The 55,553-nt window shown below is 67.0% G+C and carries 45 protein-coding genes and 1 pseudogene; 21 read left to right on the forward strand and 25 right to left on the reverse strand.

Features of this window, described 5'->3' with window-relative positions:
* Positions 1 to 205 precede the first annotated feature (205 nt).
* Entirely contained in the window at positions 206 to 2,017 is a 1,812-nt protein-coding gene (locus tag OMP44_RS21130) for an ABC transporter ATP-binding protein (protein ID WP_187978553.1), read from the forward strand.
* Positions 2,018 to 2,082: 65 nt separating this feature from the next.
* Positions 2,083 to 2,235, forward strand: a complete 153-nt coding sequence (locus OMP44_RS21135) for a hypothetical protein (RefSeq protein ID WP_007162537.1) — start codon at positions 2,083 to 2,085, stop codon at positions 2,233 to 2,235.
* Positions 2,236 to 2,513: 278 nt separating this feature from the next.
* Here the strand turns inward: OMP44_RS21135 and treA are convergent, their stop codons facing one another.
* The 3 genes from treA to OMP44_RS21150 all read right to left on the reverse strand — a co-directional run bounded on the left by treA (position 2,514) and on the right by OMP44_RS21150 (position 9,722).
* Positions 2,514 to 4,157 (reverse strand): alpha,alpha-trehalase TreA, encoded by a 1,644-nt coding sequence (gene treA / locus OMP44_RS21140; RefSeq protein WP_263259705.1) that lies wholly within the window; start codon positions 4,155 to 4,157, stop codon positions 2,514 to 2,516.
* 99 nt (positions 4,158 to 4,256) lie between these two features.
* Positions 4,257 to 6,170 carry a hybrid sensor histidine kinase/response regulator gene (locus tag OMP44_RS21145; protein WP_187978550.1) on the reverse strand — a complete coding sequence of 638 codons (1,914 nt, stop codon included), beginning with the start codon at positions 6,168 to 6,170 and terminating at the stop codon, positions 4,257 to 4,259.
* A 126-nt stretch (positions 6,171 to 6,296) separates the two neighbouring features.
* Positions 6,297 to 9,722: an AAA family ATPase gene (locus OMP44_RS21150; RefSeq protein WP_280311028.1), complete on the reverse strand. Its 3,426-nt coding sequence runs from the start codon at positions 9,720 to 9,722 to the stop codon at positions 6,297 to 6,299.
* Positions 9,723 to 9,893: 171 nt separating this feature from the next.
* Between OMP44_RS21150 and OMP44_RS21155 the strand changes: the two genes are divergently transcribed.
* Positions 9,894 to 10,031, forward strand: a complete 138-nt coding sequence (locus OMP44_RS21155) for a hypothetical protein (protein ID WP_280311030.1) — start codon at positions 9,894 to 9,896, stop codon at positions 10,029 to 10,031.
* Positions 10,032 to 10,073: 42 nt separating this feature from the next.
* Here OMP44_RS21155 and OMP44_RS21160 read toward each other — a convergent pair whose 3' ends face one another.
* The 9 genes from OMP44_RS21160 to OMP44_RS21200 all read right to left on the reverse strand — a co-directional run bounded on the left by OMP44_RS21160 (position 10,074) and on the right by OMP44_RS21200 (position 20,276).
* The gene (locus OMP44_RS21160) at positions 10,074 to 11,249 is read right to left on the reverse strand and encodes a zinc-dependent alcohol dehydrogenase (protein ID WP_187978548.1); all 1,176 of its coding nucleotides are present in this window, start codon (positions 11,247 to 11,249) and stop codon (positions 10,074 to 10,076) included.
* A complete protein-coding gene (locus OMP44_RS21165; RefSeq protein WP_280311032.1) occupies positions 11,249 to 12,088 on the reverse strand; it encodes an SRPBCC family protein in 840 nt (279 codons plus the stop codon). Before OMP44_RS21165 ends, OMP44_RS21160 begins: the two co-directional genes overlap by 1 nt.
* A 100-nt stretch (positions 12,089 to 12,188) precedes the next feature.
* On the reverse strand, positions 12,189 to 13,394 hold the full coding sequence (sbcD, locus tag OMP44_RS21170; RefSeq protein ID WP_280311080.1) for an exonuclease subunit SbcD: 1,206 nt from the start codon (positions 13,392 to 13,394) through the stop codon (positions 12,189 to 12,191).
* 183 nt (positions 13,395 to 13,577) lie between these two features.
* Positions 13,578 to 14,663, reverse strand: a complete 1,086-nt coding sequence (locus OMP44_RS21175; RefSeq protein ID WP_280311034.1) for a sn-glycerol-3-phosphate import ATP-binding protein UgpC — start codon at positions 14,661 to 14,663, stop codon at positions 13,578 to 13,580.
* Between the two features lie 2 nt (positions 14,664 to 14,665).
* Positions 14,666 to 15,511, reverse strand: coding sequence for a sn-glycerol-3-phosphate ABC transporter permease UgpE (gene ugpE / locus OMP44_RS21180; protein ID WP_273862985.1), 846 nt, complete (start codon positions 15,509 to 15,511; stop codon positions 14,666 to 14,668).
* On the reverse strand, positions 15,508 to 16,395 hold the full coding sequence (gene ugpA / locus OMP44_RS21185; RefSeq protein ID WP_187978544.1) for a sn-glycerol-3-phosphate ABC transporter permease UgpA: 888 nt from the start codon (positions 16,393 to 16,395) through the stop codon (positions 15,508 to 15,510). Before ugpA ends, ugpE begins: the two co-directional genes overlap by 4 nt.
* 75 nt (positions 16,396 to 16,470) lie before the next feature.
* Positions 16,471 to 17,787, reverse strand: a complete 1,317-nt coding sequence (gene ugpB, locus OMP44_RS21190) for a sn-glycerol-3-phosphate ABC transporter substrate-binding protein UgpB (RefSeq protein ID WP_133862913.1) — start codon at positions 17,785 to 17,787, stop codon at positions 16,471 to 16,473.
* Between the two features lie 206 nt (positions 17,788 to 17,993).
* Complete coding sequence (locus OMP44_RS21195) at positions 17,994 to 19,184, reverse strand: MFS transporter (protein WP_280311038.1); 1,191 nt, start codon at positions 19,182 to 19,184, stop codon at positions 17,994 to 17,996.
* Between the two features lie 231 nt (positions 19,185 to 19,415).
* On the reverse strand, positions 19,416 to 20,276 hold the full coding sequence (locus OMP44_RS21200) for a LysR family transcriptional regulator (protein ID WP_280311040.1): 861 nt from the start codon (positions 20,274 to 20,276) through the stop codon (positions 19,416 to 19,418).
* Between the two features lie 97 nt (positions 20,277 to 20,373).
* On the opposite strand from OMP44_RS21200, the gene OMP44_RS21205 reads away from it, so the two are divergent.
* Positions 20,374 to 21,279, forward strand: a complete 906-nt coding sequence (locus OMP44_RS21205) for a DMT family transporter (RefSeq protein WP_187978541.1) — start codon at positions 20,374 to 20,376, stop codon at positions 21,277 to 21,279.
* Between the two features lie 73 nt (positions 21,280 to 21,352).
* Here the strand turns inward: OMP44_RS21205 and OMP44_RS21210 are convergent, their stop codons facing one another.
* The 4 genes and pseudogenes from OMP44_RS21210 to OMP44_RS21225 form a co-directional block, all read right to left on the reverse strand.
* A complete protein-coding gene (locus OMP44_RS21210) occupies positions 21,353 to 21,508 on the reverse strand; it encodes a hypothetical protein (protein ID WP_007162553.1) in 156 nt (51 codons plus the stop codon).
* Between the two features lie 169 nt (positions 21,509 to 21,677).
* Entirely contained in the window at positions 21,678 to 22,691 is a 1,014-nt protein-coding gene (locus OMP44_RS21215) for a GlxA family transcriptional regulator (protein ID WP_280311044.1), read from the reverse strand.
* Between the two features lie 98 nt (positions 22,692 to 22,789).
* Positions 22,790 to 23,116 (reverse strand): annotated as a pseudogene (locus tag OMP44_RS24805) (aromatic ring-hydroxylating oxygenase subunit alpha); the annotation flags it as partial.
* Between the two features lie 520 nt (positions 23,117 to 23,636).
* A complete protein-coding gene (locus tag OMP44_RS21225) occupies positions 23,637 to 24,602 on the reverse strand; it encodes a LysR substrate-binding domain-containing protein (protein ID WP_280311047.1) in 966 nt (321 codons plus the stop codon).
* 342 nt (positions 24,603 to 24,944) lie between these two features.
* Here OMP44_RS21225 and OMP44_RS21230 point away from each other — a divergent pair, with 342 nt between their 5' ends.
* The 10 genes from OMP44_RS21230 (at position 24,945) to OMP44_RS21275 (ending at position 36,622) form a co-directional block, all read left to right on the forward strand.
* Positions 24,945 to 25,979 carry a quaternary amine ABC transporter ATP-binding protein gene (locus OMP44_RS21230; protein WP_280311049.1) on the forward strand — a complete coding sequence of 345 codons (1,035 nt, stop codon included), beginning with the start codon at positions 24,945 to 24,947 and terminating at the stop codon, positions 25,977 to 25,979.
* A 50-nt stretch (positions 25,980 to 26,029) separates the two neighbouring features.
* Positions 26,030 to 26,986: a glycine betaine/L-proline ABC transporter permease ProW gene (gene proW, locus OMP44_RS21235; RefSeq protein WP_187978539.1), complete on the forward strand. Its 957-nt coding sequence runs from the start codon at positions 26,030 to 26,032 to the stop codon at positions 26,984 to 26,986.
* A 46-nt stretch (positions 26,987 to 27,032) separates the two neighbouring features.
* The gene (proX, locus tag OMP44_RS21240) at positions 27,033 to 28,058 is read left to right on the forward strand and encodes a glycine betaine/L-proline ABC transporter substrate-binding protein ProX (protein ID WP_059313808.1); all 1,026 of its coding nucleotides are present in this window, start codon (positions 27,033 to 27,035) and stop codon (positions 28,056 to 28,058) included.
* Positions 28,059 to 28,263: 205 nt separating this feature from the next.
* Entirely contained in the window at positions 28,264 to 29,580 is a 1,317-nt protein-coding gene (locus OMP44_RS21245) for an NAD(P)/FAD-dependent oxidoreductase (protein ID WP_280311052.1), read from the forward strand.
* Between the two features lie 50 nt (positions 29,581 to 29,630).
* Positions 29,631 to 30,533 (forward strand): dihydrodipicolinate synthase family protein, encoded by a 903-nt coding sequence (locus OMP44_RS21250; protein WP_187978536.1) that lies wholly within the window; start codon positions 29,631 to 29,633, stop codon positions 30,531 to 30,533.
* A 2-nt stretch (positions 30,534 to 30,535) separates the two neighbouring features.
* Positions 30,536 to 32,026: an aldehyde dehydrogenase gene (locus OMP44_RS21255; RefSeq protein WP_187978535.1), complete on the forward strand. Its 1,491-nt coding sequence runs from the start codon at positions 30,536 to 30,538 to the stop codon at positions 32,024 to 32,026.
* 376 nt (positions 32,027 to 32,402) lie between these two features.
* Positions 32,403 to 33,857 carry an amino acid permease gene (locus tag OMP44_RS21260; RefSeq protein ID WP_263259714.1) on the forward strand — a complete coding sequence of 485 codons (1,455 nt, stop codon included), beginning with the start codon at positions 32,403 to 32,405 and terminating at the stop codon, positions 33,855 to 33,857.
* An 86-nt stretch (positions 33,858 to 33,943) separates the two neighbouring features.
* The gene (locus OMP44_RS21265; protein ID WP_133862901.1) at positions 33,944 to 34,822 is read left to right on the forward strand and encodes a GntR family transcriptional regulator; all 879 of its coding nucleotides are present in this window, start codon (positions 33,944 to 33,946) and stop codon (positions 34,820 to 34,822) included.
* A 79-nt stretch (positions 34,823 to 34,901) separates the two neighbouring features.
* Positions 34,902 to 35,909: a nucleoid-associated protein YejK gene (yejK, locus tag OMP44_RS21270; protein ID WP_017640943.1), complete on the forward strand. Its 1,008-nt coding sequence runs from the start codon at positions 34,902 to 34,904 to the stop codon at positions 35,907 to 35,909.
* A 275-nt stretch (positions 35,910 to 36,184) separates the two neighbouring features.
* Entirely contained in the window at positions 36,185 to 36,622 is a 438-nt protein-coding gene (locus tag OMP44_RS21275) for a hypothetical protein (RefSeq protein ID WP_017640942.1), read from the forward strand.
* A 321-nt stretch (positions 36,623 to 36,943) separates the two neighbouring features.
* Here the strand turns inward: OMP44_RS21275 and OMP44_RS21280 are convergent, their stop codons facing one another.
* Both OMP44_RS21280 and OMP44_RS21285 read right to left on the reverse strand, forming a co-directional pair.
* Positions 36,944 to 37,849 (reverse strand): hypothetical protein, encoded by a 906-nt coding sequence (locus OMP44_RS21280; RefSeq protein WP_280311056.1) that lies wholly within the window; start codon positions 37,847 to 37,849, stop codon positions 36,944 to 36,946.
* Between the two features lie 122 nt (positions 37,850 to 37,971).
* Positions 37,972 to 38,487, reverse strand: a complete 516-nt coding sequence (locus tag OMP44_RS21285) for a dihydrofolate reductase (RefSeq protein WP_187978532.1) — start codon at positions 38,485 to 38,487, stop codon at positions 37,972 to 37,974.
* A gap of 81 nt (positions 38,488 to 38,568) precedes the next feature.
* Between OMP44_RS21285 and OMP44_RS21290 the strand changes: the two genes are divergently transcribed.
* Both OMP44_RS21290 and OMP44_RS21295 read left to right on the forward strand, forming a co-directional pair.
* Complete coding sequence (locus OMP44_RS21290) at positions 38,569 to 39,957, forward strand: DUF2868 domain-containing protein (RefSeq protein ID WP_280311059.1); 1,389 nt, start codon at positions 38,569 to 38,571, stop codon at positions 39,955 to 39,957.
* Positions 39,954 to 41,330: a GTPase/DUF3482 domain-containing protein gene (locus OMP44_RS21295; protein WP_187978530.1), complete on the forward strand. Its 1,377-nt coding sequence runs from the start codon at positions 39,954 to 39,956 to the stop codon at positions 41,328 to 41,330. Before OMP44_RS21290 ends, OMP44_RS21295 begins: the two co-directional genes overlap by 4 nt.
* On the opposite strand, the gene OMP44_RS21300 is transcribed toward OMP44_RS21295, so the two are convergent.
* The 4 genes from OMP44_RS21300 to OMP44_RS21315 form a co-directional block, all read right to left on the reverse strand.
* The gene (locus tag OMP44_RS21300; protein ID WP_187978529.1) at positions 41,327 to 42,220 is read right to left on the reverse strand and encodes a proline iminopeptidase-family hydrolase; all 894 of its coding nucleotides are present in this window, start codon (positions 42,218 to 42,220) and stop codon (positions 41,327 to 41,329) included. The genes OMP44_RS21295 and OMP44_RS21300 overlap by 4 nt on opposite strands.
* Before the next feature lie 1,036 nt (positions 42,221 to 43,256).
* Entirely contained in the window at positions 43,257 to 43,418 is a 162-nt protein-coding gene (locus tag OMP44_RS21305; protein ID WP_160923579.1) for a DUF2474 domain-containing protein, read from the reverse strand.
* A complete protein-coding gene (gene cydB / locus OMP44_RS21310) occupies positions 43,418 to 44,440 on the reverse strand; it encodes a cytochrome d ubiquinol oxidase subunit II (protein ID WP_133862893.1) in 1,023 nt (340 codons plus the stop codon). Before cydB ends, OMP44_RS21305 begins: the two co-directional genes overlap by 1 nt.
* Positions 44,437 to 45,882, reverse strand: a complete 1,446-nt coding sequence (locus tag OMP44_RS21315) for a cytochrome ubiquinol oxidase subunit I (RefSeq protein ID WP_280311062.1) — start codon at positions 45,880 to 45,882, stop codon at positions 44,437 to 44,439. Before OMP44_RS21315 ends, cydB begins: the two co-directional genes overlap by 4 nt.
* A gap of 300 nt (positions 45,883 to 46,182) precedes the next feature.
* Here OMP44_RS21315 and OMP44_RS21320 point away from each other — a divergent pair, with 300 nt between their 5' ends.
* The 4 genes from OMP44_RS21320 to OMP44_RS21335 all read left to right on the forward strand — a co-directional run bounded on the left by OMP44_RS21320 (position 46,183) and on the right by OMP44_RS21335 (position 51,901).
* A complete protein-coding gene (locus OMP44_RS21320; protein WP_280311064.1) occupies positions 46,183 to 47,412 on the forward strand; it encodes an MFS transporter in 1,230 nt (409 codons plus the stop codon).
* 132 nt (positions 47,413 to 47,544) lie between these two features.
* Positions 47,545 to 49,191 (forward strand): methyl-accepting chemotaxis protein, encoded by a 1,647-nt coding sequence (locus tag OMP44_RS21325; protein ID WP_280311067.1) that lies wholly within the window; start codon positions 47,545 to 47,547, stop codon positions 49,189 to 49,191.
* Between the two features lie 84 nt (positions 49,192 to 49,275).
* Entirely contained in the window at positions 49,276 to 50,079 is an 804-nt protein-coding gene (locus OMP44_RS21330; protein ID WP_187978527.1) for an SDR family oxidoreductase, read from the forward strand.
* Positions 50,072 to 51,901 (forward strand): glycoside hydrolase family 15 protein, encoded by a 1,830-nt coding sequence (locus OMP44_RS21335; RefSeq protein ID WP_187978526.1) that lies wholly within the window; start codon positions 50,072 to 50,074, stop codon positions 51,899 to 51,901. The genes OMP44_RS21330 and OMP44_RS21335 overlap by 8 nt, the downstream gene beginning before the upstream one ends.
* 169 nt (positions 51,902 to 52,070) lie before the next feature.
* Here OMP44_RS21335 and OMP44_RS21340 read toward each other — a convergent pair whose 3' ends face one another.
* The 3 genes from OMP44_RS21340 to OMP44_RS21350 all read right to left on the reverse strand — a co-directional run bounded on the left by OMP44_RS21340 (position 52,071) and on the right by OMP44_RS21350 (position 53,208).
* Positions 52,071 to 52,412, reverse strand: a complete 342-nt coding sequence (locus OMP44_RS21340) for a HepT-like ribonuclease domain-containing protein (protein WP_280311070.1) — start codon at positions 52,410 to 52,412, stop codon at positions 52,071 to 52,073.
* On the reverse strand, positions 52,409 to 52,699 hold the full coding sequence (locus OMP44_RS21345; RefSeq protein ID WP_133862887.1) for a nucleotidyltransferase family protein: 291 nt from the start codon (positions 52,697 to 52,699) through the stop codon (positions 52,409 to 52,411). The genes OMP44_RS21340 and OMP44_RS21345 overlap by 4 nt, the downstream gene beginning before the upstream one ends.
* Before the next feature lie 65 nt (positions 52,700 to 52,764).
* Complete coding sequence (locus tag OMP44_RS21350) at positions 52,765 to 53,208, reverse strand: response regulator (protein WP_348529688.1); 444 nt, start codon at positions 53,206 to 53,208, stop codon at positions 52,765 to 52,767.
* Between the two features lie 207 nt (positions 53,209 to 53,415).
* Between OMP44_RS21350 and betT the strand changes: the two genes are divergently transcribed.
* Complete coding sequence (gene betT / locus OMP44_RS21355; RefSeq protein ID WP_187981318.1) at positions 53,416 to 55,380, forward strand: choline BCCT transporter BetT; 1,965 nt, start codon at positions 53,416 to 53,418, stop codon at positions 55,378 to 55,380.
* Positions 55,381 to 55,553 lie beyond the last annotated feature (173 nt).

A 55,553-nucleotide genomic window follows, 5' to 3' on the forward strand; every position in this document is an offset into this window, starting at 1 on the left:
ACATCCTGTCAGGCGCCATCCTGGCCTGGTCTTCATCCGTGACCTCAGAGCTGCGCATCCTGCGCCGCTGATAGGTGTAGATTACGCAGCCCGCCGAGATGGCAACATGGCCAGGTGACACCAGTGCGTGTGAGCCTTTTGCCATAGCCTCGGGAACACGGCGACCGCCGCCTCGACTAATACTGAACCTCGCCGAAGATCCGCCATGGCCCTCTCGACTTCCTTCGCTATCGTGCAACAGCAGATGCGCCGCGCTGCCGGCCTGGTCTGGAGTACCTCTCCCGCGCTGATGATCGGCCTGGTTCTGGCCACCCTGGTCGCCGGCCTGCTGCCGGCCCTGGCCGCCTGGCTCGGGCAGCGCATCGTCGATGCCGTGGTGGCGGCCATGCGGCTGCATGCCGAGCAGGGCCAGGCGCCGCTGTGGCCAGTGCTGAAGTTCGTGCTGGCCGAAGCCGGGGTGCTGGCCGCCCTGGCGGGAGCCCAGCGGCTGCTGTCGGTGCAGCAATCGCTACTGCGGGTACGCCTGGGGCAGACCGTGAATCTGCTGATCCTGGAAAAGGCCCAGACCCTGTCGCTGGCACAATTCGAAGACGCGGATTTCTACGACAAGCTGGTGCGGGCCCGGCGCGAGGCGTCCATCCGGCCCCTGGCGTTGGTGACCAAGTCCCTGACCCTGCTGCAGAACCTGATCTCGCTCGTCAGCTTCGCCGTGCTGCTGGTGCATTTCTCGCCCTGGGCGCTGTTGCTGCTGGTGGTGGGTGCCCTGCCGGTGTTTCTGGCCGAGGCGCGCTTTTCCGGCGATGCCTTTCGCCTGTTCAGTCGGCGTGCACCCGAGACGCGCCGCCAGACCTACCTGGAGACACTGCTTTCCCACGAGGCCTACATCAAGGAGGTCAAGCTGTTCGGCCTGGCGCCGCTGCTGCTGGAGCGCTATCGCACCACCTTCACCAAGCTCTATGCCGAGGACCGTCGCCTGACCCTGAGACGTGACGGCTGGGGTTTCGTCTTTGGCCTGCTGGGCACCCTCGCCTTCTATGCCGCCTATGCCTGGGTGGTGCTCGATACCGTGCGCGGGCGTCTGAGCCTGGGCCAGATGACCCTCTATCTCACCCTGTTCCGCCAGGGCCAGGCCGCGGTCAGCGCCAGCCTGACGGCCCTTGGCGGACTCTACGAAGACAGCCTCTACCTGAGCAATCTCTACGACTACCTGGGCCAGCCGACCAGCGCCGAGGGCGGCAGCCTCACGGCCGGCAGCCAGCCCGGAGATGGCCTGAGATTCGACGGGGTCGGCTTCACCTATCCGGGCGCGACCGCACCGACGCTCAAGGACATCAGCTTTCACCTGGCGCCGGGCCAGAGCCTGGCCCTGGTGGGCGCCAACGGCTCGGGCAAGACCACCCTGATCAAGCTGCTGACCCGGCTGCATGCGCCTACCCAGGGACGCATCCTGCTCGATGGCAGCGATCTGCAGGAGTGGCAGCCGGCCGCCCTGCACAGGCGCATTGGCGTCATCTTCCAGGATTTCATCCGCTACCAGCTCACCGCTGGCGAAAATCTGGGGGTCGGCGACACCACGGCCTTCAACGACGGGGCGCGCTGGCGCAAGGCGGCCGAACAGGGCCTGGCCGACGAAGTCATCGCCGGTCTGCGCGAGGGTTACGAGACCCAGCTCGGACGCTGGTTCATGGGCGGTCAGGAGTTGTCCGGCGGGCAGTGGCAGAAGATTGCCCTGTCACGCGCCTATATGCGCGAAGACGCCGACATCCTGGTGCTGGACGAACCCACCGCCGCGCTGGACGCCGCCGCCGAGGCGGTGATCTTCGAGCGCTTTCGCGCCCAGGCGCAGCAGCGCATGACCCTGCTGATCTCGCACCGTTTCTCCAGCGTGCGCAATGCCGATCAGATCCTGGTGCTGGAAGGCGGCGAGATCCGCGAGCGAGGGGATCACGAGCAGCTGCTGGCGAGCGGCGGCCGCTATGCCCAGCTGTTCGATCTGCAGGCCAGAGGCTATCGCTGATCGCCGGTGGCGAACTTCGCGTGGAGGGCTATGCCCAACGCTTAACAACCACTCGCGGAGGCCGCATGAACGATCAGATCAAGGAAAACCCCGACGACCTGGACATCGATCCGGACATCGCGCCCGATCCCGAAGAGCCCGTAGGCGAAGATCCGGATGACAAGCCGGTCGAGGAACGCCTGCCGCAGAAGAATCCGCGCAATCCGGAGTACAGTTGATGAACGCCATCCTGCCGTTGCCCGAGGACGAAGATCCGGAGGGGCTGCATCCGGCGGAGTTGCCGGCCGACGAGGACGATGCGCCGCCAGTCGATCCGCTGTGAAATCTAGAGTCAGTACTCGGATGGATCTGGCGTAGGGCTTGCCCTCACCACAGCCCTCTCCCGGAGGGAGAGGGGGAAAGAGCGGCCCGTAGGTTGGGTTGAGCGTAACGAAGCCCAAGCTGAAAATGTTCACACCATGAAAAAGGTCCGCCGTAGCGGACCTTTTCTTTGGCCTTATTTCGCGCCGGGTTGCGGTTTGTAGAGTTCGAGCAGCTTGAGCGTGACGCCGTTGGTCCAGCCGAAGCCGTCCTGCAGCTCGTACTCGCCGCCGCCGCCGCCCTGGCCGCCGGTGAGGTCGTATTTCTCCACCAGCTTCTGCTCGCGGGCGTAGAGGTTCTGCACCTGGGTCAGGAAGCGGGTTCCGATGTCGGCGGCCAGCTTGTCCTGCTGGTAGCGACGCAGGCCGTCCACGGCCACCCACTGCAGCGGTGCCCAGCCATTGGGTTCGTCCCACTGCTGGCCGGTCTTGACCGTGGTGGTGGCGATGCCGCCCGGACGCAGCAGCTGGTTGGCCACGGTCGCGGCGGTCTGGTCGGCGCTGCTCTGGCTGGCGGCGCCCACGAACAGCGGGAACAGGGTAGCGGCGGAAACCTTGTCGGTACGGCGCTTGGCCTGCCAGTCGAAGTCGGTGTAGTAACCGGCCGGATTCCACAGGTAGCGGTCGATGGCCTGCTGGCGGGTCTTGGCCTTCTGGCTGTAGGCCTGGACGCAACTGGCCTCGCCGGTCTTCTCGCAGGCCTTGGCGATGGTCTGTTCCAGGTGATAGAGCAGGCTGTTCAGATCCACCGGGGCGATGGCGGTGGTGCGGATGGTCGCCAGGGTCTTGCCATCGCCCAGCCAGCGCGAGGAGAAGTCCCAGCCACTCTCGGCTCCGGCGCGCAGATCGCGATAGACCTCGCCGGCCGGTCGGCCCTTGGCCTGGGCGGCGGTGGCCAGGTCTTCCAGGTAGGACTCCTGGCGCGGGGTATCGCGAGCATCCCAGTAGCGATTGAGCAGGGTGCCGTCAGCCAGCCTGACCACATGGGCATTGGCCTGGCCCGGTTGCAGGCCTTCGGCCCCGGCCATCCAGTAGGCGTATTCCTTCTGCAGTTGCGGCAGGTAGCGGCGATAGGCGGAGTCGCCTTCCAGGCTGGCCTGCAGATCGACCATGTAGGCGAAGAACGGCGGCTGCGAGCGACTCAGGTAGTAGCTGCGATTGCCGTTGGGGATGTGGCCGTAGACGTCGATCTCATGGGCGAAGTTGTCCACCATGTCGCGGACCAGGTCGGTGCGCCCGTCCTTGGCCAGTCCCAGCATGGTGAAGTAGGAATCCCAGTAGTAGACCTCGCGGAAGCGTCCACCCGGCACCACATAGGGCTTGGGCAGCGGCAGCAGGCTGCTGTAGGCCGGCACCTCTTCGTAGTGGCGAGTCAGCACCGGCCAGAGATCCTTGACGTGGGTCGGCAGGTCGGCCCCCGCCTTGGGCGGTGCGGCCTTGATCGGATCGGATTCTTCGAAGTTGGCGCTGACAAAGGCCTTGAGGTCGAAGCCCGGCTTGTCGCGCTGGGCCAGGTAGTCCTGGCGGATGTCGGCCGGATTGCGCTTGGGCAGGGCATCGACGAAATGCTTCTGGTCGCTGAACAGCTTGCCCTGCTGCACGGCGGCGAACAGCTCGGGATAGGCCTGGTCCGGCGGCACGGCGCGGGCGTTGCTGGCGTCGCGCCAACTCCAGGTCGGGGTTTCCGGCTTGCTGCCCTCATGGGCGCAGGCGGCGAGAAAGGCGATGGACAGGGACAGGACGAGCATCCGCGCGGGTGGCGCAGGTGGCAGGCGTTTCATGAAGCGCTCCTTTTCTTGTCGACACGACAGCAGCCGCAACGGACGTTGCGACACGAAAGGATCGACCCTGGAGCGCCGCGACAGTTCGCCGCAATCGGCTCAGCCGCCCGGACGCAGACGCCTTACGCAGCGTGCCAGCTCTTCGAGACCGAAGGGCTTGCCAATGAGTTCGACGCCCTCTTCCGCCAGTTCCGGCAGGGACGCCGGGTCCGCCTGACCGGACAGATAGAGCACCGGCAGCCCGGGGCTGGTGGCCCGCGCCTGCTCGGCCAGTTGCCGGCCGTCCAGCCCGGAGAGGCCGAGACTGGTCACCAGCAGATCGATACGCAGGCTGCCCGAGGCGATGAGGGCCACGGCGGTGGCGCTGTCGGCCACCGCCAGGGGCGTGTAACCCAGCTCCGCCAGCACCTCGCCGATGATGACGCGGACTTCACGCTCTTCTTCGACGATCAGCGCGCAGTCACCGGAGACCTCCGGCAGGACCGGACCTTCGGCTTCGCTGGGCGCGGGCTCCACCACAGGCTGAGCCAGTAGCCGCGGTAGATAGAGGCTGATGCAGGTGCCCTCGCCCACCACCGAATGGATCTCCACCTGACCACCCGATTGGCGGACGAAGCCATAGATCATCGACAGCCCGAGTCCGGTGCCACGCCCGCTGGGCTTGGTGGTGAAGAAGGGTTCGCAGGCGCGCTTGAGGGTATCGGCGTCCATGCCGGTGCCGGTATCGCAGACCTGGATACGGACGAAATCACCGGCCACCGTCTCGATCGGCAGGCCGATGCTGAGCGGTCCGCTGACATTGTCCACGCGGATGCTCAGGTTGCCGCCCTCGGGCATGGCATCGCGGGCGTTGATGGCCAGGTTCAGGATGGCGTTTTCCAGCTGATGCGGATCGCAATGCAGCAGCCAGAGGTCGGCATCGAGCTGGACGTCCTTGCGGATCTTCTTGCCCAGGCTGTGACGCAGCAATTCGTGCATGCCCTGCACCAGCTGGCCGGCATCCACCGGGCGGGGTTCGAGTACCTGACGGCGGGCAAAGGCCAGCAGGCGCTGGGTCAGGGCCGCGGCGTTCTCGGCCGAGCGGGTGGCGGTGTCCAGGTAGCGCTCCAGCTCCTGGATGCGCCCCTGCTGCACCCGGCGACGCATCAGATCGAGCGAGCCGACGATGCCGGTCAGCAGGTTGTTGAAGTCGTGGGCGATGCCGCCGGTGAGTTGGCCGATGGCCTCCATCTTCTGCGCCTGGCGCAGCTCCTCTTCCAGGGCCATCAGCTCCTGGCTGCGTATCTCGATGCGCTCCTCGAGGTTGCGATTGAGTTCGTCCAGGGCTTCGCGAGTGTGGACGGCTTCGCTGACATCGCGGGAAATGGAGAGGAATCTCAGGGGCTGGCCGTCATCGCCCAGGATCGGCGTGACCACCACGTCCCACCAGCGCCGGGTGCCCTTCGCCGTGGGTGCCAGCCCGGTGAAGCGCCCGATGCCGCCCTGCCGCGCCGCCTCGATGGCGGCGGTCACCTCATGGCGCTGCCCTTCGGGCCAGAGTTCGGCCCAGGGACGGCCCTGGAAGGGAATGAAGTCGTCGATCTCCATGACCACCAGGCCGCCCGGATTCATGTATTCCAGACGCCCTTCCAGATCGATCAGCTTGATGCAGTCGACGCTGCAGACCATGACGCTGCGCTTGAAGGCCTCGCCCTGCCAGAGCTCGGCTTCATGGCGTCGCTGCGCGGTGATGTCGAGCAGTACGCCACCGGCCTCGCGCCGCTGGAATTGCAGGCAGCGCAACTGGCCATCGGTGCCCTGGCGCCAGGCCTCCCAGACCTGGCCCGCGGCGGGCAGCAGCCCCTCGGGCGGTGCGCTGCGACTCTGCAGCCCGCTGAGCAGCTCGGCGGGCGAAAGGCCCCGGGCCAGCGCCTCCGCGTCCCGTTCCAGCATGGCCGCACACGCGGCATCCGCGCGCCACTCGGCGCGGCTGGGATCGTATTCGAACAGGCCGACGGCAAGAAATTGGGACATGGTGGGTAGGTGGCCGGTAGGAGAAGGAGATGTCATAACGCCAGCAGAAACGGCGAACCTGTCTACGTTAACAGTTTCATCGTTTCGCTTCGCGCTGGGCTTCGACCACTGCGCCGGAAAAATTACTCACTCGGTCGCGTTTTTCTCCACGGCATAGCGCCGCTCCAGACCGCTATGGCCCAGACCGACGCCCTTGCGCACCTTGAGCTGCACCGGGATGCGCTCCTTGAGCGCCTCCACGTGGCTGATGATGCCGATGGTCTTGCCGCTGGCATTGAGCTGATCGAGGGCATCCAGTGCGACCTCCAGGGTTTCGCCATCGAGGGTACCGAAGCCTTCGTCGAGAAACAGCGAGTCGATGCCGGTGCGCTGGCTGACCAGATCCGACAGGGCCAGCGCCAGGGCCAGGCTCACCAAAAAGCTCTCGCCACCGGAGAGGGTACGGATGTCGCGTAGGGCATCGGCCTGCCAGGTGTCGAGGATCTGCAATTCCAGCTCGGCGGCCTGGCGCCGGAAGAGTCGATAGCGACCGTGCAGGCGCATCAGCTGACCATTGGCGAGATGCACCAGGTGATCCAGGGTCAGGCCCTGGGCGAACTTGCGGAATTTGGCGCCGTCGGCCGAGCCGATCAGACCGTTGAGGTGCTGCCAGAGGTCGTGATCGAGCTCCTGGGCGGCGATCTCGCCGAGCAGGGCCTGCAGACCATCGCGGCGGCGCTCGTCTTCGCGCAGGGCGGCGTTGACCTCGCCCTGGCGCTGGCCCAGGGCGCGCAATTCGGCGCCGGCGGCGGCCAGTTCGGCATCCAGCTCGGCGGCGCTGCGCTCGGTCTGCGGCTCGGCGTTCAGGGTGTTCAGGCGTTCCTGCGCCGCACCGGCCAGAGCGCGCGCCTCGGTCAGACCGGTCTCGAGACGGGTGCGCTCCAGCGTCAGAGCGCTGTGCTCGTGGTCGTCCAGTTGTGCGGCGCGCCAGGCGTCGGCGTCGGCGAAGGCGCTGGCGGCCAGAGCGGTCTGCCAACGGACGCCGGCTTCGCTGGCCAGCTGCACCTCGCCCGCCAGTCGCTCGTGCAGCGCCTGGTGGCTGCCCTGCAGCGCCGCACCCTGCTCACGGCAGTCTTCCCAGGTCGCGGTCGCCTCCGCGAGCACGGCCGCAGCGGCCTCCGGCGCTACCGGGACGGCGGCGACCTCGCCGGCGCGCTGGCGCCAGGTCTCGACCAGCGGCACGAGGGTGGCCAGGCGCTGGGCAATGTCCTTCAGGTGCTGCTGCAGTTCCTGCGCTCGCTGGCGATCGGCCTGCCAGCGGCGCCACTCCTGCTCGCGCAGCGTCAGCCATTCGCCGGCACGACTGGGCACCTCATGTCCCCAGCGCGCCAGCTCCGCGCCCAACTGGCGCTCTGCCGTGGCCTGTTGCGCCTCGGCCTCCCGCTGTTCCCTGGCACCCTCCGCCAGACTTTGGCGCGCTCGCTCCCAGGCCGCCTCGGCCAGCGCCTGGCGCTGTTCGGCATCGGCCTGTTGACGCGCCAGGCGCTGGGCTTCGTTGCGGCCTTCCTCGCCTTGCTGACGCAGGCCATCCAGGGTGGCGAGCACCTGCTGGATGCGCGCCAGCTCCTGGTCCTGACGGCGGCGCAATTCGGCCACCGCGCCAGGCACCTCAGGATCGGCACCCAGGGCCGTGCAACGCTGACGCCAGAGTTCGCCCAGTTGCTCCAGCTGCTGACTGGCCTCGGTCTGCTGTTCGGTGGCCTGATCCAGTTGCGCCTTGAGCGCGGCCAGGGCTTCGCTGAGCTCCTTGCCCTCCTGGGTCAGGCGCTCCAGTTCGGTCTTGGCGTCCTGCAGGGCGGTCTGGGTGGCGGAGACGTCCAGCGCGGCATAGTCGGCCACCGCGGGGTGATCACGGGAACCGCACAGCGGACAGGGTTCGTCGGGCTGCAATTCGGCGCGCTGGGCCTCGAGACTGCGGATGACCCTTTCCTGTTCGAGCAGCTTCTCGCGCTCGCGCACCTGCTGGGCCACCTCGCGATAGCGCCCGCGCAGGGCGTCCAGGCGCACCTGGTGATCGCCATGCTGGCGCTGACGCTCATCCTGGCTGCGGGCCAGACGCTCCACCTGGGTCTGCAGCTGGCGCCGGCGCTCGACCAGCTGATCCAGCTGATCCACCTCGTTGACCCGGCCCAGCGTGGCCTGCCAGAGGGCACGCCAGGCCTTTTCGTCGCGGCCGTCCAGCGCGGCCTGCCAGCGTTCGCGCTGGGCCTGCTCCGTCGCCTGGGCCTGGGCGGCCTGCTCGCGTGCCCGCGTCACCGCCTCCTGCTGGGCTTCGCGTTCCTCGGCCAGCAGCTGCAGCTGCCGGGTCTGCTCCTGCTGGCGCCGCGTTAGGCGCGCCAGGGCCTCGGCTCGTTCATCGCGCAGGGCCAGCTGGCTGCGCCAGTCGCCCAGGCGTTCGCCAAGTTCGGCATGACCACTGCGCTCAGCCAGGCTCAGTTCCAGATGCTGCTGTTCGTCCAGCGCCTGCGCCTGCTCCGCCTCGGCCTGGCGCAGTTGTTCGCCACTGGCCCCCAGGGCCTGGGCCAGGGCGGCATCGCGGCGACTGGCCAGGGTCTGGATCCTCTGATCGAGCTGTGCCAGTTCATCCCGGCTGCGCTGTTCCCGCGCCGCGGCTTCGCGCCAGGCCTGCTCGACGGGCAGCAACCGGGCCGCCGGTTCGGCCGCCGCCAGCCGCTGACGTTGCGGCTCGGCGGCCTCCCAGGCCTGCTGCGCGGTGGCCAGGCGCGCCTGGGCCTGCTGCTCGTCCGCCGCCGTCTGCTCCACGGCGGACAGCCACTGGCGCTGGGCCTGCCAGGTCTTGAGGTCTGCGCCCAGTCGCTCTTCGCGCTGCGCCAGGCCGCTGCCCTCGGCGGCCAGCGCCTGGCGGCGTTCGGCGTCCAGCACCTCGACCCCGGCGACGCGCTGGCGCAGGCCCTCCAGGACGCCCTTGGCCTCCCGCGCGCGCTCGAACACCCGCTGGGAGATCTGCCCGTACACGGCGGTGCCGGTCAGCTCTTCCAGCAGTTCGGCACGCTGGCTGGCACTGGCTTCCAGGAAGGCGGCGAAGCCCCCCTGGGCCAGCAGCATGGAGCGGGTGAAGCGCTCGAAGTCGAGGCCGGTGAGTTCCTCGGTAAGTCTGAGCTTGTCGCCGGTCTTTTCGGCGAGAATGCTGCCGTCGAGCCTGGCCAGTTCCACCTTGGGTGGCTGCAGGGCGCCATCGGCGCGGTCGCGGGCGCGTCGCTGGCTCCAGAAGGCTCGATAGCGCTCGCCACGCACGGCGAATTCCACCTCGGCGAGGCAGTCGCCGGTGTGGCGGGTCATGAGTTCGTTGCTCTCCCCACCCACCTTGCTCATGCGCGGCGTGCGGTGATAGAGCGCCAGGCAGATGGCGTCCAGCAGGGTGGTCTTGCCCGCCCCGGTCGGTCCGGTGATGGCGAACAGGCCACTGCTGGCGAAGGGTTCGGCGGTGAAGTCGATCTTCCACTCACCCTTGAGGGAATTGAGGTTCTTCAGGCGCAGGGTGAGGATCTTCATCGGGCTTTTCCAGGACGACTCGGCGAACCGCCAATTCTGGCATTGTTGGGCCCGCTCGCCCATGCCAACCGACCACTCGACCTATGGTCGTGCCCACCGCTGAACTTGCTTCGCCCCCCGCTCTCAACTGCAAGGTATCGCTCTGCAATCACGTTTCCCGGAAGATCCGTCGTGCGCTTGCCCCTCTCTCCCTTCGATTTCCTCGGCATGCCCCTGCTGGTCGGTGTGGGCACCCTGGCGCTGGTCAGCTGCAGTGGCGGCCACAAGGTCGCCGCGCTGTGGCAGCCGCTGGCGACCTGGCTGGTCTAGCGGATAAAGAGCCCGCCGATCCTGGGATCGCCGGGCTGCCCCTCACGGCATGAACACCGCCCTCATGCAGTTCCTGTCCTTGGACTTGAACAGCTCGTAGCCGTAGGGCGACTCTTCCAGGCTCATCGGATGGGTGAGCAGGTAAGACGGATCCAGCTCGCCCTTCTGGATGTGTTCGAACAGCCGCTCCACATAGCGCTGCCCCGGCTGCTGGCCCGATCTCAGGGTCAGGGCCTTGTTGACGATGGCGCCCATGGGAAACTTGTCGATCACCCCGCCATAGACGCCGATCACCGACACCGTACCGCCCTTGCGACAGGCACGGATGGCCTGGCGCAGCGCCGATCCGCGCTCGGTATGCAGGCGCAGCAGCTGCTTGGTCTTGTCGTAGGCATAGTCGACCTGGGTACCGTGGGCCTCCATGCCGACGCAATCGATGCAGCGATCCGGGCCACGGCCACCGGTCAGCTCCAGCAGCGCCTCATGGATGTTGGTGGTCTCGTAATCGAGGACGATGGCGCCGGCCTTCTCGGCCGCCAGCTGCAGGCGATCGCTGAAGCGATCGATGGCGATCACCCGCTCGGCGCCCAGCAGGTAGGCGCTGCGAATGGCCATCTGGCCAACGCCGCCACACCCCCAGACCGCCACGGTATCGCCAGGCTGGATGTCGGCGATGTCGGCAGCGTAGTAGCCGGTGGGCACGGCATCGGACACGAACACCGCCTGGGCATCGCTGACGCCGTCAGGCACCTTGAACAGATTGACGTCGGCATAGGGCACCCGCACGTAGGTGGCGTGGCTGCCGGCATAGCCGCCGAAGGCATGGCTGTAGCCGAAGATGCCGGAACAGGGCTGCCCATAGGCCAGCTCGGTCATCTCGGGCTTGGGGTTGCTGTTGTCGCAGCAGTTGTAATCCTCGCGCTGGCAGTGCTCGCAGTCACCGCAACCGATGATGGAGACGGTCACCACCCGGTCGCCAACGGCCAGGCCCTGGTTACGCAGGCTGCTGCCCAGTTCGACGATCTCGCCGAGGAATTCATGGCCGATGATGTCGCCAGGCTTCATCGCCGGGACGTAGCCGCCCAGCAGGTGCAGGTCCGAACCGCACACCGAGGACATGATGATGCGCACGATGGCGTCGCGCGGATTGAGGATCTCCGGATCCGGGACGGTTTCCACCTGCAGACGATTGGGGGCTTGCCAGGTCAGGGCACGCATTATTCGGACCTCGCCTGAGTGCCCAGGCCGGCATTGATGTCGGCCTGGGGTTCGTCGGCCGGGTGAGTCACCGGCGGATGAGGCGGCGCCAACGGGCGACCGCTGCGGGAGACCTCGGGGGTGGCGATCTCGCCGGTTTCCAGTTGCTGCTTGAGCCGGCGCAGGCCGAGATTGACCGCCTTGCCGGTGAAGCGGCTGATCCCTTCGGTGACGGCATGACCGAGCAGGCCGACCGGGGCTTCGCAGGCCAGTACGGCCTGGACCAGGGTACCGCGGCCCTGGGGTGCGTCGCTGAAGGTCAGACTGGCCTTGTGCGCCATGAAGGTGCCGGGCACGGTGCTCCACAGCAGGAATTCGTTCTCGCGGCGCTCGCTCTGCTCCAGGGTCCAGCTCAGGGTGCGCCCCAGGGGACCGGAGGCATGCCAGTGGCTGTCGCCATCGGCGCCCAGCTCGATGCGGTCGACGAAGGGCAGCAGCGCGCGCAGGTGCTGCAGGTCGGTGCAGTAGGCGAACACCTCCTCACGCGGCTTGGCGATGGTGACGCTGCGCTGGATGGCGGTGGGATTGCGCCAGCCCCAGCGCTCGGCCAGGGCCTGTTCGAAAGGTGATGGCTGCAGCGCGGCCTTGAGCTCGCAACGCTGGCGGACGCCGCGACTGAGGGCCATGGCGCCCAGCGCCAGCTTCACGCAGCCGGTGAGGCCACCGCGGCGCAGGCCGCCAAGGATCAGCAGACCACCGCCAAGCAGGGACACCAGGCGTTCGGTGCCCTGGACATTGGGAACTTGGTTGTCGGAACGTGCGTGACGCGTGGCGGCGAGGGGTTGCGACAGGTCGTGCATGGGGTCTCCTCCGATATGGGCTACATAGAGAGGGTGACCCCGGGGCAGCGGGCCTTGTTCCGGAGGAGAAATACCGTCCGATGGACGCGTTTCGCTGCGATCAGGCGGGCAACTCGCCGAGAACCTCGCGATAAAGGCTTTCCAGCCGGGTACGCAGGTCGTCGTCCAGGGTCTCTTCGGCCAGGCGCTGGCTGAAGACATCCAGCGGGCTGAGCTCTTCCAGCGTTTCGCGCTGGGTACCCTGCAGAGTGGGCGCGATGGCGCTGCGCGCGCGCCTGACCCGCAGCACCTCCAGCGGCAACTCGGCCACCAGCGCGGAGATGCGCGGCTGCAGATCGGCCAGGTAGTCGTCACCGGCCACCACCACCTCGGCCCACACCGGGCACTCGGGGCGGCCGTCGGCCGCTGCCTCGACCAAGGCGGCGCCCAGGGTGTCGAGGGTGCCCTGCACCACGGCCAGCGGCTGGAAACAGGGCACCGCCACGGGCGTCACCCGCTCCAGGGTCGCGCCGAACTCCACCAGCAGGACCTCCTTGGCGCGTTCCTCATCGAAGCTGAGGCACAGCGGCGAGCCGCTGTAGCGCACCTGCTCCAGGCCGCCGACCCGCTGGGGGCGATGGATATGGCCGAGGGCGATGTAGTCTGCCGGCGGAAAGGCGCTGGTGGGAAAGGCGTCGAGGCTGCCGACATAGATCTCCCGCACCGACTCGCTGGTGCTGGCGCCCACGGTGGTCAGGTGGCCGGTGGCGATGATCGGCAAGGCAACGCCCAGTTCGGCGCGGCGCGCCTCGGCCAGAGCGTACAACTCGGCATAGTGCCCCTGGATGGCCTGTTGCAGCGCCTGGCGCTTTTCCTCGGCGCTTTGTCCGGCCTGGCTCTGCACCACGTCACGCGGCCGCACGAAGGGAATGCCGCAGAGCAGTGCGCTGATCTCGCCATCGCGGCGGCGCAATTCCAGCAGCTGGTCGGCTGGCGTCTCGCTGACGCAGGGGATCACCCGGGTGTCCAGGCAGGCCAGCAACTCGCGGGATTCCGCCAGCACCGCGGCGGAATCATGGTTGCCGCCGAGCACCACCAGGCTGGCGCCGGTACCGCGCAGGGCGACGATGAAGCCGTTGTACAGCTCGCGGGCATAGCTCGGTGGCGTGGCGGTGTCGAAGATGTCCCCCGCCACCAGGACCACGTCCACCGCCTGCTCCGCCACCTGGTCGACCAGCCAGGCGAGAAAGGCGCGATGCTCGGCCTCGCGGGTGCGCCCGAGGAAATGCTGCCCCAGGTGCCAGTCGGAGGTGTGCAGCAGGCGCAGGCCGCTCGCGGAAGCAGACTTTCGAACACGTCTGGGCTTGGGTTTTTCCTCGGGGGCAGCGGCGGGCAGATCGAACAGCGGGAGGTTTTCCATGGGTATCGGCGGTCAGAGCGGCAAAGGGCGCAGTATCCTCTCCGGGGCGCCTGAGGGAAACCGCCCCGCGCCCTGACCGGACCGGCGTGCCTAGCGCCGGGGATCGAGGCGCTGACCGGAGGCGGCATCGAACAGGTGCAGGTGCTCCTCCGGCGCGCGCAGCTGCAGGACGTGGCCCGGCGCCGGCCGCTGCTGATGGAGCAGGCGCACCACCAGCGCCTGCTCGCCCCAGCGCCCATGCGCCAGGTTGTCGGCGCCGAGGATCTCCAGGGTGCGGACCACCAGGGGCAGGCCCTGCTCCGAAACGCCGCAGGGCTGCAGGTGCTCGGGCCGGATGCCCAGGCAGACCGGACGTCCGGCCAGATGGTGATAGCCCGGCCCCAGCGGCAGGCGCAGACCGCCCGGCACTTCGCAGTGGCTGCCAGCGGCGTCGACCTGGCCGTCCAGCAGATTCATCGCCGGACTGCCGATGAAGCTGGCGACGAAGCGCGTGGCCGGACGTTCGTAGACCTCCACCGGGGTGCCGAGCTGCTCGACCACCCCCGCCTGCATCACCACCACCCGCTGGGCCAGGGTCATGGCCTCCACCTGGTCATGGGTGACATAGAGGCTGGTGGTATTGAGCCGCTGGTGCAGCTGCTGCAATTCCAGGCGCATCTGCACCCGCAGCTTGGCGTCCAGGTTGGACAGCGGCTCGTCGAACAGGAACACCGCCGGATCACGCACCAGGGCGCGGCCCATGGCCACCCGCTGGCGCTGGCCGCCGGACAGCTCTCGCGGCCGCCGTTCGAGCAGGCCATCGAGTTCCAGAATGCGCGCCGCCTCCTTGACCCGGGTGGCGATCTCGGCACGGCCGAGACCGGCGATCTTGAGACCCCAGGCCAGATTCTCGGCCACGCTCATGTGCGGATAGAGGGCGTAGTTCTGGAACACCATGGCGATGCCGCGCGCCTTGGGTTCCAGCGCGGTGACGTCCCGGCCACCGATATGGATGCTGCCGGCGCTGACCCGCTCCAGCCCGGCCACCAGCCGCAGCAGGGTGGACTTGCCGCAGCCCGAAGGCCCCACCAGCACGATGAATTCGCCATCCGCCACCTGCAGATCGAGGGGCTGGATGACCTGGGTCTTGCCGCCGTTCCAGCTCTTGGAAACGGTCCTGAGTTCGAGGTTTGCCATGGTTACTTTTCGCTATCCACCAGACCGCGCACGAAGGCGCGTTGCATGACCATTACCACCGCCACCGGCGGGATCAGGGTGAGCAGCATGGCTGCCATCACCTGGTTCCATTGCGGCACCCGTTCGCCGAGCGAGAGCATGCCGCGAATGCCCGCCACGGCCGTGCCGAGGTCGGGGTTGCTGACGATCAGCAGCGGCCAGAGGTACTGGTTCCAGCCGTAGATGAAGGTGATGACGAACAGCGCCGCCAGGTTGGTCCGCGACAGCGGCAGGACGATGTCGCGGAAGAAGCGCAGCGGCGAGGCGCCATCGATGCGCGCCGCTTCGAGCAATTCCTCGGGCAGCGTCAGAAAGAACTGGCGGAACAGGAAGGTGGCGGTGGCCGAGGCCATCAGCGGCAGGGTCAGACCGGCGTAGCTGTCCAGCATTCCGAGATGGCCGATGGTGTCCACGGTGGGAAAGATGCGCACCTCCACCGGCAGCATCAGGGTGATGAAGATCAGCCAGAAAGCCAGGGGGCGCAGCGGAAAGCGGAACCAGACGATGGCGAAGGCCGAGAGGATGGAGACCGACAGCTTGCCCAGGGTGATGCCCAGCGCCATCAGGAAGCTGTTGAGCAGCAGCAGCCAGAAGGGTGCGGTGCTGTTGCTCACGCCCTGGGTCCAGATCAGGCTGAGGTTGTCCCAGAGATGGCGCCCCGGAATCAGGCTCATGGGCGTGGCGAACACCGCCCGGTCGTCGAGGGTGGCGGCCACAAAGGCCACATAGAGCGGAAAGAGGATGACGCCGATGCCCAGTACCAGCATCAGGTGGCACAGCAGCGTCAGCCCGCGACGATTCTCGATCATTGATAGCGCACCCGGCGTTCGACGTAGCGGAATTGCACCACCGTGAGCACGATGACCAGCAGCATCAGCACCACCGACTGGGCGGCGGAGGCGGCGAGATCGAGTCCGGTGAAGCCCTCGCGATAGATCTTGTAGATCAGGGTGGTGGTGGCCTGCACCGGTCCGCCGCCGGTGGCCGCGTCGATCACCGGAAAGGTGTCGAAGAAGGCGTAGACCAGGTTGACCACCAGCAGGAAGAAGCTGACCGGCGCGATCAGCGGCAGCGACAGCTGCAGGAAGCGGCGCAGCGGCCCGGCGCCGTCGATGGCGGCAGCTTCCAGCAGCGAGCGCGGGATGGATTGCAGCGCGGCGAAGAAGAACAGGAAGTTGTAGCTGATCTGCTTCCACACCGAAGCGAGCACCACCAGGAACAGCGCCTGACCGGCGTTCTGGGCGTGGTTCCAGTGATAGCCGTAGCGCTCCAGCAACAGGGTGAGCAGACCGAGACCGGGGTTGAACAGAAAGATCCACAACACCGCGGCAATGGCCGGGGCCACCGCATAGGGCAGCAGCAGCAGGGTCTGGTAGATCCGGCTGCCACGCACCACCAGATCGACCAGGGCGGCGAGGACCAGGGACACCAGCAGGCCGCAGCCGGTCACCAGGGCGCTGAAGGTCAGGGTGGTCCAGAAGGAGGCCAGATACAGCGGGTCCTGGAACAGCTGACGGAAGTTGTCGAGGCCGACGAACTGGCTGGACAGGCCGAAGGGATCGACGCTCTGCAACGAGTACCAGAGCGTCTTGCCGGCGGGCCAGAGAAAGAACACGGCGGTGATCGCCAGCTGCGGCGCGAGCAGCGCATAGGGCAGCCAGCCGGAAGGAAAGACCTGACGGGATGTGGACATGGGCGCACGCATCGTCGCGAAAAGAGGAGCGGCGCCGGCACTCGTCGGCAGGCGCCGCCAGGGCGGACCCCAGGCTTACTGGGTGGATTTCTCGAAGCGGCGCAACAGCACGTTGCCGCGCTGCACGGCAGTATCCAGCGCCTGTTGCGGGGCCTGCTTGCCGGTCCAGACGCTTTCCAGCTCTTCGTCGATCACCGCGCGGATCTGCGGCATGTTGCCCAGGCGCAGGCCCTTGGTGAAGGCCAGTGGCGGCTTGTTCAGCATCTGCCGGGTGGCGATGTCCGCCCCCGGATTCTTGCTGTAGAAGCCCTGCTCGCGGGTCAGGTCGTAGGCCGCCTTGGTGATCGGCAGGTAGCCGGTCTGCTGGTGCCATTCGGCGGCGATCTCCGGCTGCGCCAGGAAGGCGAGGAATTCGGCCACGCCGCGCTTCACCGCGGCATCCTGACCCTTGAACACCCAGAGGCTGGCGCCGCCGATGATGGCGTTCTGGGGAGCGCCCTTGAGGTCGCCGTCGTAGGGCATCATGGCCACGCCGAAGTCGAACTTGGCGTAGTGGCGGATGTTGGCCAGCGAGCCGGACGAGGTGGTCAGCATGGCGCAGTCGCCGTTGTAGAACTTCTCCGTGGGTTCGTCCTTGCGGCCGACGTAGGTGAAGTCACCGCGCTTGCCCATCTCCTGCAACAGGGCGATGTGCTTGACCTGGGGCGCCTGGTTGAAGTCCAGCACGGCATCGGTCCCCAGGTAGCCGTTGTCCCGGCTGGCGAAGGGCAGGCCGTTCCAGGCGCTGAAGTTTTCCAGCTGCACCCAGCTCTGCCAGCCGCTGGTGTAGCCGCACTTGAGACCGGCGGCGCGCAGCTTGGCGCTGTCCTCCGCCAGGTCCTTCCAGGTCTTGGGCGGCGCTTCCGGATCGAGGCCGGCCTGCTTGAAGGCGGCCTTGTTGTAGTAGAGCACCGGGGTGGAACTGTTGAACGGCATGGACAGCAGTTGACCGGTCTTGGCGTCGCTGTAGTAGCTGGCGACGGTGGGTACGAAGCCCGCTTCATCCAGCTTCAGGCCCGCGTCCTTGAACACCTGGTAGACCGGCTCGATGGCCCGGGAGGCCATCATGGTCGCGGTGCCCACCTCGTAGACCTGCAGAATGGCCGGCGGCTTGCCGGTCCGGAAGGCCGCGATGCCAGCGGCCAGATTCTGCTCGTAGTCACCCTTGTACACCGGCTGTACCTGGAATTCCGGGTGCGCCTGGTTGAAGCGCTGGGCCAGGGAATCGACCTCCTTGCCAAGCTCCGCATCCATTGAATGCCAGAAGGGAATGGGCGTCGCCGCCCACACCGGGCCGCTACTCACCAGCCCGAGTACCAATCCCAACGTCATACCGCGAAGCGAAGCCTGCATGTCTGTGCCGCCCTTATCGATAGCCTGAGGATCGAAGGCGCGAAATCGCGCCTTCCTGTTCGAAAGGCAACATGCCAGGCAGAGATGACAGTCAGGCTACAGCGAAGACAGCACGCACGGTCCCGCCGAAAGGACCGTCGTAGAGCCTTTCGCGGGCAAAACCCCTGGCAGCGCGGCGGCAGCCTGGCGCGGCCAGCTGCCAGGCGCTAGCAGCGACTCGCGGGCGGCGGCGCCAGGGTCAGCCGCTGCACCAGGCTGGGCACCAGGCTCAGCACACCCAGCAGCGCCATTCCCAGGCCAACCCACAGGGGCGCGCGCAGGCCCTGGCCGGCATCGATGGCCGCGCCGCCGGCCCAGGCCCCCACTGCCAGGCCCGCGGTGATCACCGAGGTATGCAGGGTGTTGACCAGGGGCCCCGGGGTGGCCGCGGCCATGACCCGGGCGACCATGGCCGGGTTGAGCGCCACTCCGGTCAGGCCGATCAGCGCCAGGGCCAGGAGGCTGGCCGCGGCATTCTCGGCGCAGCTGACGAACAGGGCGAAGCCCAGCGCCAGCACCGCCAGCCCGACGCCCTGCACCTTGAGGGTGTAGCGATCGGCCAGGCGGCCCACCAGCAGATTGCCCAGCACGTTGGCGAGGCCGTACCCCATCAGCAACCAGGGAATGGTGGTGGACGCGAAGCCTGTCACCTGGATGAAGATGGGCGAGAAGTAGCTGAAACCGGCGAAGGTCGCGCCGATGATCAGGCCGCTGGTGAGGTAGGCCGCCCAGAGCCGGGCGCTGACCAGGGTGCGCAGTTCACCGCCCAACTGCCCGGCCACGCGCGCCGGCGTGCGCGGCACGCACAGGCCGACCAGCAGGGTGCAGCAGGCCGCCAGCAGGGCGACCGCCCAGAAGCTGGCGCGCCAGCCGGCCAGTTGCTCGATCAGCACCGTGCCCGGCACTCCGAATACCGGCGCCAGCATGAGGCCGGACAGGATCAGCGAGGCCGCCCGGCCGCGGCGATCCGGCGTGACCAGGTTGGCGCCCAGGGTCAGGCACAGGCCGATGCTGGCGGAGCTGGCGATGCCCATGAGCACCCGCCCCGCCGCCATCACCGGATAGCTGGCCGCCAGTGCGGCGACCACGGCGCCTACCAGATAGAGCGTCAGCAGCCACAGCAGCGCCGATTTTTCCGCCAAGCGCAGGGCCAGCAGCAACAGGGTCAGCGGCGGGCCGCCCAGGGCCATGCCTAGGGCATACCAGGAAATCAGATAGCCGATCTGGCCGATGGAGACGCCGAGATCGGCGGCCAGCGCCGGCATCATGCCGGCCACCATGAATTCGGCGGTGGTCAGCGCGAAGATGGTCAGGGCCAGCAGATAGATGAGACGGGGGATGGCGGGTGGGGCAGTCATGACAGCGGGATATTCCAGAAAAAGCGGACAGGAGCGGCGGTAGCGGGCCGGATGTAGGGGCCGATCCCGGGTATCTCGGGAGGCAACAGCTCAGGCGGTCGCAGAGGGTCCGAGTGGTCTCGGGAGGTGTCCGTTCCAGGCGGAACGATGAATCGACAGGCGGCAGGTCGCGCGCCAGGGTCGGCACCTTAGTGGCTGCACGGTCGCCCGGTCAAACCTCGCGCCGCCTGGCTAGAGGCGAAAGTCCTCGGCGATCAGCCCGGCCAGAGAGGCGCAGGCGGGGCTGCGCTCACCGGGCGGCGAGGCTAGCCGCAGCTCGTGCACCGGCAGTTGCGCAAAGCCCTCCTCCGGCTTCAGTTCACGCATCGGCGGGGTCATGCGCGCCCGGTCGGTGATGGCCACGGCCTGGCCCAGTTCGACCGCCGCTTCCAATGCCGAAGAGGCGGCGCTGGTCACCACCGCATGCCAGCGCCGGCCCTGGCGGATCAGCAGGTCGATGCCCAGTTCGCGATAGCTGCAGCCTTCGCCGTGCAGCGCCAGGGGCACGCTGGCGTTCGGGCTCAGTTGCAGCCCGGGACCGGCGACCCACACCGGCTGGGTATGGCCGAACCTCTGGCCGTCCGCCCGATCGGTGCGGGGCGGTCCCACCAGCAGCGCCAGGTCCAGCAGTCCCTGGCCGAGCCAGCGCCGGAGCTGGCTGCTGTTGCCGGTCAGCACCTGCAGGACGATCCCGGGATGCTCGCCCTGCAAGCGCGGCAGCACGGCCTTGAGCAGGCGGGCGGCATAGTCCTCGGCCACGCCCAGGCGCACCTCGCCCACCACCGGCTGGCCGGTGAGACCGGCGAGGATGCGGTCATGGGCCTGCAGCAGGTCGGCGGTCTCCAGCAGCACGCGGCGCCCGAGCGGGGTCAGGGTCACCGCCTGGTTGTCGCGCTCGAACAGCCGGCCGCCGGTCTGCTCCTCCAGTCGGCGGATCTGGCTGCTCACCGCCGAAGGACTGCGATTGAGCTGCAAGGAGGCGGCGCGAAACTGCCCCAGCCGCACGATGGTGTGGAAGGTACGCAGGACGTCGATATCGAGAGGTGCAGGCATGATGCGTTTTTATCGAACCATAGCTACCGATAATGTCGTTTGAGTGTATTACTACCCTGGGCCAGGCTCAAGGCATCCCGTCATCTGGAGCCCGGCCATGCCTGCCATCCTGTCTTCCCCGCTGCTGCGCCAGCTCGCCCTGGTGCTGTGCTGGAGCGCCGGTTTCGTTGGTTATCGCTACGCAGCGGACCAGGCCCCTACCCTGCTGGTGACCTTCTGGCGCCTGCTGCTGGCCGCCGTGCTGCTGCTGCCCTTCGCCTGGGCCGAGGTGCGGCGATTGCCGCTGAAGATCATCGGCCAGCAGGCGGGCATCGGCGTGCTGGCCTTCGCCGGAGCGGCAGGGCCGGCCGCCAAGGCCATCGAACTGGGCGTCTCACCCGGGCTGGCGGCGCTGCTGTCGGATCTGTCGCCGCTGCTGGTGGCCCTGGGTTGCTGCCTGCTGCCGGGCCAGCGCACCAACGGGCGCCAGTGGCTCGGCCTGGGCCTGGGCCTGACGGGCGTCCTGCTGGCCACCGGCGCGGGCGTGGGACTGGGCGTGGCCCCCGGCTGGGCCTACGCCCTGCCGCTGGGCAGCGCCCTGGCCCTGGCGCTGGCGACCCTGGTGCAGAGTCGCGTGCCGCCGAGCCGACTGGCGTTGCGGACGCAGCTGTTCATCCAGCTGGCGGCCAGCAGTCTGGTGATGCTGGGGGTGGCCGGGGTGGAAGGTCCGCTGACCCCACCGCTGACCCTCGGCTTCGCCCTGGCGGTGCTCTGGTTGTTGATCCCGACCCTGCTCGGCTTCGGCCTCTACTGGCTGTGCCTGCGCCAGGGCAGCCCCCAGGCGGTGAGTGGCGCGCTCTACCTGAGTCCGCCAGTGGCGCTGCTGTGGGCCTGGGCCTGTTTCGACGAGCCGCTGGCGCCGGGCATGCTGCTCGGCCTGCTGTTCGCCCTGGCGGGCTTGCTGTGCCTGAATGCGGCGGAGCGGCCCCGGCAGCCGGAGCCGGCGCTGGCATCGGGCAGCTGACTCTGGCGGGAAGGTGCGATACTGACGGTCGTCAGCACCGGGAGGCCTCGCGTGCTGCGAGGCTGGCAGAGGGTCAGGCTTTGTCGTCGGCCTGCTCGTCGTGGTCCTTGAGCGCGGGTTTCTTGCCCGGTTGCGGCGCGTGCTCGGCATCGGGTGCGATGTCCTCGCCCTGATGCTTCTTTTCCTGCTGCACTTTCTTGTCGTGGGCGACGTTACGTGGGTCAGTCATGGGACATCCTCGCTCGGTAGGTCATCAGGTTATCCGTCGCCGCGTCACGCAAGCCGTGTTGCGCCGGGATAAGGCTTCGAGCGGGACGGCAGGCAGCCGTTCCTGTGCGCCGACGAAACGCTCTGGGGCGCGCCCTCTGCGCTTTGCCCCAAGCGCAGCGCCAGGCGGCTCAGTACTTCAACCGCCGCTCCTTGGACGGCGGATAGCCGAAGTAGGCCGAATATCTCTTGCTGAAGTGGGTGACCGAGGTGAAGCCGCAGGCCACCGCCACCTCCAGCACCGACAGGGTGGAATGCTGCAGCAGGCGGCGGCCCTCGGTGATGCGGAGCTCCAGGTAATAACGCATGGGCGCGGTATCGAGCTGCTCGCGAAACAGCCGCTCGACCTGGCGCCGCGAGCGGCCGGCGTAGTCGCACAGTTGCTCGATGGTGAGGGGCTCCTCGATGTTGGCCTCCATCAGGGTCACCACCTCGCGCAATGGCGGGGTCATCTGCACCTTGAGCGTCGGATTGACCTGGCGAAAGCGCGATTCCTCGAAGGCCAGGATGTTGACCAGGCCATCGGCCAGGGCGCTGCCGCACTGGGCGCCGATCCATTCGAGGAAGAGGTGGAAGGCGCCGCTGGGACTGGCCGCGGTGAGGCGATCGCGATCCAGCACATGGCTTTCCGCCGAGGTCTTGCAACCGCGCACCCGTTCGCTGAAGGCGCTGCGTTGCTCGGGATGGATGGCGCAGCGATAGCCGTCCAGCATCCCGGCCTGACCCAGTTGCCAGGCGCCGTTCCACAGGCCGCAGAGGGTCACCTGCTGCTTGGCCGCGCGCAGCAGCAGCGCCTTGAGCCGCGGGTCCAGCTCCAGCGGCGTCCGCAGGCCACCACAGACCACCAGCAGATCGAAGCGGGCGCTCTCCGCGGCGCGGTAGTCGCCGTCCGGACGGATGACGATGCCGAGGTCACTGAGCACCTCGGCGCCGGTCGGGCTGTAGGTCCGGGTAGCGAAGGTCCCGGCGGCCAGCAGGTTGGCGGTGACCAGGGTATCCAGCGCCTGGGTGAAGGACGGCAGGGAAAAGTGATCAAGCAGGATGAAGCCGACCAGCCGGGAAAATTCCGGCCGCGACCGCGTCGACTGCAACTGCAGGTAGTTCTTGCCCTGGATACCGCTGCCAAAGGTTCTCGAATCGATCACGTCCTACCGCCCCGCTCCTTGCCTCGGGCCCATCCTAGCCCAAAGCTGCGTTCCCACTTGGCGGGAGAACCGCCGCCCACCATGTCGCCAGCGACCAGGGTCCTGTCGAAATCAGCGTTCACCTTGCCGGCGAACAGCAGGCTGCCGTCCGGTTCGTAGGTCCACCTGTGATAGGGGCAGACCCGCTTGGCAACCTTGCCCTGCTCGCGCTCGCAGACCTTGGCACCGCGACGGCGACAGGCGTTATGGAAGGCCCGCACCTGACCGTCCTTGCGGCGCATCACCGCCACCGGGTAGTCGCCGATCTGCAGAGTGAGATACTGGCCGGGCTTGGCGATCTCGAAGGTGTGGCCGGCGAAGATCCAGTCGCGATGCCAGAGTCGTTCGAGGTCCTGGCGACGGACCTCGGGATCGCTGTACAGCGCGCGGGCCGGTTTCGTAGCCGAGGCAGAGGGCTTCGGGCAGGTCGCGGCCGCTGATACGGCGGCCCTGGGCGTGCAGGGCATCGGCCAGCGCCAGCAGTGACGGGACCGTGGTGCGGCATGGCCCTTGGAGGTGAAGTGCCCCTCGTGGGCGTCCAGGCTGTCGGCGGTGAACCCTCCCGCCCAAGCCGCGCCCAGCAGATTCACCGGGGTGCCATCGAAAGGCAGGCGGCTCATGAATTCGCCACCGGGATAGTGCTTGCGCGCATAGCCATAGAGCGTCTGACCGGTGGCATTGGACACCGCCACGGCCAGGGTGCCGAGGATGTCCAGCAGGCTCTTCTGCAGGATGGCCCGGCTAGGGCGCGGTACCTGGTCGAGGGTGAGGGCTTGGCAAAAGGCGTAGAGCGACATCCGCGGACTCCCTTGTTGTTGGCTGCCGAGGTTGGCCGGCAACAGACAATGAGTCAGGGTCGGGCGCTGGCTCCAACGACTTTTTCGCCGGGCAAAGGATAACCGCAGGTCAGGCGGGCGCCCGGCCGAGACGGCCGAGCAGCCACTGCTGGAAGCGCCGCACCGCCTCGCTGTCTTCCATTTCCTCGCGGATCGATAGGTAGTGGCGGCTGTTGCGCAGGACTACCTGCTCCTGGATCGGCCGCACCAGCTGGCCCTGTTCCAGCAGCGCCGCCACCAGGTGATTCCAGCCCAGGCTGATGCCCTGGTGCGTCAGCACCATGCCGATGATCAGGTTGTAGTCGTTGGCATTGAACAGCGGCGGACGCCCGGCCGGACGCTCGTCCAGATCGATGCCCTGGAAGGCCAGCCAGACGCCCCAGTCGACGTGCTCGGCCACCTGGGAGCGACCGTAGGGACTGAGGTTGAGCAGGGCCGCGTCGCGTACCCCTTCGAGGGTGCGGATCTGCGGATAGCGTTCGAGATACAGCGGCGAGCACACCGGATAGATGATGTCGTGGAACAGCGCCGTGCTGCGATAGCCGTCGCGCACCTTGGGCATCTTGGTGATGAAGGCGTCCGGCTGCACCCCCGGCTCCATGGCCAGGAAATTCTGGGTGGTGACCAGATTCAGTTCGATCTCGGGGTGGCTGGCGAAGAAATCCGGCAGGTGCTGAGACAACCACAGTGCCGAGAACGCCGGCGAGCAGCACAGGGTGAGCATGTGCCGGGCGGTCTGGTTGCTGCGGATGCGTTCGGCGGCCTGGGCGATGTTGACGAAGGATAACTGGGCCGCATCGAAGAACAGTTCGCCCGCCGGGGTCAGCGCCACCGCGCGCCCGACCCGACTGAACAACTGAGCCCCGAGATAGCCCTCCAGCTCGCGGATCTGTCGACTGATCGCGGCCTGGGACACGCACAACGCCTCGGCGGCACGGGTGAAACTTGCGTACTTGGCCGCCGCGACAAAGGCCTTCACCGCGCGCAACGAAGGCATTTTCAGCAGCAGAGTATCGGGATCGACGGCTTTGGACATCGCAACTCTCGACGGACGAAAAAGGGGCGGACAAACAGTATTGGCCAAGGCCGCGCGACCTTGGAGCCTTTGGAGACGCCAGGCATATCTCGCGGCGACACCTCTGGCGCGCTCAGCAAAATCATAACGTGACGTTATCAAATCAGGGCTGGAAATGTTGTTGGATTTGCCCGGGGTCAGCTTATAGATTTGCTGAAAAGCCCCGTTCCGAGGGCCATCAGAACAACAAGAAGGGACCGCCGTCGTGAAGACAGACACCCATTTCCTCTGCCCAGCATCTCTCATCAATCAGAACTGCACAGCGGTGGTGACTGCCTGTGCTGGGCGCGAAGGAGGCATGGCATGACCCGCTCCGACGAAATCATCTCGGTCCGCAACATCTACAAGGTGTTCGGCTCTCAGGCGGACACCGCCATGGCGCTGGTCAGGGCGGGGGCTTCCAAGGCGGAGGTGTTCGAGAAGACCGGCCAGGTCATCGGGGTCTTCGACGCCAGCTTCTCGGTCATGCGCGGCGAGATCTTCGTGATCATGGGACTGTCCGGCTCGGGCAAGTCGACCATGGTGCGGCTGTTCAATCGCCTCATCGAACCCACCGCTGGCACCATCTTCCTCAACGGCCGGGAAATCACCGGCCTCAGTGACACGGACCTGTTGCAGGTCCGCCGCAAGGACATGGGCATGGTGTTCCAGTCCTTCGCCCTGATGCCGCACATGACGGTGCTGGACAACGTCGGCTTCGGTCTGCAGATCAGCGGCGTCGCCGAGAAGGAACGCAACAGCCGCTCCATTACCGCGCTGCGCCAGGTCGGCCTGGCCGGCCAGGAAAACTGCTATCCGCACCAGCTCTCCGGTGGCATGCAGCAGCGCGTGGGCCTGGCCCGGGCGCTGGCCAACGATCCAGCCATCCTGCTGATGGACGAGGCCTTCTCGGCCCTCGATCCGCTGATCCGCCACGAGATGCAGGGTGAGCTGATCAAGCTGCAGCAGCAACAGGACCGCACCATCATCTTCATCTCCCACGACATCGAGGAAGCGGTCCGCATCGGCCATCGCATCGCCATCATGGAAGGCGGCCGGGTGGTGCAGATCGGTACCCCGCGCCAGTTGCTGTGCCAGCCGGCCAACGACTACGTGCGCACCTTCTTCAACGGCTTCGACGCCAGCCGCATCCTCAAGGCCGGCGACATCGCCCAGCGGGATGCGCAGATCGCCTATAGGCCCGGTCGCGAAACCCCGATCACGGCGGACACGCCGATCAGGGACATCTTCGGCACCGTGGCCCGCGCCAGTGCGCCCGTGCCGGTCGTGGACGCCGCCGGCGCCTATCAGGGCTGCATCTCCCAGGGTCGCCTGCTGAGCTATCTCGGCGGCCACTGATCGCTGTTTTCCTTTGTTGAGGGCGCGCAGGCGCGCCGGAGGCCCCGCTCATGTCCGATTTCAGCATTCTCGATCCCTTCAAAACGATCACCGTTCCGGTGGGCTCCTGGGTGGAAGCCGCGCTGCGCTACCTGGTGCACAACTTCCGCGAGGTGTTCCGCTCCATCCGCTGGCCAGTGGACCAGGTCCTGGACGGCATCCAGGCCGCGCTGATGTCGGTGCCGCCGACCGTGTTCATCCTGCTGGCCGCCCTGCTCGGCTGGCAGATCGGCGGTCGCCGCATCGGCATTCTGACCCTGGCCATGCTTACCGCCCTGGGGCTGATCGGCGTGTGGAACGATGCCATGGTCACCCTCGCCCTGGTGCTCACCTCCCTGGTGTTCTGCGCGGTGATCGGCATCCCGCTGGGCATCCTCAGCGCCCGCAGCAATCGCCTGGAAATGTGCATCCGCCCGCTGCTGGACGCCATGCAGACGCTGCCCGCCTTCGTCTACCTGGTGCCGGTGGTGATGCTGTTCGGCATCGGCAACGTGCCGGGGGTCATCGTCACCATCATCTTCTCGCTGGCACCGCTGGTGCGCCTGACCAATCTGGGCATCCGCCAGGTGCCAGAAGACAAGATCGAAGCCGCCCGTGCCTTCGGCTGCACGCCCTGGCAGATGCTGGTCAAGGTCCAGCTGCCGCTGGCCGCGCCGACCATCATGGCCGGGGTCAACCAGACCCTGATGCTGGCGCTGTCGATGGTGGTGGTGGCCTCGATGATCTCGGTCGGCGGACTCGGCCTCATGGTCCTCAGCGGCATCGGTCGCCTGGACATGGGCCTGGCCAGCGTCGGCGGTATCGGCCTGGTGCTGCTGGCGATCTTTCTCGATCGCTTCACCCAGGCCATGGGCGAGCGCAGCGCCCACCTGGCCACCGGTCAGCGCTGGTACCACAGCGGCCCGGTCGGCCTGGTGGTGCGTCTGGTCGGCAAGAAAAAAGCGCTGCCGCAGCCGGTTACGCCTTGAACCTGCCTTTCACCGCAGAACATCAACTCACAACGACAGGTGCTCCATGAATCTTTCCGCATGCAAGAAAGCGCTCCTGACCGGCTTCGCCGCCTCCCTCCTGGGTCTGGCCCTGAGCGGCGCCGTCCATGCCGCTAGCGCCGACCAACCCGGCGCCGGGGTGAAAGTCACGCCGATTTTTCCCACCATCGCCGAAGAACGCTTTCGCGGCGAGATCGCCATCGCCGGCCTCAAGGCGCTGGGCTACGACGTCAAGGCCCCCAAGGAAACCGACTACCCGGCGCTGTTCCTGGCGCTGTCCTATGGCGACGCCGACTTCACCGTGCACATGTGGGAACACATGCACCAGGCCTTCTATGACAAGGCCGGCGGCGACGACACCATGGTCAAGGCCGGTAACGTGATGCCAGGCGTGCTGCAGGGCTTCATGATCGACAAGAAGACCGCCGACCAGTACCACATCAAGGACATCTCGGACTTCAAGAAGCCGGAAATCGCCAAGCTGTTCGACAGCAATGGCGACGGCAAGGCCGACCTTACCGGCTGCAACCCCGGCTGGGGCTGCGAGGTGATCGTCGAGCACCAGCTCAAGGCCTATGGCCTGAACGACACCGTCACCGACAACCGCGGCTCCTATTTCGCGCTGATGGCCGACACCATCCAGCGCTACAAGGACGGCAAGCCGATCTTCTACTACACCTGGGTGCCGCAGTGGATCTCCAGCGTGCTGGTGGAAGGCCGGGACGTTGTCTGGCTACCAGTGCCCTTCACCTCGCTGCCCGACGGCAAGAACGACGTGAACACCACCTTCGAGGGCAAGAACCTGGGCGCTCCCATCGACAACGTCGTGGCGGTGATCAACAAGGACTTCGCCAGGAAGAACCCCGCCGCGGTCAAGTTCCTCTCGGAGCTGAAGATCGCCACCGCCGACGAAAGCGCCCAGAACCTCAAGATGCAGAACGGCGAGAAATCGCTGGACGACATCAAGCGTCAGGCCGCCGAGTGGATCAAGGCGCACCAGGCCGAGTGGGACGGCTGGCTGGCGGACGCCCGCGCCGCTGGCCAGAAGTGATCGCCTAGACGGCGCCAGCGCGCCGTGACCGGGCAGTAGTCGGGCACAGCGCCACCACGACGTACCGGACCGCCGGGCCTGAACGGCCTGAGCCCGCGGCCCGGTCCTGAACGACCTCAAGCGACATCCTGCCTCCCCGGGAGGCGGGCAAGCCCTGTGCGCCTCGCGTTCAGGCCAGACGCTTCACCAGAGACGGTTGCGCACCATGAAAGTCCAAGCCCTGCCCGCCGACGACAACACCTGTGGCTGGTACCACACCAGTGCCCCGCGCACGCCCCGGCCCAGCCATCGCGGTCATAGCGAGGCGCCCTGGGTGGTGGTCGGCGCCGGTTTCACCGGTCTCGCTGCCGCGCGGCAGCTGGCGCTGAAGTTCCCGGACGACGAGGTGATCCTGGTGGAGGCGCAGGAGGTCGGTCTGGGCCCGGCCGGGCGCAATGCCGGCTTCGCCATCGACCTGCCCCATGACATCGGCGCCGAGGACTACATCGGCGACATCGGCATCGCCCGCACCGTGCTCAAGCTGAACCTGAGTGGCCAGGCCTACCTGCGCCGGCAGGTCGAACGCTACGGCATCGATTGCCAGCTGCAGGCCTGCGGCAAGTATCAGGCCGCTGTCGAGGAACGCGGCCTGGCAGTGCTCGATGCCTACCGGCGCGGCCTGGACAAGCTCGACCAGCCCTACCAGATGATCGAACGCGAGACCCTGCCCGAGCACCTGGGCACGGACTTCTATCAGCGGGCGCTCTATACCCCTGGCGCGGTGCTGATCCAGCCCAGCGCCCTGGTCAAGGGTTTGGCCGAGAATCTACCGGCCAATGTCACGCTCTTCGAGCGCACGCCGATCCTGGACGTGGACTACGGTCCGCGCCCCGAGCTGCGGCATGCCGCTGGCCGTATCACCGCCGGCAAACTGGTGCTGGCCAACAATTCCTTCGGCCAGCACTTCGGCTTCCTGCAGGGGCGCATGCTGCCGATCTTCACCTACGGCAGTCTCACGCGGCAGTTGACGCCCGACGAGCAGGCGCTGCTGGGCGGCAAGCCCTTCTGGGGTGCCATCCCCGCCGATCCCTTCGGCACCACGGTGCGGCGTACCCCCGACCAGCGCCTGCTGATCCGCAACAGCTTCAGCTTCAACCCCGATGGCCGCAGCAATCTCAAGCATTTGCAGCGGGTGCTGCAGCGTCACCAGGCCTCCTTCGCCCGCCGCTTTCCCATGCTGCCCAAGGTGACCTTCGAGTACACCTGGGGTGGCGCCCTGGCCATGACCCGCAACCACAACGGCTTCTTCGGCCAGCTGGCCCCCAACGTCTATGGCGCCCTGGGCTGCAACGGCCTGGGCGTCACCCGCGGCACCGCCACCGGCAAGCTGCTCGCCAACTGGCTGGCCGGCGAGCGCGACGAACTGATCGATTTCCTACTCGCCGCGCCCGGGCCCAATGCCAACCCACCGCAGCCGTTCCTCTCGGCCGGCGTCAATTTCAACCTCTTGTGGGGGCAGTACCGCGCCGGCTGCGAAAGCTGACGGCCGCGCCCTCCCCGCTGACATCCGTGCAACCTCTGGAGGCTCCACCCATGAACTTCGACGGCATCTACACCCCGGCCATCACCCCGCTCAAGGCGGACGGCGCCATCGACCAGGCCGGTTTCGCCCAGGTCCTGGAATACCTGATCGAATCCAAGGTGCACGGCATCGTGGTCGGCGGTTCCACCGGCGAGTACTACGCCCACAGCGGCGAGGAGCGCCTGGCGCTGATCGCCCAGGCCTGCGACGTGGTGGGCCAGCGCCTGCCACTGGTGATCGGCACCGGCGCCATCCGTACCGAGGATTCGGTGCAGTTCGCCCAGGCCGCCCGTGAGCACGGGGCTGATGCCCTGCTGGTCGGCACCCCGCCCTATGCCCTGCCGACCCAGCAGGAGATCGCCGAGCACGTACTGACGGTGGATCGCGCCGCCGACCTGCCGATCATGCTCTACAACTATCCGGGGCGGATGAACGTGGCCATGGGCGAGGACTTCTTCGCCGCCATCGCCGGCTGCCGCAACGTCCAGTCGATCAAGGAAAGCAGCGGCGACATGGCGAGTCTGCACCGCCACGCGGTCAAGCGCCCGGACCTGCAGCTTTCCTGCGGCTGGGACGACCAGGCCCTGGAATTCTTCGCCTGGGGCGCGCGCAGCTGGGTCTGCGCCGGCTCCAACTTCGTGCCGCACGAGCACGTGGCGCTCTACCAGGCCTGCGTGCTGGAGCAGGACTTCGCCAAGGGGCGCCGGATCATGGCGGCCATGCTGCCGCTGATGGATTACCTCGAAGGCGGCAAGTTCGTGCAGTCGATCAAGTACGGCTGCGAACTCGCCGGCCTGCCCAACGGCGGCGTGCGTGCCCCGCTCAAAGGCATGACCGCAGCCGAGCAAGCCGAACTGGCGCAGGTGATCACCGCGCTGAAGAGCAACGTCGCCCGTATCGTCCAGGGAGCCTGACCATGACCGATCTGCTGAGCAAAGCCGCCTACGCCGACCTCGCCGCCACCGTCGAGCTGCGCACCCAGGCCTTTATCGATGGCGCCTTCGTCGCCACCCGGAGCGGCCAGACCTTCGTCACCACCAACCCCGCCACTGGCGCTGAACTGGCGCAGGTGGCCGCCTGTGGCGCCGCCGACGTGGACGCCGCCGTAGCCGCCGCCAAGACCGCCTTCGAAGACGGTCGCTGGAGCGGTCTGCACCCTTCCGCGCGCAAGGCCGTGCTGCAGAAATTCGCCGCCCTGCTGGAAGAACACGCCCATGAACTGGCGGTGGTGGAGAGCCTCGACAGTGGCAAGCCGGTGCGCGAGTGCCAGACCATCGACGTACCGGAGACCATCAACACCCTGCGCTGGCACGCCGAGCTGATCGACAAGATCTACGACGCCACCGCCCCCACCGGCGCCGGCGCCCTGGCCATGGTGGTACGCGAGCCCATCGGCGTGGTCGGCCTGGTACTACCCTGGAACTTCCCGCTGCTGATGCTGGCCTGGAAGATCGGTCCCTCGCTGGCCGCTGGCTGCTCCATCGTGGTCAAGCCGGCCAAGGAGACCACCCTCAGTGCCCTGCGGGTAGCCGAGCTGGCCCACCAGGCCGGGGTGCCGGCCGGCGTGTTCAACGTGGTGCCCGGCAGTGGCAAGGAGGCCGGCGAACCCATCGGCCGGCATCCGGACATCGCCGCGGTCAGCTTTACCGGCTCCACCGACACCGGTCGGCTGTTCCTCAAGTACGCCGCCGAATCCAATCTCAAGCGCATCGTCCTGGAACTGGGCGGCAAGAACCCCGCCGTGGTGATGAACGACGTCGAGGATCTCGACCAGGTCGCCCAGCACGTGGTCAATGGCGCCTTCTGGAACATGGGCGAGAACTGCTCGGCATCGTCGCGGCTGATCGTCCATCGCGAGGTCAAGGATGCCCTGCTGGAGCGCGTCCAGGTCCACCTGCAGGACTGGCAGCTGGGCGACCCGCTGGACCCGGAGAACCGCCTGGGTTCCATGGTCAGCAAGGCGCATTTCGACAAGGTCCGTTCCTACCTGGAGCACGCCAGCGAGCAGCAGCTCAAGGTGGTGACCGGTGGCGCGACCCGCGATGGCGTCTATGTGGAGCCGACCATCGTCGACGGCGTGGCGCGTGACAGCCGCCTGTTCCGCGAGGAGATCTTCGGCCCGGTGCTGAGCGTGACCCCCTTCGATACCCTCGACGAAGCCCTGGAGCTGGCCAACGACACCGCCTACGGCCTGGCCGCCTCGGCCTACACCGGCAACCTGCGCAATGCCATCAAGCTGGCTCGCGGCATCCGTGCCGGCATCGTCACCGTCAACTGCTTCGGCGAGGGCGATGCCTCCACCCCCTTCGGCGGCTACAAGGAGTCGGGGTTCGGCGGGCGCGACAAGTCGCTGTGGGCCCACGACCAGTACACCGAGATCAAGACCATCTGGATCGACGCGTCCTGATCTCGGGCTAAAGACGCTACCCGGTCCGCTGCCGCAGCGCAGCGGACCGTCCTCCCCTGCCTGGCCGCGCTCGACCTCAGTATCCTGGCTGAAGACGTGGCGGCGGTCCGCCGTTCGCTGCTGCGCTGATCACGCCGGCTAGCGCTTGCCCTGTACCGCCTCCCGTAGCCAGAACGGCCGTGCTGGCTTCCTCGCCCGGCCGCGCACCGACGACCGCCATCCCACCTGGCGCCCTTGGCCTGCTAAGCTTCGCGGCTTTTTTGGCGCTGCCCGCGCCGACGGCCGCGGGCGTTCCGCACACCACCCTTCATTCGACGACCGCGACTGGCCGCCAGAGCCAGCGCCGGCCCCCGTTAAACTGCCAGCTGGAATTCCCATGTCCACCGCCTCTCCGAGTCTGCAGCGCCGGCTCAAGCCCCGCCACCTCAACATGATCGCCATCGGCGGCTCCATCGGCACCGGGCTGTTCGTCGCCTCCGGCGCCACCGTGGCCACCGCCGGCCCGGGCGGCGCCCTGGCGGCCTATGCGCTGATCGGCCTGATGGTCTACTTCCTCATGACCAGCCTCGGCGAGATGGCCGCCTACCAGCCGGTGTCGGGTTCCTTCTCCATCTATGGCAGTCGCTTCGTCGAGGACGGCTTCGGCTTCGCCCTCGGCTGGAACTACTGGTACAACTGGGCGGTGACCATCGCCGCCGAACTGGTGGCGGCGCAACTGGTGATGGGCTTCTGGTTTCCCGAGGTGCCCGGGCTGATCTGGAGCGCACTGTTCCTCGCGCTGATGTTCCTGCTCAATGCGGTGTCGGTGCGCGGCTTCGGCGAGAGCGAATTCTGGTTCGCGCTGATCAAGGTGGCCACCGTGGTGGTCTTCATCGGCCTGGGCCTGGCCGCCATCCTCGGCATCTTCAGCGGCATCGAGCCGCCAGGCCTGTCCGTGTTCACCCAGGGCGAGGCGCCCTTCGTCGGCGGCCTGCAGGCCATGGTCGGGGTGGCCATGATCGCCGGCTTTTCCTTCCAGGGCACCGAGCTGATCGGCATCGCCGCCGGCGAATCGGAAAATCCGCGCAAGAACGTGCCCATCGCCATCCGCCAGGTGTTCTGGCGCATCCTGATGTTCTATGTGCTGGCGATCTTCGTCATCGGCATGCTGATCCCCTATACCGATCCGCGCCTGCTGCAGAACGATGCCACCGACGTCTCCGTCTCGCCGTTCACCCTGCTGTTCGAACGCGCCGGCCTGGCCTTCGCCGCCAGCCTGATGAACGCGGTGATCCTCTCGGCGGTGCTCTCCGCCGGCACCTCGGGCATGTACGCCTCGACGCGGATGCTGCACAGCCTGGCCGAACAGGGCAAGGCGCCGCGGCTGTTCGCCCGCGTCTCGCGCAATGGCGTGCCGCGCAACGCCCTGCTGGCCACCACCGCGGTGGGCGCCCTGTGCTTCTTCACCTCCCTGGTGGGCGACAAGGCGCTCTATGGCTGGCTGCTCAACACCTCGGGCATGTGCGGCTTCATCGCCTGGCTGGGCATCGCCGTGTCCCACTATCGCTTCCGCCAGGGCTACCTGGCCCAGGGTCGCCGGCTGGAAGACCTGCCCTACCGTGCCAAGCTGTTTCCCTTCGGGCCGCTGCTGGCCTTCGCCCTCTGCCTGGTGATCACCCTGGGGCAGAACTATGCCGCCCTGTTCGGGCCGCACGGCGTCGACTGGCTGGGCCTGGCCGCCACCTACATCAGCCTGCCGCTGTTTCTCGCCGTCTGGCTGGGCTATCGCTGCAAGCACGGCAGCCGGCTGGTTAAGCTCAAGGACATGGACGTCAGCCCGAGCGGCGACTGAGCGCTCGCCCGCGGGACCCGCCGGCTGCGCCCGGCGGGTCCCGTGCTAGCATCCCGGATCTTTCCGATCGACTCGCCAGCGCTGCCATGGGCACCACCCTCGCCTCCCAACTGATTCCTGACATCCTCACCTACATCGCCTCGCACCAGCTGGCGGTCGGCACCCGGCTGCCCGAGCGCGCCCTGGCCGAGCGGCTGCGGGTGTCGCGCTCGCCGGTGCGCAGCGCCCTGCAGCAGATGGCCGACCAGAGCCTGCTGGCGCGGCATCCCGAGGGCGGTTTCGCCGTGGCCGCCGCGGCCCTGGACGCCACGCCCCAGGCGCGCGAAGAGGTGTCCGCCAGCGAACGCCTGTACCTGACCATCGCCCGCGACCGCATCGAGGGCGAATTGCCGCTCAAGGTCACGGAAAACGAGCTGATCCGCCGCTACCAGGTCACCCGTGGGCAACTGGCCGATATCCTCAGGCGCATCGTCCAGGAAGGCTGGGCAGAGCGCCTGCCGGGCTACGGCTGGAGCTTCGTCGAAGGTCTCACCTCGCCAGACGCCTATGCCCAGAGCTATGCCTTCCGCCTGCTGATCGAGCCGGCTGGCATCCGCGACGCCGGCTTCACCTTGGATGCCGGCGAATTGCGGCGCTGCCGCGACGAGCAGGCGCTGCTGGCCGCGGGCCGGGTGTTCGAGGCCTCGCCCGCGGAGATCTTCGACGCCAACACCCGCCTGCACGAGACCATCGCCCGCTGCTCGGGCAATGCCTTCATCCTCGATGCACTGCGCCGGCTCAATCGCCTGCGCCGCTTGATCGAATACCAGAAGTCGGTGGATCGCGAGCAGGCCCAGCGCCGCTGTCAGGAGCACCTGCAGCTGATCGACCTGCTGCTCGAGGATCGCCGTGAAGAAGCCGCGGTCTTCATGACCCGCCACCTGGGCAACGCGCTGCAGGAAAAGCAGGCCACGGCGGCGCGCTGAGCCTGCGGCGCCCAGGGCCTGCCCGCCAGGGCGCGGGGGCGTTAGACTGGCGGACTTTTCTCCGTTACCCGAGGCCGTCATGCCGATCCGTCACGCCATCGTCCATCTGATCGACAAGAAGCCCGACGGCCAGCCCGCGACCCTGCACGCGCGGGACGCCGAACTGGCCGACTCCCAGGCCATCGAGAATCTGCTGGCCGATCTCAACGACAGCTACAACGCCAAGCCCAACAAGGCCTGGGGCCTGTTCCACGAGGAATCCGGCGCCTATCCCTTGAGCGGCTGGCTGCATGCCTACCTGGAAGGCGAGCAGGACTTCGTCGCCTTCAGTCGCCAGGCGGTGGAGCACCTCAAGGGGCTGATGGAGAGCAGCAACCTTTCCACCGGCGGCCATGTGCTGTTCGCCCAGTACCAGCAGGGCATGACCGACTACCTGAGCATCGCTTTGCTGCACCACAGCGAGGGGGTGACCGTCACCGAGAGTCTGGAAGTGGCCCCGGCCAAGCACCTGGACCTGGGTCAGCTGCATCTGGCCGCGCGGATCAACCTTTCGGAGTGGCGCAACAACAAGCAGTCGCGCCAGTACATCTCCTTCATTCGCGGCAAGGGCGGCAAGAAGGTCTCAGATTACTTCCGCGACTTCATCGGCTGCCAGGAAGGCGTCGACGCCAAGGGCGAGACCCGGACCCTGCTCAAGGCCTTCAGCGACTACGTGGAGAGCGAGGACCTGCCGGAAGAGGCCGCCAAGGAAAAGACCGACACCCTGGTGGACTACGCCAGTAGCCAGGCCAAGCGCGGCGAGCCCATGGCCCTGGACGCCCTCTCCGAGCTGATGGATGACCAGGCACCGCGTGCCTTCTACGACTACATCCGCAACAAGGATTACGGTCTGGCCCCGGAGATCCCGGCGGACAAGCGCACCCTCAATCAATTCCGCCGCTTCACCGGCCGTGCCGAGGGGCTGTCGATCAGCTTCGAGGCGCACCTGCTGGGCTCGCGCATCGAATACGACGAAGGCCAGGATCTGCTGATCATTCGCGAGGTGCCGACCCAGCTGAAAGACCAGCTCAAGCGGCGCAATGACTAGGCTTCGTCCGAAAAGTCGCCGCGCGAAGGTCAGGCAAGGCGAAAATTCGTGAGGAAGCGGCGTTTACGAGCAGTAGATGAGCGTTCGGAACGGCTTTTCAACGCAGCCTGGCCGAGCGCAGGCACTTTTCAGCCAGGCCCCGGTGACCGCCGGGCCGCTGGACACCTGGGGTTGCAAACGCGATCACCGATCGGGCGCCCCCGGCTGGACAGCGGCCGGCCAAAGGGGGCACAAGATGTCCCTTCTTTTCCCTATCTGCCGAAAAAGTCGAAACCATGAGCCAGTACCCCTTCGAACGCCGCATCGTCATCACCCTGCAATCGAACAACGAACTGACGCTCGACGCCGCCCTCGACCAGGCCGTGTCGCGCATCAAGCAGGGCGAGACCCACGGTGGTGACGAAGGCCTGGCCACCGCCTACAGCTTCCATGTGGACACCGTCGCCGAAGGCCCCTCCGGTCCGGTGGACCTGGGCGAATACCTGGGCCGTCCGGCGACCAAGGCCGAGCAGAGCGTGGTGGACGCCGGCGTGGTCCCGCGCTTCCGCCTGGGCCAGACGGTGGCCGTGCAGGTCGGCAATGGCGAACCCAAGCCCAGCAGCATTCAGGAAGTGCGCCTTTTTCCCCAGGTGGAAGGCCCTTGCTGGCTGTACCTGGTGGAAGAGCGCGTCCACCGCGACTACCTGCCGGCGAAGAAGCTGCGGGCGATCTGAGGGCATCTTGGCGTTGGGCTTCGCTGCGCTCAGCGCCAACCTACCGCTCTGACGTAGGTTGGGTTGAGACGGCTCCATCGTCGAAACTCAACAGATAGACCTGAGCGCCACGATGTTGGGCTTCGCTGCGCTCAGCGCCAACCTACCGACCGCGTAGGTTGGGATGAGACGGCTCCATCGTCGAAGCCCAACAGACAGGTCTGAGCGACACGATGTTGGGCATCGCTGCGCTCAGCGCCAACCTACCGCTCTGACGTAGGTTGGGTTGAGACGGCTCCATCGTCGAAGCCCAACAAGCAGGTATTAGCCCAACAGCGTCACTCAACCAAAGGCGGCGATCTGGCGATAGAGCGACAGCGAAGGCGCCGCCGTCGCGCCGGTCATCTGGGTGAGGATGCTGCCATCCAGCGCGGTGCTCGCTTCGGCGTCCTGCCCGTCCGCCGGTTGCGTCGTCCATTGGGGTGCGCCATCCGCCCCGGTGGTGACGCCAAGGGTCGGCGCCGCCAACGCGGCCGTTTCCTGAGCCGCCGCAGTCGCCACCCCGCCAGCGCTAAGGCCATCGATGAGCTGGCTGTTCAACTGACCCGACTGCCAGTCCGGTGCGCCCGGATTCAGGGTCCCGAGGATGCCGGAATCCTCGGTGGCGGCAGGTGCCCAGTTCCAGGAAGCGGACCCCTGCGCCTGCGGGGAGAGACCGGAGAAGGCCACGTTGGCGCCATCGGTACCGCGCTGCGCCCCTTCGAAATAGGCCAGCTGACGCTCAGCCGAAGTAAAGGTGCCGGAATCGTCACTGGCGATCCGGGTCAGGCTGTCGCTGTCCAGATTGGCGAAGGGATCCTGGGTGGAGGCGTCGGCATAGCGACTGTCGTCATGGTAATAGCTCACCAGCAGGTGGTTGGCCGCCTGCTTGGCCAATTGCACGCGGTCGGCACTGGCAGCCTGGGGCAGTTCGCCGAGCACGGCGGCATCGGTGCCCTGGCTGCGGATCTGCTGCTGGAGGATCTGCATGAAGCCATCGAGATCGCTGTTACCGTTCGACTGGCCCGGCAGCAATCCGGCTATGAGCTGGGCGGCGGGCGACAGATCCACCGCCACATCGGTGCCGGCTGGGATTCCCCCCGCGCTGGTGGAGTCACTGGCGGATGCGCCCTGACTGGCGGTAACGCTCGGATTGGCAGGCTGAGTCCCTGCCATTGCCGTCGAAGTCTGGCTGTCGATCGCCCTCATGGTCGTGCCCTCCGGCCGCCCAGGCGGCCTGCCTCAGCGTCTTTATGCCATACCCGTCTTAGGTTTTACTTAAGGTCGAAACAATGACCGGAGCCAGGCGGGAAGGCTGCAGGCGACCGCCCCTAGGCCCGGCGCTCCCAGACCTCGCAGGCATAGGCCGGACGGTCGTCCTCGGCCGCATGTTCCTGGCGCGAGACAAGCTCCCACTCCGCCTCCTGCCAATCGGGAAAGAACACATCCCCGGCCGGCGCCAGGGCGACCCGGGTCAGGTAAAGGCGCTGGGCCACCGGCAGGGCTTCGGCGAACAGCTGGGCGCCACCGATCAGCATGATCTCGCTGGCCTCGCGCTCCCGGGCCCAGGCCTCGGCGCGCTCCACGGCAGCGGCCAGCGAGGTCCGCACCTCGGCACCTTCGGCCACCAGATCAGTCTGACGGGAGACCACCAGATTCAGTCGGCCCGGCAACGGGCGGCCCAGGGAATCCCAGGTCTTGCGACCCATGACCAGCGGCTTGCCGAGGGTCACGGCCTTGAAATATTTGAGCTCCGCCGGCAGGTGCCAGGGGAGACGATTGTCGATGCCGATGACGCCGTTGTCGGCCACGGCGACGATCAGGCTCAGGGGAAGAGAGGTTTTCATGGTGACAGAGCATAACAGAGGCGTTAACAGCCAGGGCGCCAGGGACTATGCTCGGCGTCTTTGCCGCAAGGGCGTCGACGCGTGACCGCACTCCCCTCTCCCGCCTTCGAGGATCTCTGGCTCACCGAAGCCCTGCGCCTGACCGAGGAAGACAGCGGCCCGCTGGAAGACGCCGAGGCCAATCGCCAGGCGCGTGCGGCCGGTGGCCCCTTCGAGTCGCGGCTGGTGACGCGCGCCCGTCTGCTCGGCCAGCGCGACGGCCTGCTGGCAGCGCGGCGCCGCTGGCGCCAGGGTGCGCTGCTGGCCGCCTGGCTGCTGGGCATCGTCGCGCTGTTCTGCGGCGCGGGACTCGCCGCCGGGGCCCTGGGTGATGGCAGTCGCCCGGTCAATGTGTTCTGGGCGCTGGGCAGTCTGCTCGGGCTCAACCTGCTCAGCCTGCTGGTCTGGACCCTCGGCCTGCTGGGCGGCGGCCGCCAGCTGGCCTCGCCGCTGGCGCGCCTCTGGCTGTGGCTCTCCGGCCGCCTGGCGCGCGATGCCCGCGCCCTGCACCTGGGGCCCGCGCTGGTCGGGCTGCTCGGCCGCGCCCGTCTGCTGCCCTGGGCGCTGGGCGGGCTGGTGCACGGTCTCTGGCTGCTGATCCTCGGCAGCGCCCTGGCCACCCTGCTGGCCCTGCTTTCCGGGCGCAGCTATCTGTTCGTCTGGGAGACCACCCTGCTTGGCAGCGACACCTTCGTGCTGCTCACCCAGGTACTCGGCGCCCTGCCCCAGCTGCTGGGTTTTCCGCTGCCCGATCCGGCCAGCATCGCCGCCAGTGGCGATGCTGGCAGCCCCCTGGCCACGGCACGGCAGGCCTGGGCCGGCTGGCTGCTGGGCGTGGTACTGGTCTACGGCCTGCTGCCACGGCTGCTGTTGACCCTGCTCTGCCTGTGGCGCTGGCGACGCGGTCGCCAACGGCTGCGGCTGGACGTCGAGCGCCCGGGCTATCTGCAACTGCGCGAACGCCTGCTACCCACCAGCGAACGCCTGGGCGTCAACGACGCCGCCCCCGCCCACCTGCCCCAGCAGGACGCCGGCGGTCTCGCCCGCACCGGCGACGAGGCGCTGCTGGTGGGCATCGAACTCACCGACCATACCTGGCCGCCGCCGCTGCCCGAGGGCGTGCGCGATGCCGGCATCCTTGACGATGGCCAGGGCCGGCGCCATCTGCTCGAACAGCTGACCCGCTATCCGGCGCGCCGCCTGCTGATCGCCTGCGATCCGCGCCGGTCGCCGGATCGCGGTACCCTGGCCTTGCTGGCAGAATTGTCGCGCTGTGCCACGGCGACCCGCGTCTGGCTGTTGCCCGCGCCCTTGGGCAGCAAGCTCGATCCGGTCCGCCTGGACAACTGGCGGCAGGCGCTGGACGCCCTGCGTCTGGCACACTGCGCCGGCGATCTCGAAGAACTGGCCTGGCTGGAGACGAATCCATGAGCGGCCCCCTGCGCCTGGCGCTGGTCGGTCACACCAATGTCGGCAAGACCTCACTGCTGCGCACCCTGACCCGCGACATCGACTTCGGCGAGGTCTCCCATCGTCCCAGCACCACCCGCCATGTCGAGGGTGCCCGATTGTCGGTGGACGGCGAGGCCCTGCTGGAGCTCTACGATACCCCCGGCCTGGAAGACGCCATCGCCCTGCGCGACTACCTGGAGCAACTGGAAAGACCCGGCGAACGCCTGGACGCCGCCACCCTGCTCGATCGCTTTCTCGACAGCGTGGAAGCCCGCCAGAGATTCGAGCAGGAGGCCAAGGTGATCCGCCAGCTGCGCGCCTCCGATGCCGGGCTCTATGTGATCGACGCCCGCGAGCCGGTGCTGGCCAAGTACCGCGACGAACTGGCGGTGCTGGCTGGTTGCGGGCGGCCGCTGGTGCCGGTGCTCAATTTCGTCGCCGCCGACGGTCACCGCGCCGACGACTGGCGCGCCATCCTGGCCCGTCTCGGCCTGCACGCCCTGGTGCGCTTCGACAGCGTCGCCCCGCCGGCGGATGGCGAGGCGCGTCTCTACGAAAGCCTGGCGACCCTGCTGGAAAGCGGCCGCCCGGCGCTGCAACGGCTGATCGCCGACCATGCCGAGCAGGCCCGCCGCCGCCATCAGCAAGGCGTGCGGCTGATCGCCGAATTGCTGGTGGACGCCGCCGCCGCCCGGCGCAGCGTGGCGCCGGGCGAAGCCGAGGTCAGTACCGCGACCGCCGAGTTGCGCGACGCCCTGCGCACCCGTGAACAACGCTGTGTGGAAGAACTCCTGCGGCTGTTCGGCTTTCGCCCGGGCGATGCCCATGCCAGCGACCTGCCGCTGCTGGACGGCCGCTGGGGCGATGACCTGTTCAATCCGGAAACCCTGCGCCTGCTCGGCATCCGCCTGGGCGGCGGCGTGGCGGCCGGGGCGGCTGCAGGGGTCGGTCTGGACCTGCTCGCCGGCGGCCTGACCCTGGGCGCCGCCACGGTACTGGGCGCCCTGGCCGGTGGCCTGGCCCAGACCGGCGGCCACTATGGCCGGCGGCTGTTCGGCAAGCTGCGCGGCGGACGGGAACTGTCCATCGACGATGCCGTGCTGCGCCTGCTGGCGCTGCGGCAGCGTCAGCTGCTGGCGGCGCTGGAAATCCGCGGCCACGCCGCCCAAGGTGCCATCGAAGTGGCCGCGCCTGACGAGCAGCGCTGGCGCGAAGGCAAGCTGCCCGCCGCCGTGCAGGTGGCCCGAGCCCATCCGGAATGGTCAGCGCTCAATCCGCGGTCGCGCCTGCAGGCCGACGACCGCCAGACCCGCATCGACGAGATCGCTGCGGCCCTCGACGCCGAGGCCTAACCGCGCTCCACCTCGGCGAGAAAGTCCGCCACGGTGGCCATGCAGGCCTCGCGTTCTTCCACGTGGGGCATGTGGCTGGAATTCTCGAAGATGCGCCAGCGCACGTCCGGGATGAGCCGGTCGAAGGGCTCCACGCAGGCCGGCGTGGCCTCGTCGTGACGCCCGGAGATCAGTAGCGTCGACACCTGGATCCGCGCCAGCCGCTCGATCACGCTCCAGTCCCGCAGACTGCCGATCACATGGAACTCGGTAGGACCGTTCATGGCGTGATAGACGGTGGGATCGGCGTCGATGGCGGCGAAGGTCCGCACCACCTCGGCCGGCAGCGGCTGCACCCGGCAGACATGGCGGTCATAGAAGACCTGGCTGGCGGCGCGATACTCGGGCGAGTCGGTGGTGCCGGCGGCCTCGTGGCGCTCCAGGGTGGCCTGCACCGCGGACGGCAACTCGGCCCGCAGCCCTGCTGCAGCCGCGCGCCAGAGCGCCATCGACGCAGGCGAATTGGCAATGATCAGCCCCCGCAGTCCTGCAGGCTGACGCACCCCGTGCTCGGCAGCCAGCATTCCGCCCCAGGATTGGCCGAGCAGCGCGTATTGGCCGATACCCAGGTGGCGCAGCAGGTTGTTCAGCTCGTCGAGAAACAGCTCCACCGTCCAGAATCCCGGATCGATGCCGCGCAGGTGGGTGGAACGGCCATTGCCCAGCTGGTCGTAATGCACCACCGGCCAGCCGTGCTCGGCCAGGTCCTTGAAGCTGTCGACATAGTCATGGGTGCAACCGGGACCGCCGTGGGCCACCACCAGCGGTAATCGCCCGCTGGCCAGCTCACCGGTGACCCGGTACCAGGTCTGGTGGCCTTGGAAATCGGCGTAGCCTTCTTGAACCTGCATGGATGCCTTCCTCGTCGCGATGGGAACGGAGTCAGGCTAGCGGGCGGGGGGGAGCGGGATAACTGGGAAAAGTTGTAGGTTTGGGGAGTGGGCTGCGTTGCAGTTTTAATCAGCTCCGCGGCTGATGCGCGGCGTTTGACCCGTTCACGCCGGACTGCCCCCTCTCCCGCTTGCGGGGGAGGGTTGGGGTGGGGGTAGTGCTTTTGCTCAGGCCGCCAAGCTGATTTTAGGAATCTGCTGACGATCCTTGTTCCGCCCCGCCGGGCGGGTCACTTTTTTCAATTGCCAAAAAAGTAACCAAAAACGCTCGCCCCGACTGGCCGGTCCTGCGCCTTGCGCAGGATGCCCTCACGTCAGCGCCGCTCCAGCGGGCCGTGGCCGAAGGGCCGTCCTGGCCCTCGGCCTCTTTCGCGGCATCCATGCCGCTCACCCACTTCCGCGACACTGCCGTTCGACCGGCCAAACGGGGCACTGGGGTGCCGGCTGAGAGTTGGGCGTCATAGAGCAGACCTGCGTTCCAAACCTGCTGATCTACTGAATCAGTGCCGCCAAGAAACATGTGAAGAGAAGGGAAGAGAAGAGAAGAGAAGAGAAGAGAAGAACTGATCAGCCTTTTAAAAAGACACCTTCAGCCGGCACCCAAGCGCCCTGTTCAGTAGGCCGAACGCAGCCACTCTGGAGGCGGGTGAGCGGCAGGGATGCCGCGAAAGGCGTCGAGGGCCAGGACGGCCCTTCGACGGCGGCCCGGCGGAAGAGCGGCGGAGCGAGGGGACCCGGAGCGCAGCGTAGGGCCGGATGACCAGGGCGAGCGTTTTTGGTTACTTTTTTTGCGACTGAAAAAAGTAACCCGCCCGGCGAGGGCGGAACAAAAGCCTACCGAGCACACCGCAAATCAGCTCGGCAGGTTGACCCACCCCAACCCTCCCCCGCAAGCGGGAGAGGGGGCGTCTGGCGTAAAGGGTAGCTTTCCAGCACAGGATCGTGCCCTGCGTAGGGTGGATGACGGCGCAGCCTCATCTACCAACACACGGAAGGGTCAGTGCGACTTGAGCCCCGCCGCCGTCAGCACCAATCTCAGCACCCAGGCCACCACGCCGAGTGCTACCAGGCTGCAGGCCCAGATGGCGGCCATCCAGGCGAGCCGCTGCCAGAGCGGCTTGTTATCGGCGGGATTGGGTTCGCGCGAGCGGCCGACCATCAGTGGTAGCCCTCCCCCGCGCGGACCTTGCCGCGGAACACGTAGTAGCCCCAGAAGGTGTACATCAGGGTGATCGGAATGATGAACAGGGTGCCGATGAGCAGGAACAGCTGGCTCTGCGGCGGCGACGAGGCCTCCCAGATGGAAACGCCCGGCGGGATGATGTTCGGCCAGAGGCTGATGCCCAGACCGCTGTAGCCGAGGAAGATCAGCGCCAGGGTCAGCAGGAAGGGCGCGTGGTGCGAGTCCTCGCGCAGGATGGCGCGCAGCAGGGCCAGGGTCACCACGCCCACCAGGATCGGCACCGGCAGGAACCAGACCAGATTGGGCATGCTGAACCAGCGGGCGGAGATGGCCGCCTGGCTCAGCGGGGTCCAGATGCTCACCACCGCGGTAAAGGCCAGCAGCAGGAACAGCAGCGGCTTGGTCAGGCGACGCATGGTGGCCTGCAGCGGGCCCTCGGTCTTCATGATCAGCCAGGTGCTGCCCAGCAGCGCATAGGCGGCGATGACGCCCAGGCCGCAGAACATCGAGAAGGGCGTCAGCCAGTCCAGCGGACCGCCGACATACTGGCGATTCTCCACCGGGAAGCCTTCGATGAAGGCGCCCAGGGCCACGCCCTGACAGAAGCTGGCCAGTAGCGAGCCGAAGATGAAGGACTTGTCCCACAGGGCTTCCTTGCCTTCCTGGACCTTGAAGCGGAATTCGAAGGCCACGCCGCGGAAGATCAGGCCGATCAGCATGAAGATCAGCGGCAGGTAGAGCGCCGGCAGGATCACCGCGTAGGCCAGCGGGAAGGCGCCATAGAGCCCCGCCCCGCCGAGCACCAGCCAGGTCTCGTTGCCGTCCCAGATGGGCGCCACGGTGTTCATCATGACGTCGCGATCTTCCTTGCCCTTGACGAAGGGGAAGAGGATGCCGATGCCCAGGTCGAAGCCGTCCATGACCACGTACATCATGAGGCCGAAGATGATGATGATCGCCCAGATCAGCGGGAGGTCGATGCCAGGGATGCCGTTCATGTGCGGTCTCCGGTCAGCTGGTCATTGGGATTGTCTTCTTCCAGGCCGCCATCGGCGCCGGACAGCGGACGCTTGGGATGACGATCGGTGCCCGGGCCGCCGGAGGTGGGCAGGTCGCCTTCACCGGTGTGCGGACCCTTGCCGATCATGCGCAGCGCATAGAGGGTGCCGATGCCGAACACGGCGAAGTAGACCACCACGAAGGCCACCAGGGTGATGCTCAGCTGGGTGACGCTGTGGTTTGACACCCCGTCCTTGGTGCGCAGGAGGCCGTAGACGATCCACGGCTGGCGGCCCACCTCGGTGGTGAACCAGCCGGCCAGCAGGGCGATGAGGCCGACCGGCCCCATGCAGGTGACCAGGCGCAGGAAGCCGCGGGTCTCGAACAGTTTGCCGCGCCAGCGCAGCCAGGCACTCCACAGGCCGGCGGCGATCATCAGCATGCCCAGGGCGACCATGATGCGGAACGACCAGAACACCACATAGGCCGGCGGCCGGTCTTCCTTGGGGAAGTCCTTGAGCGCCGGGATCGGCTCGGTGAGGCTGTGCTTGAGGATCAGGCTGCCGAGCACCGGGATCTCCAGCTTGAAGCGGGTTTCCTCGCGCTCCATGTCCGGCCAGCCGAACAGGATCAGCGGGGTCGCCTCGCCTGGGGGGTTCTCCCAGTGGCCCTCCATCGCGGCGATCTTGGCCGGCTGGAGCTCCAGGGTGTTGAGGCCGTGGGCGTCGCCGACGAAGGCCTGGATGGGGGCTACCAGCAGGGCCATCCACATGGCCATGGAAAACATCTTGCGCACCGCCGGGTTGTCGTTGCCGCGCAGCAGATGCCAGGCCGCCGAGGCGCCGACCAGGAAGGCCACCGACAGGTAGGCGGCGATGGTCATGTGCGCCCAGCGGAAGGGGAACGACGGGTTGAAGATCACCGCCAGCCAATCCACCGGGACGATGCGCCCATCGACGATCTCGTAGCCGCTCGGGGTGTGCATCCAGCTGTTGGAGGCCAGGATCCAGAAGGTCGACATCAGGGTGCCGATCGCCACCATCACCGTCGAGAAGAAGTGCAGGCCGCGGCCCACGCGATTCCAGCCGAACAGCATGACGCCGAGGAAGCCGGCCTCGATGAAGAAGGCAGTGAGCACCTCGTAGGTCAGCAGCGGGCCGGTCACGGCGCCGGCATAGTCGGCGAAGCCGCTCCAGTTGGTGCCGAACTCGTAGGCCATCACCAGACCGGACACCACGCCCATGCCGAAGAAGATCGCGAAGATCTTCAGCCAGAAATGATACAGATCCTTGTAGACGTGGTTGTCGGTCTTCAGCCACAGCCCTTCGAGCACGGCAAGAAAGCTCGCGGTACCGATGGACAGCGCCGGAAAGACGATGTGGAAGGACACGGTGAAGGCGAACTGGATCCGGGCGAGATCCAGGGCTTCGAGGCCGAACATAGCTATTCCTCTCAGGCACGCCGGCCGTCGAGAGCAGCCGGTCGAGTTGACGCTGACCGAGGTTCGAACCTCCGGCGTCGCCTGGGGTTCGAGCGGGACGCTAAAAAGGCGCCGCCGCTAGCCCAAAGGACCAGGTCGGAAGCTGACGTGGATCAACGTCAGGCTTTAGGATAGTCCTCCTCGATACATTTGCTTACGTGGTTCGATGTCGCATCGGGCAGGCTGTCGCACCCCGCAGTTGTATGACGATCAGCCTCGGGGTGGCTTAAGATGCTGCCTCTGCCCTCGCGAGCCCCAGTCATGTCCGGCGATACCCTGCAGCTGCGTCACCACCGTCCCTTCGTCGCCTTCTGGTTCGCCCGCATCTGTACCGCCGGCAGTTTCCAGATGCTCACCGTCGCCATCGGCTGGCACCTCTATTCCCTCACCGGCAACGTGCTCGACCTCGGCCTGGTGGGGCTGGCGGAATTCCTGCCGCGGGTGCTGTTCATGCTGCACACCGGACATGTCGCCGATCGCTACGACCGCCGCCGGGTCGCTGCCCTCTGCCAGACCGGCCAGGGGCTGATCGCCCTGGTGCTGCTGGTGGGCAGCCTCAATCACGCGGTGACCCGCGAACTGATCTTCATCCTGGCGTTCTGCCTGGGCACCGCCCGCGCCTTCGAGCAGCCCACCACCCAGGCGCTGCTGCCCAACATCGTGCCACCGGCGATCTTTCCCCGCGCCATCGCCGCGGCGGCCTCGGCCATGCAGGGCGCCACCATCATCGCCCCGGCGCTGGGCGGGCTGCTCTATGCCCTGGGCGCCGCCTGGGTCTATGGCCCGGCGCTGGTGCTCTATGGCACCGCCATCCTGCTGGTCTCCAGCCTGCCGGCGCGGCAGACGCCCAGCCAGAAGGAAAAGCCGACCCTGAACAACCTGCTGGCCGGCATCCGCTTCATCAGGAGTCGCCCGGACGTACTCGGCGCCATCTCCCTGGATCTGTTCGCCGTGCTGCTGGGCGGCGCCACCGCCCTGCTCCCGGTGTTCGCCGCCGACATCCTGCTCACCGGGCCCTGGGGCCTTGGCCTGCTGCGCTCGGCACCCGCGGTGGGCGCCCTGGGCATGTCCTTTCTGCTCGCCTACGTCAGCCTCAATCGTCACGTGGGCCGCATCATGTTCGGTTCGGTGGCGCTGTTCGGCGTCGCCACCATCGCCTTCGGGCTATCCACCTCGCTGTGGTTCTCGCTGGCCACCCTGGTGGTGCTGGGCGCCGCCGACATGGTCAGCGTGGTGATCCGCAGCTCCTTCGTGCAGCTGGAAACCCCGGATGCCATGCGCGGCCGGGTCAGTGCGGTCAACGGGCTGTTCATCGGCGCCTCCAACCAGCTCGGCGAATTCGAATCGGGGGTCACCGCGCACTTCTTCGGCACCGTGCCGGCAGTGGTGCTAGGCGGCGTCGGCACCCTGGTGATCACCGGGGTCTGGATGAAGCTGTTCCCGGGCCTGGCCAGGCGCGACCGGCTGACGGAGCCACGCGACGACGGTTGAATCCTGGCCAGTCGCGCTGGCACGGCCACTCATCCCGAGGCCATGACCGCTCGCCCCGGAAAAGAGTTATCGCGCAAACCTTTACCACAAAATGTGATCCATATCACATTCCGATAGATTCCTGAGGTTCCCATGCGCACCCCTCTTTCCATGGCCGCCCGCCTGGGCCTGGGCTTCGGCCTGATCCTGGTGCTGATGCTGCTGATCACCCTCGTCGGCGTCCAGCGGGTCGGCGTCATCGATGACACCCTGACCGCCGTCAGCCAGGGCGCCAGCGTCAAGCAGCGTTACGCCATCAACTTCCGCGGCAGCGTACACGACCGCGCCATCGCCATTCGCGATACGGTACTGATCCACGACGCCGCGCCTCTGGCCAGCCGCCTGGCCGACATCGATCGCCTCAAGGCCTTCTATCGCCAGTCCGCCGAGCCCATGGATCAGCTGTATGCCAGCCAGGGCGCCACTGCCGAGGAACAGCGCCTGCTGGCGGCCATCAAGGACATAGAAGGCACCGCCCTGCCGCTGACCGATCGCCTGCTGCAACTGCGCCAGGCCGGTGATCTGGAAGGCGCCCGGATGTTCCTGCTGGAGCGCGTTTCGCCGGCCTATGTCGAGTGGCTCAAGCGCATCAATGCGCTCATCGATCATGAGGAAGCCATCGCCAGCGGCCATCTGGCCGAGGTCCGCGGCATCGCCGGTGGCTTCCGCTGGCTGATGCTGGTGACCTGCGCCCTCGCCCTGCTGCTGAGCGTGACCGTCTCCATCCTGATCATCCGCCAGATGGGCGCGACCCTGGGCGGCGAACCCCATGTCGTGGCCGCCGCCATCCGCCGGCTGGCCGAGGGCCGCCTGGACGAGCGCCCCGCCACCCGTCATCCGGACAGCGTGATGGGCACCCTGGGCAGCGCCACCGCGCACCTGGGCGAAACCATCGTCCAGGTCCGCCATACCGCCAGTTCGGTCGCCGCCGCTGCCGCCCAGTTGCAGGACACCGCCCAGACCAACCAGCGCCACACCGATGTGCAGTCCAACCAGGCCCAGCACATGGCCGCCGCCGTCACCGAGCTGGCCGCCACCATCGGCGAGGTCGCCGGCTACGCGGCCCAGGCCGCCCAGGCCACCGGCAATGCCAGTGCCCAGGTGGACACCGGCAACCGGCTGGTCGCCAGCTCCGGCCAGGCCATCGGTCAGCTGGTGCAGGCCCTGGAGCAGGCCAGCGTCACCGTGCAGCAGGTCTCCAGCGACAGCGCCAGCATCGAGAACATCGTCGCCGTCATCAACGGCATCGCCGAGCAAACCAACCTGCTGGCGCTGAATGCCGCCATCGAGGCCGCCCGCGCCGGAGAGCAGGGCCGCGGTTTCGCCGTGGTGGCCGATGAGGTCCGCAACCTGGCGACCCGTACCCAGGAATCGACCCGCGAGATCCGCGGCATGATCGCCACCCTGCAAGAAGGAGCCGGACGCGCCGCGGCGCAGATGGAAGAGAGTCGCGGCCAGGCCCACGAGACCGCCGAGCTGACCCAGCGCGCCGTCGCGGCCCTGGCAGCCATCCAGGCGGACGTCGGCTCGGTGAACGCCATGAATGCGCAGATCGCCACCGCCGCGGCGCAACAGACCGCCGTGGCCGAAGAGGTCAACGAAAACATCAATCGCATCCATGCGGCCACCCTGGAAACCGCCAGTGGGTCGCAGCAGATCGCCGGGGCCAGTCGTCAGCTGGCGGAGCTGGCCGAAGACCTGGAACGCCGCATGAGTCTGTTCCGCACCACCCGTGCCTGAACATCCGGCAACGCTCGCGGGCTGAACCTAGACGCGAGCGCAACGGTCAGCAGTCAGACACCTTTTCTGCGCAGGAGTCTGGACATGCAGCTTTCCCTCAACGGCCAGGTCGCCCTGGTCACCGGCGGCAGCTCCGGGATCGGCGCCGCCGTTGCCGAAGCCCTGGGCAAGGCCGGTGCCGCCGTCGCCATCAACTACCACTCCCACGCCGAACCTGCCGAAGAACTGGCCAGGCGCATCCAGGACGCCGGAGGCCGCGCCATCGCCGTGGGCGGTGACGTCGGCGACGAGGACGCGGTCAAGGCCCTGTTCGAGCGCACCCTGGAAGCCTTCGGCCGCCTGGACATCCTGGTCGCCAACTCCGGTCTGCAAAAGGACGCGGCGGTGGCCGACATGTCCCTCAAGGACTGGAACACGGTGATCAACACCAACCTTACCGGCCAGTTTCTCTGCGCCCAGGCGGCGATCCGCCAGTTCCGCAAGCAGGGCCGCGACGAGAACATTTCCCGCGCTCTCGGCAAGATCATCCACATGAGCTCGGTGCACGAGGTCATTCCCTGGGCTGGACACGTCAACTACGCCGCCTCCAAGGGCGGGGTCAATCTGCTGATGCGCAGCCTGGCCCAGGAAGTCGCCGCCGAGGGCATCCGCGTCAACAGCATCGCCCCGGGCGCCATCGCCACCGCCATCAATGAAGAGGTGACCGGCGACGAGGCCAAGGCCCGCGAACTGCTCAGGCTGATCCCCTACAAGCGTGTCGGCCACGTCGACGACGTGGGCAACGCGGCGGTCTTCCTCGCCAGCGACCTGGCCGACTACATCGTCGGCACCACCCTGTTCGTCGACGGCGGCATGTGCCTCTATCCGGGATTCGAAGACAATGGCTGATTCCACCTCCGTACAGGGTCGTCGCAGTATCGGCGCCCATGGTGTCATCGGCGACCTGCGTACCTGCGCCCTGGTCGCCACCGACGGCACCATCGACCACTTCTGCTGGCCGAATCTGGACAGCCCCTCGGTGTTCGCCGCCCTGCTCGACTCGGAAAAGGCCGGCTATTTCAGCCTGGCGCCGGTCTGGGAAGACGCCCGCGAGCAACAGCTCTACCTGCCGGATACCAACATCCTGCAGACCCGCTGGCTGTCGGCGGAAGGGGTCGCCGAGATCACCGACCTGATGCCGGTGTGCAGCAGCGAAGATACCAAGCCGCGTATCGTCCGCCGCGTACAGGTGGTGGCCGGCCGCTGCCGCTTCCGCCTGGTCTGCGCGCCGGCCCACGACTATGCCCGTGCCGAAACCCGCGCCCGCCTGGTGGACGGCGGCGCCCTGTTCGAGGCCGCTGGCCAGCCGACCCTGCGCCTGGCGTCAAGCGTCACTCTGCGGGTGGACGGCAATGCCGCATCGGCCGAGTTCGAACTGGAACAGGGTGAGCAACTGGATTTCGTCTTTGGCTGCAAGGAAGACGACAAGGTCGTCGCCGGCCAGAGCGATCTCTGCTTCGAGGACACCCTCTCCTACTGGACTTCCTGGGCCGCCAAGAGCCATTACCAGGGGCGCTGGCGCGAGATGGTCACCCGCTCGGCCCTGGCGCTGAAGCTGCTGACCTCCTGCAAGCACGGCTCCATCGCCGCGGCCGCCACCTTCAGCCTGCCCGAGGCACTGGGTGGCGAGCGCAACTGGGACTATCGCGCCTCCTGGATCCGCGACGCCTCCTTTACCGTCTACGCCTTCATGCGCCTGGGCTACACCCAGGAAGCCAAGGATTTCACCCACTGGGTGGGCCAGTGCGTGGAAAACAGCCACAACGCCCCGGAAAAACTGCAGATCATGTATCGCCTGGACGGCGGGCTGGACCTGCCCGAGGAAACCCTCGACCACCTGGCGGGCTATGCGAACTCGAGTCCGGTGCGCATCGGCAACGAGGCCTACAAGCAGGTCCAGCTGGACATCTACGGCGAGCTGATGGACGCCATCTACCTGTCCAACAAGTATGGCGAAGCCATCTCCCACCATGGCTGGAAGGACGTGGTGCGGATGATCGATCACGTCTGCGAACACTGGAACCAGCCCGATGCCGGTATCTGGGAGATGCGCGGCGATCCCGAGCACTTCCTGCATTCACGGCTGATGTGCTGGGTAGCCATCGACCGCGCCATGCGGCTGTCGGTCAAGCGCTCGCTGCCAATGCCCTATGAACGCTGGTACGCCGCGCGCGCCGCCATCCAGGAAGACATCTGGGACAACTTCTGGAACGCCGAACTGGGTCATTTCACCTCGACCCGCCACGGCAAGAGTCTGGACGCCGCCCTGCTGCTGATGCCGCTGGTGCGCTTCGTCAGCGCCACCGATCCCATGTGGCTGTCTACCTTGGACGCCATCAAGACCAACCTGGCCTACGACGGCATGATCCGCCGCTACAACCCGGTCGACACCCCGGCGGACAACCTCAAGGGTGAAGAAGGCGCCTTTGTCGCCTGCTCCTTCTGGTACGTCGAATGCCTAGCCCGCGCTGGTCGCGTCGACGAAGCCCACCTGGAGTTCGAAAAGCTGCTGGGCTACGCCAATCCCCTGGGCCTGTACGCCGAGGAACTGGACAAGCGCGGCTATCCCCTCGGCAACCTGCCCCAGGCCCTGTCGCACCTGGCCCTGATCAGCACCGCCTTCTTCCTCGATCGCAAGCTGAGCGGCAAGGATCCGCAATGGCAGCCGTAGGGCGAGCCGATGCAGCCATGGCGGTCCTCGATGCGGACGCCCCTGCGGGTGCCAGCCCGATAGCGGATCGCGATCTTGCTCGCTGGAGCTGATAAAGCAGGAAACCCGCTCGGACAGCCCCCTCTCCCCCTGGGAGAGGGTTGGGGTGAGGGCACAGCGAGCTACCAGGCTAGTTTCCCGGTAACAAACGCAGTTGCTCCAGAAGCTCCGGTAGAGCGGTAACGACGGTTTCCCAGACGACATCGAGATCGATGTCGAAATAGCCATGGGCGATACGGTTGCGCATACCCCTCATGCTGCGCCATGGAAGGTGCGGATGCATTTGGGTGAAAGCCTCGTCCGCGATCATGATCTTGGTCGCCGCTTCGCCAATGATGATCAGGCTCATGACCACCGCTTGCTGTGTCCGGCGGTCTTCGAGGAAGTCTTCCCGAGTGAGGCCCTCGATAAAGCCTACGGCTTCGCCGGCCGCCTGTTGCATATGAACCAGATAGTCCGCTGTGCGATTCATATCGGTCGCGCTGCCAGCAGGACCTGAGTGCGAAAAGATCCGGGCAGATCGGCAGGGGTCACCAGATCCACAGGAACGCCCAGCAACTCCTCCAGCTCATCCTGCAGGCCTCCCAGATCAAACAATGTCGCCCCCGGCAATGCGTCTACCAGCAGATCGAGATCGCTGCCGTCCTGATCGGTACCGTCCAGGACAGAGCCAAATACCCGCGGATTGGCCACGCGAAAACGCGCTGCAGCGTCTCGTATTACTGCGCGTTTGAGGTCTAGGGCTAAGGAAGGTCGCATGGCATGACTCAAGCTGGATCAGCCCTCGAATAGTCGGCCATAGGTCCCGACTTTTCAACCGCCCCTCACGCCACCCGACTCTGCCCCAGCACCTCGTTGACGCAATTGGCCATGTCGTCGATATGCCAGGGCTTGGGCATGAAGCGGGTGCGGCCGGCGCCGCGGGGGACGGTCAGGCGATCGCCGGAGGTGAGAATCACCGGGATGTGCGGCCAGCGCTGAGCGACCAGTTGGGCCAGGGCCTCGCCATCCAGGCGTCCCGGCATGCGCACGTCGGTGAAGAGCACGTCGATGCGGGCACCGTTCTGTTCCAGATAGCTCAGCGCCGCATCGGCGGTCGACATGGCCACTACCTGGAGGTCCACCAGCGACTCCAGGGCCTCGGTGGCCAATTCCCGCAGCAAGGGTTCGTCCTCTACCAGAAGCAGTAGTGGACGATAGGAGCCGAAGGGAGAAGATGCCTGAGTCATACCCAACAGACTTTGCCAAGAGGTCACGGTTCTGACCATTCGGCCCTGGCTCGACCAAAGTCGACCACCGGCATAAGCAAGCCTTCTAAGCGGCAACTTTCAACGCCTCGCTGACTCGAAGCGTTCACCTCGGGGGCCTCCTGTGGTATTCTTTTTTAATCGAACGATCAATTAAAAAAGCATTCTCCCTTTGGCAGTCTGCAAGGAGTCCTCATGAGTGCAACGCCCTCATCCGGCACCGTAAAGCTGAATCCTCCCGCCTTCTATTGTGCGGCCGCAGTGATCCTGCTGTTTTCCCTGGTGGTCATCGGCCGTCCCGAGCAGGCCGGCGCCTGGCTGCTGCAGGCCCAGACCTGGGCCGCCAATACGGTCGGCTGGTACTACCTGCTGGCCATGTCGCTCTATCTGGTGTTCGTGGTGGTCACCGCGCTGTCCGGCTACGGCAAGATCAAGCTCGGTGCCGACCACGACCAACCCGAGTTCAGCTATCTGTCCTGGGCCGGCATGCTGTTCGCCGCGGGCATCAGCATCACCCTGTTCTTCTTTTGCGTATCCGAACCCCTGACCCACTTCGCCCAGCCCCCGGCCGGTGAAGGCGGCAATCCGGCAGCCGCGCGCCAGGCCATGCAGATTCTCTTCCTGCACTGGGGCCTGCACGGCTGGGGCGTGTTCGCCCTGGTGGCCATGGCCCTGGCCTACTTCGCCTATCGCCACAACCTGCCGCTGGCCCTGCGTTCGGCGCTCTATCCGCTGATCGGCAAGCGCATCAACGGGCCCATCGGCCACGCCGTGGACGCCTTCGGCATCATCGCCACCATTTTCGGCCTCGGCGCCGACCTGGGCTTCGGGGTGCTGCACCTCAATGCCGGCCTCGACTACCTGTTCGGCATCAGCCACAGCCACTGGGTGCAACTGATCCTCATCGTGCTGATGATGGGCGCGGCCATCGCCGTGGCCGTGTCCGGTGTCGACAAGGGCGTGCGCATCATGTCCGACATCAACATGGTGCTGGCCGTCGCCCTGCTGCTGTTCGTGCTGTTCGCCGGTCCGACCCAGCACCTGCTCAACACCCTGATCCAGAACATCGGCGACTATCTCTCGGCCTTGCCGGGCAAGAGCTTCGATCTCTATGCCTATGACGAGCCGTCCGACTGGCTGGGTGGCTGGACGGTGTTCTACTGGGCCTGGTGGATCGCCTGGGCGCCCTTCGTCGGGCTATTCATCGCGCGCATCTCGCGCGGTCGCACCATCCGCGAATTCGTCTTCGGCGTGCTGTTCATCCCGCTGGGCTTCACCCTGGCCTGGCTGTCGATCTTCGGCAACAGCGCCCTGGAGCTGGTCCTCGGCCAGGGCATGACCGGCCTGGCGCAGACCGCTCTCACCGATCCGGCCATGGTCTTCTATCAGGTGCTGGAAACCTATCCGGCCAGCCGCGTGGTGATCAGCGTCGCCGTGCTGGTGAGCTTCGTCTTCTTCGTCACCTCGGCCGATTCCGGCACCGTGGTGCTCTCGACCCTGTCGTCCACCGGCGGCGAGGCCGATGAAGACGGTCCCAAGTGGTTGCGGGTGTTCTGGGGCGCGGCCGTGGCCCTGGTCACGGGCGGCCTGCTGTTCGCCGGCAGCATGGATGCGCTGAAATCCGCGGTGGTGCTGACCTCGCTCCCCTTCTCGGTGGTGGTGCTGCTGATGATGTGGGGGCTGCACAAGGCGCTGCACCTGGAATCCCAGCGCCAGCGGGCGCGGCTGCATTCGCTGGCGCCGGTGGCGACCAACGGCAAGGCCCGCCATGGCGGCTGGCGCCAGCGGCTGTCCCAGGCGGTGTACTTCCCTTCGCGGGACGAGGTCTATCGCTTCATGGACAGCACCGTGCGGCCAGCCATGGAAGAGATGGTCGAGGTCTCGCGGGAGAAAGGGTTGGTGGTGGAGACCCAATTCGACGCCACCAACGCCAACCTGCAACTCATCATCGGCCATGGCGAAGAGCACCCCTTCATCTACCAGGTGATCATGCAGGGCTACTTCACGCCCTCCTTTGCCCGCGCCGGCATCGGCGGCCTGCACTTGAAGAATCGGCGCTACTACCGCGCCGAGGTGCACCTCACCGAAGGCAGCCAGGACTACGACCTGGTGGGCTACAACCGCGAGCAGATCCTCAATGACATGCTCGACCAGTACGAACGTCATCTGCAGTTCCTGCACCTGGTGCGCTAGCCAACGGTTTTTTCAGTGACTGAAAGGCCATTGAAAGCGACAAAGGTCGTATAATCGTCTCCAGGGTCGACCCCGTGTCGGCCCCGGGGTCGGTACGCTGCGCCGGTCCCCCGCCGTCCGGAGACCGCCTTGCCCACCCCGCCTGCCCCCTCGCCCTATCCTCCACTGCTGCA

Origin of the sequence: Pseudomonas flavocrustae, from assembly GCF_029872515.1 — a bacterium.
Taxonomy (GTDB): domain Bacteria; phylum Pseudomonadota; class Gammaproteobacteria; order Pseudomonadales; family Pseudomonadaceae; genus Chryseomonas; species Chryseomonas aestiva.

Excerpts from the sequence above, each read along its gene's own strand:
- OMP44_RS21130 (WP_187978553.1), top strand. The coding sequence starts at position 206 with ATGGCCCTCTCGACTTCCTTCGCTATCGTGCAACAGCAGATGCGCCGC.
- OMP44_RS21135 (WP_007162537.1), top strand. The coding sequence starts at position 2,083 with ATGAACGATCAGATCAAGGAAAACCCCGACGACCTGGACATCGATCCG.
- treA (WP_263259705.1), bottom strand. The coding sequence starts at position 4,157 with ATGAAACGCCTGCCACCTGCGCCACCCGCGCGGATGCTCGTCCTGTCC.
- OMP44_RS21145 (WP_187978550.1), bottom strand. The coding sequence starts at position 6,170 with ATGTCCCAATTTCTTGCCGTCGGCCTGTTCGAATACGATCCCAGCCGC.
- OMP44_RS21150 (WP_280311028.1), bottom strand. The coding sequence starts at position 9,722 with ATGAAGATCCTCACCCTGCGCCTGAAGAACCTCAATTCCCTCAAGGGT.
- OMP44_RS21160 (WP_187978548.1), bottom strand. The coding sequence starts at position 11,249 with ATGCGTGCCCTGACCTGGCAAGCCCCCAATCGTCTGCAGGTGGAAACC.
- OMP44_RS21165 (WP_280311032.1), bottom strand. The coding sequence starts at position 12,088 with ATGCACGACCTGTCGCAACCCCTCGCCGCCACGCGTCACGCACGTTCC.
- OMP44_RS21175 (WP_280311034.1), bottom strand. The coding sequence starts at position 14,663 with ATGGCAAACCTCGAACTCAGGACCGTTTCCAAGAGCTGGAACGGCGGC.
- ugpE (WP_273862985.1), bottom strand. The coding sequence starts at position 15,511 with ATGATCGAGAATCGTCGCGGGCTGACGCTGCTGTGCCACCTGATGCTG.
- ugpA (WP_187978544.1), bottom strand. The coding sequence starts at position 16,395 with ATGTCCACATCCCGTCAGGTCTTTCCTTCCGGCTGGCTGCCCTATGCG.
- ugpB (WP_133862913.1), bottom strand. The coding sequence starts at position 17,787 with ATGCAGGCTTCGCTTCGCGGTATGACGTTGGGATTGGTACTCGGGCTG.
- OMP44_RS21195 (WP_280311038.1), bottom strand. The coding sequence starts at position 19,184 with ATGACTGCCCCACCCGCCATCCCCCGTCTCATCTATCTGCTGGCCCTG.
- OMP44_RS21200 (WP_280311040.1), bottom strand. The coding sequence starts at position 20,276 with ATGCCTGCACCTCTCGATATCGACGTCCTGCGTACCTTCCACACCATC.
- OMP44_RS21205 (WP_187978541.1), top strand. The coding sequence starts at position 20,374 with ATGCCTGCCATCCTGTCTTCCCCGCTGCTGCGCCAGCTCGCCCTGGTG.
- OMP44_RS21210 (WP_007162553.1), bottom strand. The coding sequence starts at position 21,508 with ATGACTGACCCACGTAACGTCGCCCACGACAAGAAAGTGCAGCAGGAA.
- OMP44_RS21225 (WP_280311047.1), bottom strand. The coding sequence starts at position 24,602 with ATGTCCAAAGCCGTCGATCCCGATACTCTGCTGCTGAAAATGCCTTCG.
- OMP44_RS21230 (WP_280311049.1), top strand. The coding sequence starts at position 24,945 with ATGACCCGCTCCGACGAAATCATCTCGGTCCGCAACATCTACAAGGTG.
- proW (WP_187978539.1), top strand. The coding sequence starts at position 26,030 with ATGTCCGATTTCAGCATTCTCGATCCCTTCAAAACGATCACCGTTCCG.
- proX (WP_059313808.1), top strand. The coding sequence starts at position 27,033 with ATGAATCTTTCCGCATGCAAGAAAGCGCTCCTGACCGGCTTCGCCGCC.
- OMP44_RS21245 (WP_280311052.1), top strand. The coding sequence starts at position 28,264 with ATGAAAGTCCAAGCCCTGCCCGCCGACGACAACACCTGTGGCTGGTAC.
- OMP44_RS21250 (WP_187978536.1), top strand. The coding sequence starts at position 29,631 with ATGAACTTCGACGGCATCTACACCCCGGCCATCACCCCGCTCAAGGCG.
- OMP44_RS21255 (WP_187978535.1), top strand. The coding sequence starts at position 30,536 with ATGACCGATCTGCTGAGCAAAGCCGCCTACGCCGACCTCGCCGCCACC.
- OMP44_RS21260 (WP_263259714.1), top strand. The coding sequence starts at position 32,403 with ATGTCCACCGCCTCTCCGAGTCTGCAGCGCCGGCTCAAGCCCCGCCAC.
- OMP44_RS21265 (WP_133862901.1), top strand. The coding sequence starts at position 33,944 with ATGGGCACCACCCTCGCCTCCCAACTGATTCCTGACATCCTCACCTAC.
- yejK (WP_017640943.1), top strand. The coding sequence starts at position 34,902 with ATGCCGATCCGTCACGCCATCGTCCATCTGATCGACAAGAAGCCCGAC.
- OMP44_RS21275 (WP_017640942.1), top strand. The coding sequence starts at position 36,185 with ATGAGCCAGTACCCCTTCGAACGCCGCATCGTCATCACCCTGCAATCG.
- OMP44_RS21280 (WP_280311056.1), bottom strand. The coding sequence starts at position 37,849 with ATGAGGGCGATCGACAGCCAGACTTCGACGGCAATGGCAGGGACTCAG.
- OMP44_RS21285 (WP_187978532.1), bottom strand. The coding sequence starts at position 38,487 with ATGAAAACCTCTCTTCCCCTGAGCCTGATCGTCGCCGTGGCCGACAAC.
- OMP44_RS21295 (WP_187978530.1), top strand. The coding sequence starts at position 39,954 with ATGAGCGGCCCCCTGCGCCTGGCGCTGGTCGGTCACACCAATGTCGGC.
- OMP44_RS21300 (WP_187978529.1), bottom strand. The coding sequence starts at position 42,220 with ATGCAGGTTCAAGAAGGCTACGCCGATTTCCAAGGCCACCAGACCTGG.
- OMP44_RS21305 (WP_160923579.1), bottom strand. The coding sequence starts at position 43,418 with ATGGTCGGCCGCTCGCGCGAACCCAATCCCGCCGATAACAAGCCGCTC.
- cydB (WP_133862893.1), bottom strand. The coding sequence starts at position 44,440 with ATGAACGGCATCCCTGGCATCGACCTCCCGCTGATCTGGGCGATCATC.
- OMP44_RS21315 (WP_280311062.1), bottom strand. The coding sequence starts at position 45,882 with ATGTTCGGCCTCGAAGCCCTGGATCTCGCCCGGATCCAGTTCGCCTTC.
- OMP44_RS21320 (WP_280311064.1), top strand. The coding sequence starts at position 46,183 with ATGTCCGGCGATACCCTGCAGCTGCGTCACCACCGTCCCTTCGTCGCC.
- OMP44_RS21325 (WP_280311067.1), top strand. The coding sequence starts at position 47,545 with ATGCGCACCCCTCTTTCCATGGCCGCCCGCCTGGGCCTGGGCTTCGGC.
- OMP44_RS21330 (WP_187978527.1), top strand. The coding sequence starts at position 49,276 with ATGCAGCTTTCCCTCAACGGCCAGGTCGCCCTGGTCACCGGCGGCAGC.
- OMP44_RS21335 (WP_187978526.1), top strand. The coding sequence starts at position 50,072 with ATGGCTGATTCCACCTCCGTACAGGGTCGTCGCAGTATCGGCGCCCAT.
- OMP44_RS21340 (WP_280311070.1), bottom strand. The coding sequence starts at position 52,412 with ATGAATCGCACAGCGGACTATCTGGTTCATATGCAACAGGCGGCCGGC.
- OMP44_RS21345 (WP_133862887.1), bottom strand. The coding sequence starts at position 52,699 with ATGCGACCTTCCTTAGCCCTAGACCTCAAACGCGCAGTAATACGAGAC.
- OMP44_RS21350 (WP_348529688.1), bottom strand. The coding sequence starts at position 53,208 with ATGGTCAGAACCGTGACCTCTTGGCAAAGTCTGTTGGGTATGACTCAG.